Origin of the sequence: Streptomyces caatingaensis, from assembly GCF_001187435.1 — a bacterium.
In the GTDB taxonomy this organism is placed as follows: Bacteria; Actinomycetota; Actinomycetes; order Streptomycetales; family Streptomycetaceae; genus Streptomyces; species Streptomyces caatingaensis.
The window spans coordinates 56,031-111,502 of the sequence record NZ_LFXA01000009.1 but is presented as its reverse complement, the minus strand read 5'-3'; the positions used below and the strand labels follow the sequence as shown (position 1 = coordinate 111,502).

The 55,472-nt window shown below is 72.4% G+C and carries 52 protein-coding genes and 1 tRNA gene (2 of these 53 cut by a window edge); 21 read left to right on the top strand and 32 right to left on the bottom strand.

All coding sequences use genetic code 11. From position 1 onward, the window contains the following. Together AC230_RS13800 and AC230_RS13795 are read left to right on the top strand one after the other, a co-directional pair. Positions 1–103, top strand: the 3' end of a protein-coding gene (locus AC230_RS13800; RefSeq protein WP_049716480.1) for a 1-phosphofructokinase family hexose kinase. The gene continues 818 nt to the left of window position 1, outside the view; 103 of the gene's 921 nt are visible here — the last part of the coding sequence; the start codon falls outside the window, past its left edge; the stop codon is at positions 101–103. A gap of 29 nt (positions 104–132) precedes the next feature. Continuing rightward, a complete protein-coding gene (locus tag AC230_RS13795; protein ID WP_049716479.1) occupies positions 133–954 on the top strand; it encodes a class II fructose-bisphosphate aldolase in 822 nt (273 codons plus the stop codon). 23 nt (positions 955–977) lie between these two features. Here the strand turns inward: AC230_RS13795 and AC230_RS13790 are convergent, their stop codons facing one another. After that, the gene (locus AC230_RS13790) at positions 978–1,223 is read right to left on the bottom strand and encodes a DUF6255 family natural product biosynthesis protein (protein ID WP_049716478.1); all 246 of its coding nucleotides are present in this window, start codon (positions 1,221–1,223) and stop codon (positions 978–980) included. Positions 1,224–1,243: 20 nt separating this feature from the next. Then, complete coding sequence (locus AC230_RS13785; RefSeq protein ID WP_198535517.1) at positions 1,244–1,549, bottom strand: hypothetical protein; 306 nt, start codon at positions 1,547–1,549, stop codon at positions 1,244–1,246. Positions 1,550–1,740: 191 nt separating this feature from the next. Between AC230_RS13785 and AC230_RS13780 the strand changes: the two genes are divergently transcribed. Then, positions 1,741–2,616, top strand: a complete 876-nt coding sequence (locus AC230_RS13780; RefSeq protein ID WP_157868571.1) for a helix-turn-helix domain-containing protein — start codon at positions 1,741–1,743, stop codon at positions 2,614–2,616. Here the strand turns inward: AC230_RS13780 and AC230_RS13775 are convergent. The 5 genes from AC230_RS13775 to cdgB all read right to left on the bottom strand — a co-directional run bounded on the left by AC230_RS13775 (position 2,600) and on the right by cdgB (position 9,614). Next, positions 2,600–3,733: a hypothetical protein gene (locus tag AC230_RS13775; protein WP_049716475.1), complete on the bottom strand. Its 1,134-nt coding sequence runs from the start codon at positions 3,731–3,733 to the stop codon at positions 2,600–2,602. The two genes, AC230_RS13780 and AC230_RS13775, sit on opposite strands and share 17 nt — an antisense overlap. 32 nt (positions 3,734–3,765) lie before the next feature. Further along, positions 3,766–5,919: a hypothetical protein gene (locus tag AC230_RS13770; protein WP_049716474.1), complete on the bottom strand. Its 2,154-nt coding sequence runs from the start codon at positions 5,917–5,919 to the stop codon at positions 3,766–3,768. A 15-nt stretch (positions 5,920–5,934) separates the two neighbouring features. Then, the gene (locus AC230_RS13765; RefSeq protein ID WP_053161161.1) at positions 5,935–6,288 is read right to left on the bottom strand and encodes a hypothetical protein; all 354 of its coding nucleotides are present in this window, start codon (positions 6,286–6,288) and stop codon (positions 5,935–5,937) included. A 505-nt stretch (positions 6,289–6,793) separates the two neighbouring features. Next, positions 6,794–7,720 carry a carbohydrate-binding protein gene (locus AC230_RS13760; RefSeq protein WP_049716473.1) on the bottom strand — a complete coding sequence of 309 codons (927 nt, stop codon included), beginning with the start codon at positions 7,718–7,720 and terminating at the stop codon, positions 6,794–6,796. Between the two features lie 151 nt (positions 7,721–7,871). After that, on the bottom strand, positions 7,872–9,614 hold the full coding sequence (cdgB, locus tag AC230_RS13755; protein WP_049716472.1) for a diguanylate cyclase CdgB: 1,743 nt from the start codon (positions 9,612–9,614) through the stop codon (positions 7,872–7,874). A 318-nt stretch (positions 9,615–9,932) separates the two neighbouring features. Here cdgB and AC230_RS13750 point away from each other — a divergent pair, with 318 nt between their 5' ends. Continuing rightward, positions 9,933–10,484 (top strand): flavin reductase family protein, encoded by a 552-nt coding sequence (locus tag AC230_RS13750; protein ID WP_078871225.1) that lies wholly within the window; start codon positions 9,933–9,935, stop codon positions 10,482–10,484. A gap of 19 nt (positions 10,485–10,503) precedes the next feature. Here the strand turns inward: AC230_RS13750 and arfB are convergent, their stop codons facing one another. Next, entirely contained in the window at positions 10,504–10,932 is a 429-nt protein-coding gene (gene arfB / locus AC230_RS13745; RefSeq protein WP_049716470.1) for an alternative ribosome rescue aminoacyl-tRNA hydrolase ArfB, read from the bottom strand. A 189-nt stretch (positions 10,933–11,121) separates the two neighbouring features. On the opposite strand from arfB, the gene AC230_RS13740 reads away from it, so the two are divergent. The 3 genes from AC230_RS13740 (at position 11,122) to AC230_RS13730 (ending at position 12,495) form a co-directional block, all read left to right on the top strand. After that, entirely contained in the window at positions 11,122–11,697 is a 576-nt protein-coding gene (locus AC230_RS13740; RefSeq protein WP_049716469.1) for a TerD family protein, read from the top strand. Positions 11,698–12,039: 342 nt separating this feature from the next. Further along, positions 12,040–12,201 (top strand): hypothetical protein, encoded by a 162-nt coding sequence (locus AC230_RS13735; RefSeq protein WP_198535516.1) that lies wholly within the window; start codon positions 12,040–12,042, stop codon positions 12,199–12,201. Between the two features lie 108 nt (positions 12,202–12,309). Beyond that, positions 12,310–12,495: an antitoxin gene (locus AC230_RS13730; protein ID WP_049716468.1), complete on the top strand. Its 186-nt coding sequence runs from the start codon at positions 12,310–12,312 to the stop codon at positions 12,493–12,495. 15 nt (positions 12,496–12,510) lie between these two features. On the opposite strand, the gene AC230_RS13725 is transcribed toward AC230_RS13730, so the two are convergent. Next, complete coding sequence (locus tag AC230_RS13725; protein ID WP_049716467.1) at positions 12,511–13,068, bottom strand: GNAT family N-acetyltransferase; 558 nt, start codon at positions 13,066–13,068, stop codon at positions 12,511–12,513. A 367-nt stretch (positions 13,069–13,435) separates the two neighbouring features. On the opposite strand from AC230_RS13725, the gene AC230_RS13720 reads away from it, so the two are divergent. The 3 genes from AC230_RS13720 to AC230_RS13710 all read left to right on the top strand — a co-directional run bounded on the left by AC230_RS13720 (position 13,436) and on the right by AC230_RS13710 (position 17,174). Beyond that, entirely contained in the window at positions 13,436–14,983 is a 1,548-nt protein-coding gene (locus AC230_RS13720) for a M4 family metallopeptidase (RefSeq protein ID WP_422125595.1), read from the top strand. A 65-nt stretch (positions 14,984–15,048) separates the two neighbouring features. Continuing rightward, positions 15,049–15,546, top strand: coding sequence for a hypothetical protein (locus tag AC230_RS13715; protein WP_049716465.1), 498 nt, complete (start codon positions 15,049–15,051; stop codon positions 15,544–15,546). 110 nt (positions 15,547–15,656) lie between these two features. Then, a complete protein-coding gene (locus AC230_RS13710) occupies positions 15,657–17,174 on the top strand; it encodes an MFS transporter (protein WP_049716464.1) in 1,518 nt (505 codons plus the stop codon). Positions 17,175–18,248: 1,074 nt separating this feature from the next. On the opposite strand, the gene AC230_RS13705 is transcribed toward AC230_RS13710, so the two are convergent. After that, positions 18,249–19,382: an aminopeptidase P family protein gene (locus AC230_RS13705; protein ID WP_049716463.1), complete on the bottom strand. Its 1,134-nt coding sequence runs from the start codon at positions 19,380–19,382 to the stop codon at positions 18,249–18,251. A gap of 248 nt (positions 19,383–19,630) precedes the next feature. Between AC230_RS13705 and AC230_RS13700 the strand changes: the two genes are divergently transcribed. Further along, the gene (locus AC230_RS13700; protein ID WP_049716462.1) at positions 19,631–21,793 is read left to right on the top strand and encodes an MMPL family transporter; all 2,163 of its coding nucleotides are present in this window, start codon (positions 19,631–19,633) and stop codon (positions 21,791–21,793) included. A gap of 50 nt (positions 21,794–21,843) precedes the next feature. Here the strand turns inward: AC230_RS13700 and AC230_RS13695 are convergent. Then, positions 21,844–21,917, bottom strand: a tRNA-Thr gene (locus AC230_RS13695). Between the two features lie 200 nt (positions 21,918–22,117). On the opposite strand from AC230_RS13695, the gene AC230_RS13690 reads away from it, so the two are divergent. The 3 genes from AC230_RS13690 to AC230_RS13680 all read left to right on the top strand — a co-directional run bounded on the left by AC230_RS13690 (position 22,118) and on the right by AC230_RS13680 (position 24,712). Continuing rightward, positions 22,118–23,245 carry an ABC transporter ATP-binding protein gene (locus AC230_RS13690; RefSeq protein ID WP_049716461.1) on the top strand — a complete coding sequence of 376 codons (1,128 nt, stop codon included), beginning with the start codon at positions 22,118–22,120 and terminating at the stop codon, positions 23,243–23,245. Between the two features lie 213 nt (positions 23,246–23,458). Next, positions 23,459–23,875 (top strand): hypothetical protein, encoded by a 417-nt coding sequence (locus tag AC230_RS13685; protein WP_049716460.1) that lies wholly within the window; start codon positions 23,459–23,461, stop codon positions 23,873–23,875. A 114-nt stretch (positions 23,876–23,989) separates the two neighbouring features. After that, positions 23,990–24,712 carry a nucleotidyltransferase family protein gene (locus tag AC230_RS13680; protein WP_049716459.1) on the top strand — a complete coding sequence of 241 codons (723 nt, stop codon included), beginning with the start codon at positions 23,990–23,992 and terminating at the stop codon, positions 24,710–24,712. A gap of 131 nt (positions 24,713–24,843) precedes the next feature. Here the strand turns inward: AC230_RS13680 and AC230_RS13675 are convergent, their stop codons facing one another. The 3 genes from AC230_RS13675 to cysS all read right to left on the bottom strand — a co-directional run bounded on the left by AC230_RS13675 (position 24,844) and on the right by cysS (position 28,964). Then, positions 24,844–26,433, bottom strand: coding sequence for a DoxX family protein (locus AC230_RS13675; RefSeq protein ID WP_078871223.1), 1,590 nt, complete (start codon positions 26,431–26,433; stop codon positions 24,844–24,846). A 105-nt stretch (positions 26,434–26,538) separates the two neighbouring features. Next, complete coding sequence (gene rlmB, locus AC230_RS13670) at positions 26,539–27,489, bottom strand: 23S rRNA (guanosine(2251)-2'-O)-methyltransferase RlmB (protein ID WP_049716457.1); 951 nt, start codon at positions 27,487–27,489, stop codon at positions 26,539–26,541. Positions 27,490–27,563: 74 nt separating this feature from the next. Then, entirely contained in the window at positions 27,564–28,964 is a 1,401-nt protein-coding gene (cysS, locus tag AC230_RS13665; RefSeq protein WP_049716976.1) for a cysteine--tRNA ligase, read from the bottom strand. A gap of 157 nt (positions 28,965–29,121) precedes the next feature. On the opposite strand from cysS, the gene AC230_RS13660 reads away from it, so the two are divergent. Further along, the gene (locus AC230_RS13660; protein WP_049716456.1) at positions 29,122–30,261 is read left to right on the top strand and encodes an acyltransferase family protein; all 1,140 of its coding nucleotides are present in this window, start codon (positions 29,122–29,124) and stop codon (positions 30,259–30,261) included. Positions 30,262–30,460: 199 nt separating this feature from the next. Next, positions 30,461–31,693 carry an acyltransferase family protein gene (locus AC230_RS13655; protein WP_049716455.1) on the top strand — a complete coding sequence of 411 codons (1,233 nt, stop codon included), beginning with the start codon at positions 30,461–30,463 and terminating at the stop codon, positions 31,691–31,693. A gap of 34 nt (positions 31,694–31,727) precedes the next feature. Here AC230_RS13655 and AC230_RS13650 read toward each other — a convergent pair whose 3' ends face one another. The 4 genes from AC230_RS13650 to AC230_RS13635 form a co-directional block, all read right to left on the bottom strand. After that, a complete protein-coding gene (locus tag AC230_RS13650; protein WP_049716454.1) occupies positions 31,728–32,135 on the bottom strand; it encodes a PPOX class F420-dependent oxidoreductase in 408 nt (135 codons plus the stop codon). 66 nt (positions 32,136–32,201) lie between these two features. Continuing rightward, positions 32,202–32,699: a 2-C-methyl-D-erythritol 2,4-cyclodiphosphate synthase gene (gene ispF, locus AC230_RS13645; protein ID WP_049716453.1), complete on the bottom strand. Its 498-nt coding sequence runs from the start codon at positions 32,697–32,699 to the stop codon at positions 32,202–32,204. Continuing rightward, complete coding sequence (gene ispD, locus AC230_RS13640) at positions 32,689–33,462, bottom strand: 2-C-methyl-D-erythritol 4-phosphate cytidylyltransferase (RefSeq protein WP_049716452.1); 774 nt, start codon at positions 33,460–33,462, stop codon at positions 32,689–32,691. Before ispD ends, ispF begins: the two co-directional genes overlap by 11 nt. Before the next feature lie 343 nt (positions 33,463–33,805). Beyond that, positions 33,806–34,288 (bottom strand): CarD family transcriptional regulator, encoded by a 483-nt coding sequence (locus AC230_RS13635; RefSeq protein WP_003953493.1) that lies wholly within the window; start codon positions 34,286–34,288, stop codon positions 33,806–33,808. 577 nt (positions 34,289–34,865) lie between these two features. Between AC230_RS13635 and AC230_RS13630 the strand changes: the two genes are divergently transcribed. Beyond that, positions 34,866–35,555: a copper chaperone PCu(A)C domain-containing protein gene (locus AC230_RS13630; RefSeq protein ID WP_049716451.1), complete on the top strand. Its 690-nt coding sequence runs from the start codon at positions 34,866–34,868 to the stop codon at positions 35,553–35,555. 69 nt (positions 35,556–35,624) lie between these two features. Here the strand turns inward: AC230_RS13630 and phoP are convergent, their stop codons facing one another. Beyond that, entirely contained in the window at positions 35,625–36,296 is a 672-nt protein-coding gene (gene phoP, locus AC230_RS13625; RefSeq protein WP_479683269.1) for a two-component system response regulator PhoP, read from the bottom strand. 49 nt (positions 36,297–36,345) lie between these two features. Next, positions 36,346–37,605, bottom strand: a complete 1,260-nt coding sequence (gene phoR / locus AC230_RS13620) for a two-component system sensor histidine kinase PhoR (RefSeq protein WP_049716449.1) — start codon at positions 37,603–37,605, stop codon at positions 36,346–36,348. A 207-nt stretch (positions 37,606–37,812) separates the two neighbouring features. Here phoR and phoU point away from each other — a divergent pair, with 207 nt between their 5' ends. Beyond that, entirely contained in the window at positions 37,813–38,502 is a 690-nt protein-coding gene (gene phoU, locus AC230_RS13615; protein WP_049716448.1) for a phosphate signaling complex protein PhoU, read from the top strand. Between the two features lie 377 nt (positions 38,503–38,879). Here phoU and AC230_RS13610 read toward each other — a convergent pair whose 3' ends face one another. Then, positions 38,880–39,641 (bottom strand): phosphoglyceromutase, encoded by a 762-nt coding sequence (locus tag AC230_RS13610; protein ID WP_049716447.1) that lies wholly within the window; start codon positions 39,639–39,641, stop codon positions 38,880–38,882. A gap of 189 nt (positions 39,642–39,830) precedes the next feature. Between AC230_RS13610 and AC230_RS13605 the strand changes: the two genes are divergently transcribed. Beyond that, positions 39,831–41,063, top strand: a complete 1,233-nt coding sequence (locus AC230_RS13605; protein WP_078871295.1) for an MDR family MFS transporter — start codon at positions 39,831–39,833, stop codon at positions 41,061–41,063. Positions 41,064–41,257: 194 nt separating this feature from the next. Here AC230_RS13605 and AC230_RS13600 read toward each other — a convergent pair whose 3' ends face one another. Both AC230_RS13600 and mshA read right to left on the bottom strand, forming a co-directional pair. Then, the gene (locus tag AC230_RS13600; RefSeq protein ID WP_049716445.1) at positions 41,258–41,761 is read right to left on the bottom strand and encodes a type III secretion system chaperone family protein; all 504 of its coding nucleotides are present in this window, start codon (positions 41,759–41,761) and stop codon (positions 41,258–41,260) included. Further along, positions 41,754–43,082: a D-inositol-3-phosphate glycosyltransferase gene (gene mshA, locus AC230_RS13595; RefSeq protein WP_049716444.1), complete on the bottom strand. Its 1,329-nt coding sequence runs from the start codon at positions 43,080–43,082 to the stop codon at positions 41,754–41,756. The genes AC230_RS13600 and mshA overlap by 8 nt, the downstream gene beginning before the upstream one ends. A gap of 172 nt (positions 43,083–43,254) precedes the next feature. Between mshA and AC230_RS13590 the strand changes: the two genes are divergently transcribed. Then, complete coding sequence (locus AC230_RS13590) at positions 43,255–44,091, top strand: class I SAM-dependent methyltransferase (protein ID WP_049716443.1); 837 nt, start codon at positions 43,255–43,257, stop codon at positions 44,089–44,091. Positions 44,092–44,143: 52 nt separating this feature from the next. On the opposite strand, the gene AC230_RS13585 is transcribed toward AC230_RS13590, so the two are convergent. The 7 genes from AC230_RS13585 to mshD all read right to left on the bottom strand — a co-directional run bounded on the left by AC230_RS13585 (position 44,144) and on the right by mshD (position 51,448). Next, a complete protein-coding gene (locus tag AC230_RS13585; protein ID WP_049716442.1) occupies positions 44,144–44,560 on the bottom strand; it encodes an NUDIX hydrolase in 417 nt (138 codons plus the stop codon). After that, positions 44,557–45,528, bottom strand: coding sequence for a CHAD domain-containing protein (locus AC230_RS13580; RefSeq protein ID WP_049716441.1), 972 nt, complete (start codon positions 45,526–45,528; stop codon positions 44,557–44,559). Before AC230_RS13580 ends, AC230_RS13585 begins: the two co-directional genes overlap by 4 nt. Then, complete coding sequence (locus AC230_RS13575) at positions 45,509–47,932, bottom strand: RNA degradosome polyphosphate kinase (RefSeq protein ID WP_049716440.1); 2,424 nt, start codon at positions 47,930–47,932, stop codon at positions 45,509–45,511. Before AC230_RS13575 ends, AC230_RS13580 begins: the two co-directional genes overlap by 20 nt. Before the next feature lie 209 nt (positions 47,933–48,141). Continuing rightward, positions 48,142–49,086, bottom strand: a complete 945-nt coding sequence (locus AC230_RS13570; RefSeq protein ID WP_049716439.1) for an ABC transporter permease — start codon at positions 49,084–49,086, stop codon at positions 48,142–48,144. Continuing rightward, positions 49,083–50,018 carry an ABC transporter ATP-binding protein gene (locus AC230_RS13565; RefSeq protein WP_049716438.1) on the bottom strand — a complete coding sequence of 312 codons (936 nt, stop codon included), beginning with the start codon at positions 50,016–50,018 and terminating at the stop codon, positions 49,083–49,085. The genes AC230_RS13570 and AC230_RS13565 overlap by 4 nt, the downstream gene beginning before the upstream one ends. Continuing rightward, complete coding sequence (locus AC230_RS13560) at positions 50,015–50,458, bottom strand: GntR family transcriptional regulator (RefSeq protein ID WP_198535515.1); 444 nt, start codon at positions 50,456–50,458, stop codon at positions 50,015–50,017. The genes AC230_RS13565 and AC230_RS13560 overlap by 4 nt, the downstream gene beginning before the upstream one ends. A gap of 72 nt (positions 50,459–50,530) precedes the next feature. Next, entirely contained in the window at positions 50,531–51,448 is a 918-nt protein-coding gene (gene mshD, locus AC230_RS13555) for a mycothiol synthase (RefSeq protein WP_049716437.1), read from the bottom strand. A gap of 261 nt (positions 51,449–51,709) precedes the next feature. Here mshD and AC230_RS13550 point away from each other — a divergent pair, with 261 nt between their 5' ends. Continuing rightward, positions 51,710–53,527: a bifunctional metallophosphatase/5'-nucleotidase gene (locus AC230_RS13550; RefSeq protein WP_049716436.1), complete on the top strand. Its 1,818-nt coding sequence runs from the start codon at positions 51,710–51,712 to the stop codon at positions 53,525–53,527. A 33-nt stretch (positions 53,528–53,560) separates the two neighbouring features. On the opposite strand, the gene AC230_RS13545 is transcribed toward AC230_RS13550, so the two are convergent. Then, complete coding sequence (locus tag AC230_RS13545) at positions 53,561–54,985, bottom strand: sensor histidine kinase (RefSeq protein ID WP_049716435.1); 1,425 nt, start codon at positions 54,983–54,985, stop codon at positions 53,561–53,563. After that, positions 54,982–55,472, bottom strand: the 3' portion of a protein-coding gene (locus AC230_RS13540) for a response regulator transcription factor (protein WP_049716434.1). The gene runs 226 nt beyond the window's last position; the window shows 491 of its 717 coding nt (coding positions 227–717); the start codon falls outside the window, past its right edge; it ends in the stop codon at positions 54,982–54,984. The genes AC230_RS13545 and AC230_RS13540 overlap by 4 nt, the downstream gene beginning before the upstream one ends.

Sequence of the window (55,472 nt, the reverse complement as noted above, 5' to 3'; positions counted from 1 at the left end):
GGTGGCCCTCTCCGCCGCGACCGTCCGCGCGGCGGCCGCCGGCGAGTACGACGAGACGGCGTACGAGGCGGCGCTGCCGCTGGTGAAGGCGGTCCCGGCATAAGCCGTTCCCGGACGAGGAGTTGAGCACCCGTGCCCCTGACCCGCACCGCCGACCTGCTGGCGGCCGGCGCGCCCGTCGCCGCCTTCAACGTCATCACCGTGGAGCACGCGGAGGCGATCGCCGCGGGCGCGGAAGCGGCGGGCTGCCCCGCGATCCTCCAACTCTCCGAGAACGCCGTGACGTTCCACGGCTCTCTGCCCCCCATCGCCTCGGCCGCCGCAGCCGTGGCCCGCGCCTCCTCCGTCCCCCTGGCCCTCCACCTGGACCACGTCGAGTCCACGGCCCTCCTCCACGCCGCGGCCGCCCACGACTTCTCGTCCGTGATGTACGACGCGTCGAAACTCCCCTACGCGGACAACGTCAAGGCCACGGCGCAGGCCGCCCGTTGGGCCCACACCCGCGGCCTCTGGCTGGAGGCCGAACTCGGCCGCGTCGGCGGCAAACCGGGCGACGCCCACACGCCGGGCGTCCGCACCGACCCAGCAGAGGCCGCCGCCTTCGTAGCCGACACGGGCGTCGACGCCCTCGCCGTGGCCGTCGGCACCACCCACGCCATGACCACCCGCACAGCCACCCTCGACCACCCCCTGATCGCCACCCTCCGCGCCACCGTCCCCGTCCCCCTCGTCCTCCACGGCTCCTCAGGCGTCCCGGACGACGAACTCCGCCGCGCGATCACCTCAGGCATCACCAAGGTGAACGTGGGCACGGCCCTCAACAAGGCCTACACGGGCGCGATCCGCGCCTTCCTGGAGGCCCACCCGTCGACGGTGGACCCGCGCCGCTACCTGGGCCCGGCGCGGGAGGCGATGGCGGGGGCGGTGGAGCGGTTCCTGCGGGTGATCGGCTGACGACGCAGCCGCCGCAACACCGTTCAGACGGCCAGGCGCCATGTACGCGTACTGGTACCCCAGCGGCTGAGGTTGTGCGGCCCGAGCGCGATGATGGCGGCGGCCGTGCGGTCGGCCCGGCCGGGGTCGCGGGGCGGCGGGCCGGCCGCGACCGGGAGTTCCGGCGTACGCAGCGCGGCGTAGCCCGTGAAGCGGCGCGCGCCGCAGTCGCGACAGCGGATCTCGCCGTCGCCCTGCTCCCAGCCGGAGCGGTGCGTGCAGTGCTGCATCAAGCGTCCTACAGCTCGCATCAGTTGCCCCTCCTCGGCGCGGACGCGGAGTGCGCCACGATCCAGTGCGTGTACGCGGCGGCGGTTGCGTTCCGCGACCGCTGGACGTCGCCGCCCTCGGCGGCGGTCCTCCTGGCCGCTTCGAACGCGGCGCACTCGTCGCAGCCGGTCTGGTACGGGCGCAGCCCGGCGGCTTGACGCTCCTCCCGCGTCGCCAGACGCAGGACGCCGGGCGGTACGCCCCAAGTGTCACCGCGGCTCAACGCACGCACCCGTACGAGGTCATCGACGGCGTCCACGACCTGTACGAGGTCTCCGTCGCGCACGTCCACTACATAGCTACCTGCTCGGTATGTCACTGCCACACCCCCTTGCGCCTGTCCTCTACGGACACCTTGGAGCCAGGAGAAATCCCAGTGCAAATTTTCAACTCACAGTTCCTACTAAAGGGTTAATCGGCATACCCAGGCTGACGGTTGCCGTAGAGTCGAGCCCCGAAAGTGAGGGAGGTGATCACTTGACGGACCCCGCACCCACCCTGATGCGCCGACGCTTTGGAGCCGAGCTACGGACGATGCGGATTCGGGCGGGCCTGAGTCTCGTGAAAGCCGCCAAGCTGCTCGGCGTGACGGGCGCACCAACCCTGAGCAAGATCGAAAATGGCAAGCTGCGCGCCGACCTCGACAGGTTCCTCCGCGTGTACGGCATCGAGGACGAGGTACGCATCGCCGAGGTCCGGAGACTCGCCAAGCTCGCGGAAGCGGGCCGCCGGAGAGGCTTGTTCGCCCAGTACGGTGATGTCATCTCCGACTCGTTCGCCGATGTCATCGAGCTCGAAGAGCTGGCGAGCCAGGCCGACACCTACGCGCCACTGGTCGTTCCCGACCTGCTCCAGACGATGGACTATGCCTGCGCGGTCATCGAAGGCAGCCGCGCCTGGAGCACCGCCCGCCAGGCGAGGACCTTCGCCGAACTACGCATGAGGCGCCAACGCGCGTTACTTGAGCGGACATTCGAGGCCAGGACCATGCCACCCCTCATGATGCGCTGCGTACTCGACGAGGCATGCCTGAGGCGTTGGACAGGGGAGCCGAGAGTTCTGCAAGAGCAGCTCAAGCGCCTGCTGGACGCATCCGAGATGCCGAACGTCGAGGTGCGGGTCATGCCGTTCGCCGTCGGGATGCACACCGGAACCGACGGGGCGTACACGTTCTTCCATTTCGACGAAGGAGAGCCGGTCGTCGTGATCGAGACGATGACCACGCCCTTCTACCTGGAGGAGGACACCCACGTCGTACGTTACGAGTCGGCGTTCAACCACCTGCGCGAGCAGGCCCTCGGCGCGACCGACTCCCGCGACTTCATCAACAGGCTGCTCAAGGAGCAGGATTGACGCGCGGAAGCGCGAGGTCCGTGCACCCGTGCCGCTTGACGGCATCGCGCGCGAACGCCGTCAACATCTCGCGCTGCGCACGGCGTTCATCCTGATCCGATGCGTTCTCACCCCGCGCGGACGTCAAGGTGAAGCGGGCCTTCCCGAAGAAGGCCCGGCACCCGGCGGTGGCCCATGAGTCGCCGGTCTTCCCGTCGGTCCCCGAGGGCGACGTGAGCTTCTGTTCCCCGGGCGGATCGGCGCCGAGGTCGCGCGCATACGGCCCGTAGTAGGCGCCGAGGTGATAGAGGCGCTTGCCGTGCCCGTCGGTGATGAAGCAGTCCTCGATGGGTCCGTCATCGGCAGCCGTCTCCAGCACCGCGCGTCCGCTACCGGAACCGGTCCCACGGAGGGCGCGGCAGGTCCCTTGGGCCCGGTCCAGAGGTACAGCGTCATCACCGCCCAAGGGCGGTGGGGCGAGCGTCTGTAGCGACGTTCCCGGCACGGCCTCGCATTCCAGCTTTCCGGCCGCGCGTTCGGCGGTGCCGGTGACCAGGCGGGCCAGGGTCCCCACCGTCTTCGGGTCACGGAATGGCGCATCCTTGCCGAGGGACGCCGCACTGGCGCTGACGAGCAGACTCTTGGCGATACCGCGGCAGGGCAGCAGGACCGCGGCATCCGCGGTGGGTCCGCCGGCGACCACCGTGCCCGACCAACCGTGCCCGATGGGAACGGCATTGACGGCGTCCTGCGACGAGCCTGACCGGCCCAGCCGGGACAAGGCACCCTGCGCCTCGTCCGCCCACCCGATGTTCAACTCGACGACGCCGGAGGCACCACCGCGCGCCTGCACCACGCACCGGTCCACCCAGCCCGCACCACGCGCCGCGTCCGTGCGCTGTCCGGCGTGCAGCCGGTCCGAGCCCAGGAGCGCGGCGAGGTCGCTCTTCGACAGGGCTCCCTGGCAGGCGTCCGCCAGGGATCGACCGTCCTCCCGGCTCTCGGACCCACCGAAGGCGAAGAAGGAACCGGCGGCCACGGCCAGGGTGATCACGGGAATACCGATGGCCAGGAGAAGCCGCTGGCGCGGACGCGGGCGCCGGCCCGTGGCAGGGGTGTCGGTCGGTGGCGTACTCATGGTGGAACGATTCTGTCCTTCCGGTGGGGGCATCAGCTGTTTCCGAGGAGGTGCCTGCCCCAGTTGTTGCCGCGGTCGTAGCCGTTCACGATGTCTCCGGTAAGGCCCTCCACCAGGTTCTTGTCCTTGATGCCGCGGCCCTCGGCCCACCCGTCGACCATGCGGGCCATCTGGTTGTTGGCCTTCAGGTACTCGTCCGTGATCTTGGCGGCCGCCTCGGTGTCGGCCGCGGCCTTGTTCTCGTTCGCCCAGGCGAAGGTCCAGGTGTCGACGCCACGCTGCAGCCAGTCACCGCCGGGCAGGTAGTTCACCCCGCCACCGATGATGTGGTAGGCGACCTTCGCCTTCCAGTCGGCGTCGGTGTACGCGGACGCCTTGTCGTCGTTGATGACATCCTCGCGGATCGCGCTGTAGGCGCCGAGGACCGCACCGGACTTGTCGAGCGGGTTGCTTCGTTCGTAGCCCTCGGCGCCCTTGGGCAGTCTGCCGAGCTCCTCGCTGATGTACTGCGACTCGGCCTTGTGCAGGGTGGCGTAGGCCTCCGGACTGTCCGAGAGCCCCCGCATGACCTGCATGAGCTTGTCCGCGGGGACCGACATGCGGGTCTTGCCGTCCTCCGTCCAGGCGCCGTCGCCGCCGGCGTGCTTGATGTAGTCACCGCTGATGCCGCCCAGGATCTGGTGGGTGTCGCTGGAGTACTCGGCCAGCGCGTTGGCGACGGGACGCTGGAGGTTCGTGTGGATGGAGCCGGCGTCGAGACTGCCGACAATCCCGTGCATGACGCGGGCCTGCGCCTCGTTGTGGGCGGCCGTGGGGTTCGGGTGCTGGTCCGGCCTCAGCGGCTGGTGGCCGGTGGCGGCGGCTTCCAGGGCGGCGCCCAGCCCCTCACGGCCAGTGAAGCCGGCGAGGACCTTGTCGTCGTGCACCCCGGCGGGCCCGACATAGGTCGTCTTGGGCCAGTCGCGGTCCGTGAGCAGATAGGCGAGGCGCTCGTTCTTGCCGTCCGAACCGGGGTCGAAGAACGCGGTGGAGGCGTCGGGCTGCTTGCTCATGATGCCGAGCAGACTGTCCAGGGCATCGTTGTCGATGCCGCTGTGGCCGCCTCCCCACTTGGTGAGGAAACCGGGGTTCTTCTTCTCCGCGGCAATGATGTCGTCCGCCGTGTCGTGGAGGAACTGCGTGCCGTAGTTGCCCCCGTGCTTCATCAGGTCGACGAACAGCTGGTAGCCACGCAGCGGGTTGGTCTTACTGCCGTAGTTGTCGTCACCGGCCTGGCGCAGGCTCTCACGCCAAGAGCTGTAGAACGAGGTCTTCGGGTTGCGCGTGGCGGTGGAAATGATGGCGGCAAGGCCGTTGCGGACGTCCTCGTACGCGGCCTTGTTCTTGTCGTCACCGATGAGTTCGCGGAGCTGCTGGTTGAACTCGATGCTGCCTTTCGGGCCGCCCACGCCGTCGAGGAAGGTCTGGGTGAACGCCTCGTCGCCCTGGTTGTCGCGGAAGAGCCTTCGCAACTCCGCCAGTTCGGAGGTGCTGAGTTCGTCATCGGATCCGAGCTTGGTCCTGAGCTCGGTGGCCCGCTCAGCCTCGTACTTCTCGATGTCGCCCTTGGCGTTCGCGTTGAAGTCGTGTCCGCCCCTGAGCCAGTCGTCCATGGGGCGAATATCCGCGGCCGCGCGCAGCGCGAGCTTGACCCCCTGGTCGGCGTCGTCGACATGCTGGACAGCCTTCTTGATCGCGTCCGTCCACTTGGTCTCCGCCGCCACGGTCTTGCGACGCCAATTCTCGTAGTCGGGGTCCTTCTTCGCGCCCTCGTCAACCGAATTCCAGTCGTAGGTGACCTTGCCCTGGGAGTCGACGAGAAAATGCTCCTTCGCGGCATCGGCCACCAGGTCCTTGACAGCCTTGACCAGCGTCGTGAACTGCGTATGCGCGTCGCGGAGCAGCGAGGCGACCGCCTTCGCCTGCTTCTGGGCGGCTGCCAGCTGCCCCTGCGTCCCCTTGAACCGCACCGACGCCCCGTCTGCGGCGACACCGAGCCAGCCGCCGTCGTCCGAGACCGTCTGTACCTTGTTCTTGTAGAGAGTTTCCACAGATTGGAATTTTCCGGCCATCTCCTCCCACTTGGCGGCGGCCGTGGTGAGCGAATCCAGCTTGATGGTAACGACATCCTGATACGTCAGCGTCATCTTCCCTCGCTACCCTCAGTTGCCGTTGTGACCGGTCGAAGGCGGCAAGAACCGATGGAGGATGCCGGCAGTCCGAATGTCGTAGTCGCGGAAGCCGGTGCGCGCACCCTGGAGTGCGGTCTTATCAGCGCCGAGCCGGCCTTGTAGGGCTTTCACCTGCTTGTCCCACTCGTCCGCCACTTCCTTGAGGCCGGAGCCGGTGGCCCATCCGGTGAACCCGGTCACGGCCGTGGCGGTCGCTTCGTCGGCGTGCGCCCCGGCCCGGTCGATTCCCGGCTGGATGTCCTCTTGAAGTGCTTTGGCCGCCGCCGACTTGCCCGGGTCATTCGTCTTCAGTACGCCCAGGCCCTCTGATCCCCCGCCGGACATGTGACTGTTCCCCCTCCCACGTTGTTGGCAACCCGAATCCTAAGCCAACTCGTGTACCTGACAGCGTTATTGATGCGATACGGTTTTGACTCCCTACTCGCTGAGTACACGTGGACGAGCCGGGCGACCGCGCGGCGCCTGTCGCTGGTCACACAGGAAGTGGTGCGGCTGCGGGCGATGGCCGCGCTCGGTCGGGGCAATCACGGAACCATTGGCAAGCAACCGAGGCATCCGGGGTACCGGAGCGGTCCGTGAACATGCGGTGACGCAAACCTGAGACGGCAAGTACTCGCCGTCCCAGTCAAGGCCCGCCTCGTTCGGGGACGTTGATCAGCAGCGAGGACCGTGCGGTGCCGACCCAGGCGATGGCCGCACTGCACGAGGCGCGGTTGCCGACGCCACCCCATCCCCGAGCGTGGGGTGGGCAAGTGGCCGCGCGACACGACTTCGGCGCCGGACAGCCCACGACGCCGTCCGGTCGCTACCCAGCCCCCGCGGGAGATCCCTACGACTTGATCCATCCCGGGAGCAGCTTCACGCGGGCCACGTTGGCGTTGCAACTGCCCGATTCACACGACAGCTTGATGTCGTGCTTGCCTGCATCGAGCTGAACGTAGTTGAAGGTGTGCGACCAGTTGGTGTCGGGACCCCAGCTCTTCAGGTTCACGGTGCGCTCCTGCTTGCCCCCGTCGATCCAGAGCGAGGCACCCACGTCACCGTTCGGAACGCTGTAATCGACCCACACCGTGTACTTGCCGCCGGACTGGACGGCCACCTTGTTCCACTCGATCGAAGCACCCGGCTTCATCACCACGTACGCCCCGCTGTCCGACGGCGCCCCCTTCACGTCCTTGGACGTGGTCGCGCCGCCGCCCAGGCGGAGCGTCGCGGCGTCGCGGTTCAGGTCGGTGACCGGCTTGCCGGTCGGCTTGTTGTCGTCGCCGTCCTTCTTCTTCTCTTCCTTCTTCTTCTCCTCGGCGCTCGGGGACTTCGAGCCGTCCGCCGTGACGGACGTGCTCTTGTCGTCACCGCTGTCCTGGTTCATGACCATCGCCGTGCCGATGCCGCCCGCGACCACCAGCACCACGGCTATCGCGGCTATGAGCAGGCCGCGCCGCTTCGGGCGCTGGGGGGCCGGCGGGGGGCCCTGGCGGGGGGCGGGGGCGCCGCCGGGGAGGGTCTCCGGCGCCGCGTAGTGGGGCGCCGGCTGGTGCTGTGCGGGGACGCCCGCGCCGTACGTGCCGCCGGGCGGCTGCTGGTTGTACTGGCGGGAGCCGACCGGGCGGACCTGGTTGTACGACGTGCGCGGGACGCCGGGCTGCGGCGTCTGCCCGCCCTGGGTCGCGCCCTCCGAGCGGTAGAGGTAGGCGAACGGGTCGTCCTCCTCCGGCTTGCCCGTGCCGTCGGCGCCGCCGTTGTTACCGGCCGTCATCCCTTGTCACTCCCCACGTGATGTGCCCGTCGGCACCCACGTCGCTGTGCACCGGATCACGCGGCTGTCGAGGCCGGTTCGGCCACCACGGTCCGGGCGGTGCCGTTCGGCGCAGCCTACCTTGGCGCGCCCGGACCCATGCATCCCCGCTTCAGCCCGCACGGCGTCCGGCCCGCGCGCGGGAGCGCTTCTCGACGTACATGCGCTGGTCGGCGGAGCGCAGGACCTCGTCCGCGGACATGCCGCAGCCCGCCCAGCCGATGCCGAAGCTGGCCCCGACGCGGACGGCGCGGCCGTCCACCCGTATCGGGGGGATGATCGCGTTGCGCAGGCGCGCCGCGAGGTCCTCCGCGTCGGCGAGGCCGAGGCCGTCCGCGAGGACGACGAACTCGTCGCCGCCGAGCCGGGCGACCGTGTCGCCGTCGCGGACGCCGCTGGTGAGCCGGCGGGCGACCTCGATCAGGACGGCGTCGCCGGTGTGGTGGCCGAAGCGGTCGTTGATGGACTTGAAGCCGTCGAGGTCGCAGAAGAGGACCGCGAGGCCCTTGCTGCCGTCGTCGCTGTCCTCGTCGAGGGCGACGGTGTGGACGTGGTGGTCGGTGTGGTGGCCGAAGCCGCCGTCCGTGCCGGCGGGGTGGTCGTCGACGAGGGTGTGGGCGCGGTCGGCCGCGTACGCCCCTTCGGCGCCCAGCAGGACCGGCTCGCCGAACGGCCCCCCGAAGGGGCTGCCGACGCCGACGACCTCGGCGAAGCCGTCGAGGCGGCCGAAGGGGCCGGGCACGGCCTCCGCCCGGCCGTCGCCGTCGGGCGGGCGGGAGCACAGCCGGCTGCTGAGCCGGGCGCGCAGCTCGGCGCTGTTGGGCAGGCCGGTGAGGGCGTCGTGGCTGGCGCGGTGGGCGAGCTGGAGCTCGTGCCGCTTGCGGTCCTCGATGTCCTCGACGTGGGTGAGGAGGAAGCGCGGCCCGTCGGCGGCGTCGGCGACGACGGAGTTGCGCAGCGAGACCCAGATGTAGCTGTCGTCGCGCCGGCGCAGCCGCAGCTCGGCCCGGCCGCCCTCGGCGGAGGTGCGCAGCAGGAGGCCGACGTCGTCGGGGTGGACGAGGTCGGCGAAGGAGTAGCGGCGCATCTGGGCGGCGGGACGGCCCAGCAGGCGGCACAGCGCGTCGTTGGCCTTGTGGAGCCGGCCGTGCTGCTCGCCGCCGAGCTCGGCGATGGCCATGCCGCTGGGCGCGTACTCGAAGGCCTGGCGGAAGCTCTCCTCGCTGGCGCGCAGCGCCTGCTGCTCGCGCTCCAGGCGGACGAGGGCGCGCTGCATGTTGGCCCGCAGCCGGGCGTTGCTGATGGCGATGGCGGCCTGGAAGGCGTACATCTGGAGGGCCTCGCGGCCCCAGGCGCCCGGGCGGCGGCCGTTGCGGGGCCGGTCGACGGAGATGACGCCGAGGAGTTCGCCGGTGGCGGAGCCGGCGGTGTACATGGGCGCGAGGAGCCGGTCCATGGGGTGCCACTCGTCGGCGAACGCGGGCGCCGGGCCGGCGGTGCGCCACTGCGGGACGTCGTCCTCGTCGAGCACCCAGCCCTCGGTGTACGGGATGAAGCGCAGCTCCCCCCAGCGCTCCCCCATCGACAGGCGGCGTTCCCAGGACACGCGTGATCCGACGCGGCCGGACAGGAACGCCTCGGCGCTCGCGTCGCCCGCGACGGCGGCCACGACGAGGTCGCCGTCGGGCCGGACCAGATTGACGGCCGCGAGCTCGTACCCGAGCCCGTTCACGACACCCTCGGCGACCGTCTGCAGGGTGTCCGCGAGACTCCGCGCGCTATTCAGCTCCGCCACGGCCTGATGAACCTGCCGCAAGGTCGCCAGACGGACATAGGGCTCCGACTCGGTTTCCATGGTTCGCTCTCCCCCGAGACCTCGACAGCGACTCTCCAGATTTTCTTGTCGTCCGTTTACACGGCCACTGAATCACAGCGAGCTGACAACTCGGTACACAGGGTCAACAAATAGGGCCTTATGTGACTCATGTCACAGGTCACAGCTGCACGGAACGCTTCGGTAAATGCCGCCCATTGACCGTTCACGAAACGCAAATACGGCAGACCCTGTCGCGTTCTGTGAACGCGGCGGGCCGGGCCTAGTCCCCATTACCAGGACCGGCCTGGGACCGCAGCCCGATGCCACGGCCCGCCGGGGACGGCTAGCGTGCGAGGCGTGTTGCAGACGACTTCGCCCGCAGAGGCCCGCATACCGCATCCTGACGGTGTGACCGCCGACGAATTCCGCGCAGCCCTCGCCCGCCTCGCCGCCGGCGTGGTGCTGGTGACGGCGCACGACCCCGAGGAGGGCCCGCGCGGCGAGGACGTGGGGATGACGGCGACGGCGTTCCTGTCGGTCTCCCTGGATCCGCCCCTGGTGATGGTGAGCGTTCGCAACGACTCGCGCATGGAGGACCTGCTCGACCGGCAGCCGATGTGGGCGGTGTCCCTGCTCTCCGAGAGCCAGCGGCACATCGCCGGCCGCTTCGCGATGAAGGGGCGTGTGAGCGACCGCCTGCTCTTCGAGGACATCGCGTGGGAGCGCGGCGCGATCGCGGGGGCGCCGCTGGTGCGGGGGTCGCTGGCGGTGCTGGAGTGCCGTACGGAGCAGCGGGTCTCCGCCGGGGACCACACCCTCTACATCGGCCGCGTCCTGGCCGCGTCCACGCCCAGCCCGGAGGGCTCCCCCCTGATGTACTTCCGGGGCCGCTACCGGCAGTTGTCCTGACGGGGGCCGGCGCGCGCCCTCAGTCCCAGCGGCCCGAGCGGCCCTTCTTCGTGTCGGCACGCCGCTTCTTCTCCCGGAGCCGCCGCTCGTTGATGCCGCGCGGGATCCGCGTCGCCCGCCGCGGCTTCGGCGGCGGGGCCGTCGCCTCCGCCAGCAGGGCCGCCAGCCGCACCGCCGCCGCCTCCCGGTTGCGCCACTGGGAGCGGTGCTCGGAGGCCCGTACGGTCAGGACTCCGCCGGCCAGCCGCCCGGCCAGCCGCTCCAGCGCGCGCTCCTTCCACACGGCGGGCAGCGCCTCCGTCGCGGCCAGGTCGAAGCGCAGCTCCACCTGGCTGTCGCTGGTGTTGACGTGCTGGCCGCCCGGGCCGGAGGAGCGCGAGAAGCGCCACACCAGCTCCGCCTCGGGCAGGGCGACGGCACCGCGGATGACGTGGGGACGACCGGACATGAGTCCATCGTCGCCCGCCGGTGATGCCCCTGTCACCTGGGTTTGTCCCCCTCCGTCGCCGACCGGCCATCAGAAACCGGTAAAGAAAGTAAAGGAGGACGGAACCCCACCGCCCCCCGTCCGCGTTTACCGGGGTGAGCGCACGCGCCCGCGAGCCCGGCGCGAGCCCGACCAGAAAGGGACCACCCCATGCCTGTAAGCCTGTCCAAGGGCGGCAACGTCTCCCTCACCAAGGAGGCCCCGGGCCTGTCGGCCGTCACCGTCGGCCTCGGCTGGGACGTCCGCACCACCACGGGCACGGACTTCGACCTCGACGCGAGCGCCATAGCGGTGAACCCCGCCGGCAAGGTCTACTCGGACGCGCACTTCGTCTTCTTCAACAACAAGCAGACGCCGGACGGCTCCATCGTGCACACCGGCGACAACACCACCGGCCAGGGCGACGGCGACGACGAGCAGATCAACGTCAACCTCGCCGCCCTGCCGGCCGACGTGGACAAGATCGTCTTCCCGGTCTCCATCTACGACGCCACCGCGCGCTCGCAGAACTTCGGCCAGGTGCGCAACGCCTACATCCGCATCGTCAACCAGTCCGGCGGCGCGGAGATCGCCCGTTACGACCTGAGCGAGGACGCGGCCACCGAGACCGCCATGGTCTTCGGCGAGCTCTACCGGCACGGCGCCGAGTGGAAGTTCCGCGCGGTGGGCCAGGGTTACGCCTCCGGCCTGGTCGGCATCGCGCAGGACTTCGGCGTCAACGTCTGACAAACGGACGCCGCGCCACGAGGGCCGCTTTCCCGTCCGGCGGGGAAGCGGCCCTCCGCACCCCCGCCATCGAAATACACCCGAAAATGCAAGCGGACGACCGGAGTTGGCCGCCTGATATGTCAGGTGCCGGACCCGTACCGTCCCGTTCGGATGAAGCGCCGCCGTTTCCGGGACCCGGCCCCCCGGTGCGGACCATCATCGGCCCCGATGACGGACAGCGATAACCCCCAGGAACCGGGGCCGGATTCCGATTCCGGATCCGCCGGGGATTCCGGCCCGGACCCCTTTCCGGAGCGCCCGGTCTGCCATTGGTGCCAGGGCTCCGGATTCGTTCCCCGGGTGCTGGCCCGCCACCCCGGCCCCGACCCGTTCCGCGGCCCGGCCGAGACCGTCCACCGCACCGGCCAGTGCAAGCACTGCCGGGGCACCGGTGCGTACGACTCGGCCCTCGACCCCACCATCCCGCCCGAGGAGCGCACACCCCCGGGCGGACGGCCATGAGGACCGGACGGCCGCCGCGCCCCGCCGGACGGCCGCCGCCCCCTCGCACTGGCCAAACAGGACAAATGCGGTGATCCTGGAATGGTCAGCACTCGCAAGGAGGACTCCATGTCCATGCTCGACAAGCTCAAGAGCCTGCTCAAGGGCCACGAGGACACGGCCAGGCAGGGCGTCGAGAAGGCCGGTGACGCGTTCGACGAGCGGACCGGCAACAAGTACCAGAGCCAGGTCGACGAGGCCCAGCGGAGGATCAACGAGCAGCTCGGCAACCGCCCGCCGGAGGACCGGCCGTAACGGGAACCGCCCCGCTCACCACAGCCTGTCGGTCCCGCCCGGGTACAGCCCGACCCGGCACCCGCGGAACGCGTCCGCGTCCCGCCGCGCCCGCGCCGTGAAGAATCCGGCCATGGTGGCCTTGTCGAACCCCGGCCCGTCGCTGGGGAAGGGATCCTCCGGTGTCCCGCCGACGAGGACGGTGCCCTCCAGCTCCTCCCACCCGGCGCCCGCGTAGAAGCCCACTAGAGGCCGGTCACAGGTAAAGAGCCCCAGGTCAACGCCTTGCCCGGCGATCCGTTCACGGGCGGCGGCCACCAGCCGCCGCCCGTTTCCGCTGCCCCGGCGCGCCGGGTCGGTGACCACCGCGCTCAGCCCCGCCGCCCGGTAGAGCCGGCCCGCGTGGGCGACATCCTTGAAGAGGATGTCCAGCGCCGCGACCACCTCGTCGTCCGGCGATAGCAGCAGCATCACCTCCGGCCGCAGCGCCGGGTCGTGCGGCCCGCCGCCGGGCCACTCGCGCTCGCGCAACACCCCGGCCGCGTCCGCCAGTTGCTCCGGTACGTCGGCCTCCGCGTACGCCCTGACCCGCATGGATCCCCCGTTCCCCGGCCCGTTCCACCGGCCGGCGGGGCGGGGGATCCGGCCTGCCCACCGGGTTGTCCCATCAGCCTCACCGGCCACTTCAGCCTCAACTCTTCCGGGTCTAAACCCGATCCGCCAATCCCGACCGGAATTGGTCGTTCTGAGATAACGACAGATCACATCCTTGTTGCGCCCCTGTCAAAAGCGCTCAAGGGGTGGCACGCTCTCCTCACATTCGCTCCTGCACCTCTCATGCACCAGCGGGCGGCGCCCACCAGTGCCGCCCGAACCCCCCTCAGAGGAGACAGAGTTGAGACTCGCCGCCACCCCCCGCACCACCGCCCTGCGTGCCGCCGCCCTCGTCGCCTCCGCCGCGATGGTCGTGGTCGGCGTCCAGTCCGGCAGCGCGAGCGCCTCGGGTGACCGTGACAGCGGAGGACTTCCGCTGAGCCTGTCCGCGGACCAGCGCGCCGCCGCCGTCCAGGACGCGCAGAGCGCCGCCGCGACCACGGCCGCGAAGATCGGGCTGGGCAGCAAGGAGAGGCTCGTCGCCCGTGACGTCGTCAAGGACGCCGACGGCACGGTGCACACCCGCTACGAGCGCACCTACGACGGACTCCCCGTCCTGGGCGGCGATTTGATCGTCCACGAGGCCGCGTCGGGGGCCCGCTCGGTCACCAAGGCGACCGAGGCGTCCATAGCCGTGCCGACCACGACGGCCGCCCAGGCCCCGGACGCGGCCAGGAAGTCCGCCCTGACGGCGGCCGCGGCCGAGAAGACCGCCAAGCCGGCCGGCCAGTCCCCGCGCAAGGTCGTCTGGGCCGCCCAGGGCAAGCCGGTCCTCGCGTACGAGACCGTGGTGACCGGCGTCCAGAAGGACGGCACCCCGAGCGAACTCCACGTCATCACCGACGCGTCGAACGGCAAGAAGCTCTTCCAGTACGAGGGCGTCGAGACCGGCAGCGGCACCAGCAGCTACAGCGGCACGGTGCCCCTGGACACCACCAAGTCCGGCTCGCAGTACCAGCTCGCCGACGGCAAGCGCGGCGGGCACAAGACGTACGACCTCAACCAGGGCTCGTCCGGCACCGGTTCGCTGTTCACCAACAAGACCGACACCTGGGGCGGCGGCCGCCAGACCGCCGGCGTCGACGCCCACTACGGGGCGGCCCTCACCTGGGACTTCTACAAGAACACCTTCGGCCGCAACGGCATCCGCAACGACGGCAAGGCCGCCTACTCGCGCGTCCACTACGGCAACGGCTACGTCAACGCCTTCTGGCAGGACTCCTGCTTCTGCATGACCTACGGCGACGGCCAGGGCAACAAGAAGCCGCTCACCGCCATCGACGTCGCCGCGCACGAGATGAGCCACGGCGTCACCGCCGCCACCGCCAAGCTCGTCTACAGCGGCGAGTCCGGCGGCCTCAACGAGGCCACCAGCGACATCTTCGGCACCGCCGTCGAGTTCTACGCCGACAACAAGACCGACGTGGGCGACTACCTCATCGGCGAGAAGATCGACATCTTCGGCAACGGCAAGCCGCTGCGCTACATGGACAAGCCCAGCAAGGACGGGCAGTCCAAGGACAGCTGGTACTCCGGCCTCGGCGGGATCGACGTCCACTACTCGTCCGGCCCGGCCAACCACTTCTTCTACCTGCTCTCCGAGGGCAGCGGGAAGAAGACCATCAACGGCGTCACCTACGACAGCCCGACCGCGAACGGCGTCAAGGTCACCGGCATCGGCCGCGACAAGGCCGTCAAGATCTGGTACAAGGCCCTGACCACGCAGTTCACCTCCAACACCAACTACGCCAAGGCCCGCACCGGCACCCTCGCCGCCGCGGCCTCGCTCTACGGCAACAACAGCGCCGAGTACAAGGCGGTCGCGGACGCCTGGACGGCGATCAACGTCAAGTAGGTCCCGCTCCCTGACCGGGCCGCCCCCGTCCGCGGGGGCGGCCCGGCCGTGACACCATCGACGACGTGATCGACCTCGGCTACTCCCTCTCCCGCCGCTTCCCGGACCCGCCGCAGACGGACTACCGCACCGCCGACGTGCGCGCCCTGCGGCACGACCTGTTCTGCGGGGACGTCTACCTCGCGGACACCGAGGCGGACCGGGAGCTGTCCACAGCCTGGGGATGGGTACCCGTCCTGGACTTCGCCTGGGCCCTGTGCGACATCGTCGAGGAGCTCGACCGCGACCCGCGCGGCTCCCGCTCGGCCACTCCGCAGTACGCGGAGCTGGACTTCACCGAGTCCAGCGACCGCGTCCTCTTCGAGCGCCGCTTCGGCTGGGTGGAGGTCACCGCCGACTGGCAGCCCGCCGACGAGGCCCCGCTCGTCCTCGACCACCGGGCGCTGCGCCGCGAGGCCCGCGACTTCCTGCACGACCTCGTCGCGGACCTCACCGACATGCACGAGGGGCTCGGGGACAACCCGGCCGTGTGGACGGTGCTCAGCCGCTTCCCCCGCGTGTGACGCGGGTGATCCCGAGTGAGGTCCTCGGGAGGCGCGGGTGACCGAGGAGGCGGGGGAGCCTCGGGAGGCGGGTGTGACCCGGCGCACTTAGCCTGGTGCGAGAGGTCGCCATGAGCACGAGCACCGTCTACCCCGCCCCCGACGCCACCTGCCGCTCCCGCCGCTGGTGGGGGCTGGCCTTCATCAGCCTCGCCCAGCTGATGGTCGTGCTCGACGCGACCATCGTGAACATCGCCCTGCCGTCCGCCCAGCGCGAGCTGCACATGTCGGACACCAACCGGCAGTGGGTCATCACCGCCTACACGCTCGCCTTCGGCGGCCTGCTGCTGCTCGGCGGCCGGGTGGCCGACCTGGTGGGCCGCAAACGGACGTTCCTGGTGGGCCTGATCGGCTTCGCCGTCGCCTCGGCGGTGGGCGGCGCGGCCACCTCCAGCTGGCATCTGTTCGGCGCCCGCGCCCTCCAGGGCGTCTTCGCCGCGACGCTGGCGCCGTCCGCGCTCTCGCTGGTCACCACGACGTTCACCGAACCGCGGGAGCGCGGCAAGGCGTTCGGGGTGTTCAGCGGCATCGCCGCCGCCGGCAACGCGATCGGGCTCATCTGCGGCGGCGTGCTCACCGAGTACCTGGACTGGCGCTGGTGCATGTACGTCAACGCGCCGATCGCCGTGACCGCCTTCCTCGGCGGCCTGTGGTCCCTGCACGACCACCGGCCCGAGGAGCGGGTGCGTCTGGACGTTCCCGGCGTCGCGCTCGCCTGCACGGGCCTGGTCGGTGTCGTCTACGGGTGCAGCGAGGCGTCGTCCAAGGGCTGGGACAGCCCGCGCGTCCTCGGCGCGCTGTGCGCCGGGGCGGTGCTGCTGGCGCTGTTCGCCCTGCGGCAGACGCGGGCGGCGAGCCCGCTGCTGCCGCCGCGGATCGTGCGCAATCGCAACCGCGGCGGGGCGTTCCTGACGCTCGGGCTCGCCGTGATCGCCATGTTCGGGATGTTCCTCTACATGACGTACTACTTCCAGGGCGTCCTGGACTACCGGCCGGTGGAGGCCGGGCTGGCCTTCCTGCCGATGTCGGCGACGATCATGCTGACCAGCACCCAGCTCTCGCCGCGGCTGCTGCGCCGGCTGCCGCCGCGCGTCCTGCTGTCCTCCGGCACCGTCCTGGCCGCCGCCGGGCTCTTCCTGCTGACCTTCCTCCCGGTCAGGGCGGAGTACGCCGTCCACGTCCTGCCGTCCACGATCCTCTTCGGGCTCGGCATGGGCCTCCTCTTCGTCCCCGTCATGGACACCGCGACGAAGGGCGTCGATCCGGCGGACGCGGGGGTCGCCTCCGCGACGGTCAACACCTGCCAGCAGGTCGGGGGGTCGATCGGCACGGCCCTCCTCAACACGATCGCGACGAGCACGACCGCGGCGTACCTCGCGGCGCGGCGGCCTCCCGCTCCGACGCCAGCACTCGTCAAGGCCGCCGTGGTGCACGGCTTCCACGTCGGCCTGGGCTGGGCCTCGGCCGTCATGCTCCTGGCCGCGGTCACGGCCTGGACCCTGATCCGGGCGGGGGTGCCGCCGCGCCACGGTGCGGCGGCGGTGGAGGCGGCCTCTTACGACCCGCACCGCATGCGCGCGGGTCAGTGAGGGGACTTTGCCCCACCCCGCCCTTTCACCGTTTCTTGCCGCGCTGCCGCGCGGCGCGGTGCGGGGCCGCGCGGCGCGGTGCGGGGCCCGCCCCGCACCCCGTTCCGGGGGCTGCGCCCCCTGGGCCCCGCAACCGCGCTCCGCGCGGTTGTCCTCGGACGGACGGCCTGGATGTCGCGCCGCGGGGCGCACAAATCAGCCCGTCCGGCGATGGAGGACGAGCGGCGGAGCCGCGGTCAGGGGGATGAGGGGGCGCAGCCCCCGCCCGCCGAGCGGAGCGCGGTTCGGGGGCCGGGGCCGGGGGCGCAGCCCTGCCCGCCACGCGGAGCATGGTCCGGGGGCCGGGGCACAGCCCCGAAGCGAGACCCAAAGGGCGAACCCCCGGAACGCGGCGCAGGAGCCAGGCCCCGGGCACAACCCCGCCCAACGCGCGAAGCGCGGTCCAGGGGCCGGGGCCCAGCCCGGAAGCCAGGCCCAGGGGCGCAGCCCCTGGGACGCCGGCGCAGGGGCCGGACCCGGGGCGTGACCCCCGCCCGCCACGCGAAGCGCGGCCCGAAGCCCGGAGGCGCAGCCCCGAAGCGAGACCCAAAGGGGCACAGCCGCAGAACGCGGCGCAGAAGCCAGGCCCCGGGCACAACCTCGCCCGCCGCGCGAAGCGCGGTCCAGGGGCCGGGGCCCAGCCCGGAAGCCAGGCCCAGGGGCGCAGCCCCTGGAATGCCGGCGCAAGGGCCGGACCCGGGGCGTGACCCCCGCCCGCCACGCGAAGCGCGGCCCGAAGCCCGGAGGCGCAGCCCCGAAGCGAGACCCAAGGGACACAGCCGCAGAACGCGGCGCAGAAGCCAGGCCCAAGAGGCGCAGCCCCGGAACGCGGCGCAAGGGCCAGGGCCCAGGGGCCCAGCCCCGGAACACGGCGCAGGGGCCGAGGCCCGGGGGCGCAGCCCCCGGAGCGGGGCCCAGGGGGCGCAGCCCCCGGCACGGGGCCGGGCCCGCGGAGCGCGGTCGCGGGCGCGGGCGCGGGCGGGGGACAGGGGGCGCAGCCCCGGGGAAACGGGGAAAGGGCGGGGTGGGGGAAGGTCACCGCACGACGCGCAACTCGCGCGACGTGGTGTTCAGACGCCTCCCACCCTCCTCCCCGCACACCACGATGTCCTCGATCCGCACCCCGAACCGCCCCGGCAGATAGATCCCCGGCTCGATCGAGAAGCACATCCCCGGCACCAGGGGCTGGTGCTCCCCCTCCACCATGTACGGCGGTTCGTGCGTCGTGACACCGATCCCGTGCCCCGTCCGGTGCACGAAGTACTCGCCGAAGCCGTGCCGGACGATCACCGACCGGGCGGCCCGGTCGATGTCCTGGCACGCGGCCCCGGGCCGCACCGCCTCGAACGCGGCCTGCTGCGCCTCGCGCACGATGTCGTGCACCTTGCGCTCCTCCGCCGTCGGCTCCCCGACGTGCACGGTGCGCGTCGTGTCGGAGCCGTAACCGGCGAGCAGCCCGCCGAAGTCCATGACGACCATGTCGCCGTCCTCGATGACCCGGTCGCCGGAGTCGTGGTGCGGATCGGCCCCGTTGGGCCCGGAGCCGACGATGGTGAAGTCGACCTGGGAGTGCCCGTGTTCGCGCAGGAGCCGGTCGAGGTCGGCCGCGACGTCCAGTTCGCACCGCCCGGCGAACGGCCGCTCCACGACGGCCTCGTAGACCGCGTCGGCCGCCGCCCCCGCCGCCGCGAGCCGCTCGACCTCGGAGGCGTCCTTGACGGCGCGCAGCATCGGCAGGGCCTCGGTGAGCGCGGCGTATCCGGCGCCGGGGCGCAGCCGTTGGAGGGCGAGCAGGTGCAGGGCCCAGGTGTTGTCGGAGACGCCGTAGCGGCCGCGGACGTCGAGGTGGCCGGCGGCCAGGTCGTAGGGGTTCTCGGCGTCCCGCCAGCCGGTGACGGTCAACGCCCCGGCGCCCGGGGCGCGTTCGGCCCCGCCGCGCTCCAGCTCGGGGACGATCAGCAGGGGCCGCCGGCCGGGGACGAGGATCAGGGCGGTGAGCCGCTCGGCGCCGGGCGAGGCCCGGTAGCCGCAGAGCCAGACGAGGTCGGGGCCGGGCGAGACGATCAGCCCGGAGAGCCCCTCCTGGGCGGCGGCCCGGGCGGCGCGCTCCATGCGGGCCGCGTAGTCGTCGGGGGTCGCGGTGCCGGCGGAGGCGGGGTCCGCGGTCATGGGAGCCATGGGGGCAGCGTAATGCGGGTGGAGACGTTCGGCAGGTGATCTCTACCCCACGGGTGAGAGGCGTCTCCTCCCCGGGGAGGAGGCTTCCCCCACCCCAGGACCGATTTCACCCTGATTTCCAAGGAATTCGTTGGCCCCGCATAAAGAGCGTCCCTAGCGTAGGTCTGCCCGCACAGACATTCCCATCCCGTCTCCGGGCCATGCAGCACAGTCACCAGCTTGAGGGGGAACTCCACACCATGTTCCGACGAGTCGGGCGGTTCGCCGTCCACCGGCCATGGCTCACGATCGCCGCGTGGATCGTCGCGGCGATCGCGCTGGGCATGCTGGCGCCGGGTCTGAAGTCCACCAGGGACCAGGCGGAGTTCCTGCCGTCGCACTACGAGTCGGTGAGGGCGGGCAAGCTCCAGGAGCGGGCCTTCCCCCAGACCGAGCAGTCCGCGTCGATCATCGTGTTCAAGCGCGCGGACGGGGCGAAGCTCTCGGCCGCGGACAAGCAGGACATCGTCAAGGTCACCAAGGGCCTGGACGACAAGCACTTCGCGAAGATAGCCAAGGTGGCGACGAGCCCCCAGGCGGTCTCCCCCAACGGCGAGATCGCCCTGGCGAACATCGTCTCCACCGACAAGGACCTCAACGACCAGAAGCTGCTGGACTCCGTCAAGCAGCTCCGCAAGGACGCCAAGCCCCTGCTGAAGAGCACCCAGTTGAAGATGGGTGTCACCGGCCAGGCGGCGTCCACCGTGGACGCGATGGAGTCCTCCGGTGACACGGACGGTCTGATCATGAGCGCCACGCTGGTGCTCATCGTCGTGCTGCTGCTGGTCATCTTCCGCAGCCCGCTGATCGCCATCCTCCCGGTGATCATCATCGGCCTGGTGGCCTCGGTCGCCAACGGCCTCATCGGCACGGCCGCGGAGGTCGGCGGACTCAAGGCCGACGCCAGCATCTCCCAGATCCTGATCGTCGTCCTCTTCGGCATCGGCACCGACTACATCCTCTTCCTGCTCTTCCGCTACCGGGAGCTGCTGCGCGCCGGCAAGGAGCCGAAGGAGGCCCTGGCCGAGGCCGTGGCCCGGGTCGGCGAGACCATCGCCTCCGCCGCCGGCGCGGTGATCGCCTCCTTCCTCGCCCTGCTGCTGTCCACCATGGGCATGCTGGCGGCGATGGGCCCCTCGCTGGCGATCGCCGTCGCGGTGACGCTGGTCGCGGCGCTGACGCTGGTCCCCGCCGTCTTCTCGCTGCTGGGCCGCGCGGCGTTCTGGCCCTCGAAGGCCTGGAAGAAGACCCCGAAGAACCGCATGGCCAACGGGGTCGGCGGCATGGTCGCCCGGCGCCCGGCCGCGGTGGGGCTGCTGTCCGCCGTGGTGCTCGCCGTGCTGGCCGTCGGCGCGTTCAGCTTCAAGAACAAGTTCGACATGGACAGCCAGCTCCCCGAGAAGCTGGAGTCCGTCCAGGCCATGAAGGACCTCCAGAAGGGCTTCTCCGCCGGCCAGTCCGACCCGGCCCTGGTCTACCTGGAGTCGAAGGACAAGGCGAAGCTCGACAAGGGCGAACTGGAGGCGTTCCGCGGGAAGATCGCGGCGGTCCGGGGCGTGGCCCAGGTCGCCCCGGCCGTCCCGAGCAAGGACGGCACGGTCGCCCAGTACACCGTCGTCACGAAGGACAAGCCCACCGCCGACAAGGCCATCAGGGTCGTCGGCGACGACCTGCGGGACGCGGCGCACGAGGCCGCGCCCAAGGGCACCGAGGCGATCGTCGGCGGCACGTCCGCGGTCCTCGCGGACGTCGAGAGGGCCGTCGCCCACGACTACAAGGTGGTCTTCCCGGTCGCCGGCCTCGCGATCATGCTGATCCTCGGCCTGCTGCTGCGCAGCCTGGTCGCCCCGGTCTACCTGATGCTCGCCGTGGCCCTCGGCTTCGGCGCCACGCTCGGCTCGACGGTCTGGCTCTTCCAGGACCTCAAGGGTGAGGACGGCATGCTCTTCATGCTGCCGATCATCATCTATCTCTTCGTGGTCGCCATCGGTACGGACTACAACATCCTGATGGTCGCCCGCCTCCGCGAGGAGGTCCGCAAGGGCGTCCCGCCGCGGCAGGCGATCCGCACGGCCGTGGCCCAGTCGGCGCCGACGGTCTCCTCGGCGGCGATCATCCTCGCCGGCACGTTCGGCGTGCTGCTCCTCGCGGACAACTCGATGCTCCAGCAGATGGGCTTCGCGGTGGCCTTCGGCATCCTGCTGACGGCGTTCGTGATGGCGATGCTGCTCGTTCCGACGATCACGTCGCTGCTCGGCCACAAGGCGTGGTGGCCCGGCCACCAGGACGCCCCCCGCACCGAGGGCCCCACGGCCCACGGCCCGGTCGCCGACGACGCCCCGACGTACTCGACGCACCGCTAGCGGCTCCAGCAGAAAGCCCGGGCGCACGGCCCGGGCTTTCGCGTGTTCAGAGCCGCCTGTCGGGTTCGAACCGACGACCCCCTGTTTACAAGACAGGTGCTCTGGCCAACTGAGCTAAGGCGGCACGCGGAAGCAGTCTAACCGGACTCCCCCGCACCCCCGCCCGTGATTTTCACGACGTGGCCCCGGCCTGCTGACAAGCGGCCCCGGCGGCGGTACCGTCACCGGCAGCCCGGTCCGATTGGACTGGACCACTTGTCACCACCCACCACCCTCCCTCTACTCGGATCGTCCGGCACGTTCCTGCCGGTGAAGGGACCCACCATGGCCACGGTCACGTACGACAAGGCGACCCGCATCTACCCGGGGGCCGAGAAGCCCGCCGTCGACCAGCTCGACATCACCATCGAGGACGGCGAGTTCCTCGTCCTCGTCGGCCCGTCCGGCTGCGGCAAGTCGACCTCGCTGCGCATGCTCGCGGGGCTGGAGGACGTCGACGCGGGCGCGATCCGCATCGGCGACCGCGACGTCACCAACCTGCCGCCGAAGGACCGGGACATCGCCATGGTGTTCCAGAACTACGCGCTCTACCCGCACATGACCGTCGCCGACAACATGGGCTTCGCCCTGAAGATCGCCGGTGTGCCGAAGGCCGAGATCCGGCAGAAGGTCGAGGACGCGGCGCGCATCCTCGACCTCACCGAGTACCTGGGCCGCAAGCCCAAGGCGCTCTCCGGCGGCCAGCGGCAGCGCGTGGCGATGGGCCGGGCGATCGTCCGGGAGCCGCAGGTGTTCCTGATGGACGAGCCGCTGTCGAACCTGGACGCCAAGCTGCGCGTGCAGACCCGCACCCAGATCGCCGGCCTCCAGCGCCGCCTCGGCATCACCACGGTGTACGTCACGCACGACCAGGTCGAGGCGATGACCATGGGCGACCGCGTGGCGGTGCTCAAGGACGGCCTGCTCCAGCAGGTGGACTCGCCGCGCAACATGTACGACCGTCCGGCCAACCTCTTCGTCGCCGGCTTCATCGGCTCGCCCGCCATGAACCTGGTCGAGGTGCCGATCGCCGACGGCGGCGTGAAGTTCGGCAACAGCGTCGTCCCGGTCTCGCGCGAGGCGCTGTCGGCGGCCGCCGACCGGGGCGACCGGACGGTGACGGTGGGCGTGCGGCCGGAGCACTTCGACGTGGTCGGGCAGAGCGGGGACGCCTCGCCGGCGCTCACCAAGGACGAGGCGGCCGGTCTGGCCGTCACGGTCAACGTGGTGGAGGAGCTGGGCGCCGACGGCTACGTCTATGGCACGGCCGAGGTCGGCGGCGAGCGGAAGGACCTCGTCGTCCGCGTCAACGGGCGCAACGTCCCCGAGAAGGGCTCGACCCTGCGCGTCGTCCCCCGCCCGGGTGAGCTGCACGTGTTCTCGACGTCGTCGGGCGAGCGGCTGAGCGACTGACGGGCGAGTGAATCGCGCCACCGCGGCCGGCCGTGGGACCGCCGGGCACGGCGGCCCGCGGCCGGTCAACCGGGCGCCCCCGCGGCCCGGGAAGGGCCTCCCCTGGTCCGGCCGCGCGGACGTCAACCGATTTCCCGCGGCCGCCGAAACAAACGTCACTCGACCGGGTGACTAAATGTCGCGGTCTCATTACGCCTCGCTACCATCTGCGGCATGAACCAGGCCGCCCGCCGCATCGGCAGAACCCTCGCCCTCGTCCTCCCCGTCGTCCTCGTGCTCTCCGGCACCCTCGCGGTGACACGCGTCCCGTGGGCGGCGCCCAACGCCGAGTCCCAGGTGCTCACCGCGTCCTCGGACGCCGCCTCCAGCCAGGCCAGGGCCCGCGCCCCGCACGAGGTGCTGCGCGACAAGCTGCTCACCGAGCTCCAGGAGAAGAACCCCGGGGTGGCCCTGACCCACCTCCAGGAGGCCACCAACGGCCGCCCCTCGCTGGCCCGTTACTGCGTGGACATCGCCCGGGTGCTCGGCCAGGCGGCCGTCGCCAAGTACCACTCGGCGAAGAAGGCCCAGGCGTACTCCCGCCCCGTCTGCGACACCTCGTACGCCTCGGGGGTCTCCCAGGGCCACTGACGGCCCTCCCGGCGGGCCCTTCCCGGCTCCCCGGCGCACCGGCTCCCGACGGAGCCGGCCTCGCGGCGCACGCCGGTCGCACCGCACCCCGCGGCACGGCATATCGTGCGGGGCATGACCGGCACGCACCCCGCCCCCGCACCCGCGCAAGCCGTGATCCTGGCCGGCGGCCAGGGGTCACGGCTTCGCCCTTACACCGACGACCGCCCCAAGCCGATGGTGGAGATCCCCGGCACGGGCGTCCCGATCATCGGGCACCAGCTGGCCTGGCTGGCCTCGGAGGGCGTCACCGACGCGGTCGTCTCGTGCGGCCATCTGGCCGAGGTCCTCCAGGCGTGGCTCGCGTCGGCCGACCTCCCCCTGCGGGTGACCACCGTCGTCGAACGCGAGCCGCTCGGCCGCGGCGGCGGCCTCAAGCACGCGGCCGCCTCGCTGCCGCACCCCGACCGGCCCTGGTACGCCACCAACGGCGACATCTGGACCCGGTTCTCGCTGCGCGAGATGGCCGCCTTCCACCACGAGCGGGACGCCACCGCCACCCTGGCGCTGGCCCGGCCGCGCATCCCCTGGGGCGCGGTGGAGACCGACGAGTTCGGCCACGTCCTGGACTTCATCGAGGCGCCGCCCTCGCCGTACCTCATCAACGCCGGCGTCTACGTCTTCTCGGCCGGCTTCGCGGACCTGCTGCCGGAGCGCGGCGACCACGAGCGCACCACCTTCCCCCGGCTCGCCCGCGAGCGCCGGCTGGCCGGATTCCCGCTGCCGCAGGGCGCGTACTGGCGGGCCATCGACACGGCCAAGGACCTCACCGAGGCCGCCCGCGAACTGGCCCGCTGACACGCGGCGTTGCCACGGACGGCCCCGTACTCCCGGAGAGTGCGGGGCCGTTCGCCGCCGCAGCGCGCGCGGCCATGCGAGAGGGGCCCGGCGCACCGCCGGGCCCCTCCGCGTACCGCCGTGCCGGGGCCTCAGCCGAGGAGCCCCCCGAGGGCGCCCCCGCCGCTGAGACCGCCGGACGAACCCGAGCCGCCCGACGACCCGTTGCCGCCCGTGCCGCCGCTCGTCGCGGCCCCCGTGGGGCTGTGCGGCGCCGCCGGCGCGGCGGGACGCTGGTGCGGCGTCTGCGGCGCGGGACGCGGCCCGCCCGAGGTGGCCCCGGGACGGCTGGAACCGGCCGGTCCCGTCGGGGACTTGACGGCGCCCTGCGCGGGCGGCGTCGCGGACGGCGAGGTGGGCGCCTTGTGCCCGGTGGCGCTGGGCCGCGGGCTGCCGGGGCCGGCGTGGCCGTGGGTGCCGCGCCGCGTGGTGCCGGACTCGGGACGCTGCGGGAGCGGCGAGCCGGGCAGGTTGTTGACCGGCGGCGCCGACGGGCTCCCCGGCCGGACGGCCGGCTGGGCGGAGCGGACGGCGCCGCCGAGCACCGAACCCGTCAGCAGCGTCAGCCCGATGAGCACCGTCGCCATCACGGTGCCCCGCCGCAGCACCCGCCGCCGCAGCTCCCCGAGCGTGGCCCGCGGGCCGAGCCTGCGCCACGCCTCGCCGGCGAGCCGCCCGTCCACCGAGTAGAAGGGGGCGCCCGCGATGACCAGCGGGCTCCAGGCGGCCAGGTAGATGATGTCGGGCGTGTCGTAGACGGGGTGGGTGCGCCAGCTGACCGTGACCAGCAGGGCGATGGACAGCAGGGCGCCGACGGCGGCCGCGAGCCGCTGCCAGAGCCCGAAGATGGTCAGGACGCCGACGATGATCTGGAGGAAGGCCACCGTCAGGCCGGAGCCGACGGGGTGGGCGAGGGCGAACTCCCGCAGCGGCGCCGCGGCGGCCCACGGGTGCAGCGAGGTCAGCCAGGTGACCATGGAGCCGCGCTTGCCGCCGTCGAAGTAGACGGGGTCGCACAGCTTGCCCATGCCGGCGTAGACGGAGATCAGCCCGAGGAAGATCCGCAGCGGCAGCAGGACGACCCCGAGGTCCATCCGGCGGCCGGGGTAGTAGGCGTGCCGGACGGAATCACCGCCCGCGCGCCCGCGGTCCGCCGGACCGTCGTCCTCGTCCGGCCAGTCGGCCTCGTCGTCGAACTCGCCGTTCGGATACGGCTGTTCGTCGAACGCGCCGGCCGCCGGGCGCATCCCGCGCAGGAGTTGGGTCTGCTCGGCGGGGCCGCGCGGGCCGACCACCGTGGCGGGCGCGTCGGCGTCGACGCCGACCCGCGGCAGGACCTGGGTGGCGCCCGCGTCACCGCCGCCCCCGACGGCGGCGGACATGGCCTCCAAAAGCTGGGTCGGGGCCGCCTCCCCGGGCGCGGCCCGCCCGCTCCACACCACAGGGGCCCGGCGTTTGGCCGGGCCCTTGACGGTGGGCAGCTGCGCCGTGTCGGCGGCGATCCCGGCGAACTGCCGGGCGCGGTGCGGGGGACGCGCGAGCTGCACGCGGAAGCTCAGGTGGTTGCCGGAGACCTGCGCGGGATCGGACGGGACCTTCACCGTACTCAGCGCGGGCTGGTCGTCGTACCCGGAAGAGCTTCCCCCCGTAGGTGTGCGGGGTGTTCTGGTGTCCACACTCATCTAACCGAGTGACCGGAGGTTAGGACACTGCCTTGACCGACACGGGTGTCCGAGACCCGTCAACGTGGCTGCGCCGCCCGTACGAGGACGGCGCAGCCGTTCGTGCTAGGCGCGGCGGCGGGCCGCCTCGTAGAGGACGACACCGGCGGCGACACCGGCGTTGAGCGACTCGGCGCCGCCGGGCATCGGGATGCGCACCCGGAAGTCGCAGGTCTCGCCGACGAGCCGGGACAGGCCCTTGCCCTCGCTGCCGACGACGATCACCACCGGACCGTCCAGGGCGTCGAGTTCGTGCAGCTCGACGTCGCCGTCGGCGGCCAGGCCGACGACCATCAGGCCCTCCTTCTGGTACGCCTCCAGCGTCCGCGTCATGTTGGTGGCGCGGGCCACGGGGGTGCGGGCGGCGGTGCCGGCGGAGGTCTTCCAGGCGCTGGCGGTCATGCCGGCCGCGCGGCGCTCGGGGACGACCACGCCGTGCCCGCCGAAGGCGGAGACGGAGCGGACGACGGCGCCGAGGTTGCGCGGGTCGGTGATGCCGTCGAGGGCGACGATCAGCGGGTCCTCGCCGTTGTCGGCGGCGAGGGCCGTCAGGTCCTCGGGGTGGGCGTAGTCGTACGGCGGCACCGACAGGACGAGGCCCTGGTGGTTGAGCCCGTTGGTCATGCGGTCGAGCTCGGGGCGGGGGGCCTCCATGAGGTTGAGGCCCTTCTCGGTGGCGAGCTGGAGCGCCTCGCGCACCCGCTCGTCGCTGTCCACGAACTGCTGGACGTAGAGCGTGTTCGCGGGCACGCCCTCGCGCAGCGCCTCGACCACCGAGTTGCGGCCGACGACCAGCTCGTTGGTGCCCTTGGGGCCGCCGCGGCGGGGGGCCGGGCGGCGGGACGCCTGCTTGGCCTGGGCGTTGGCGAGGCGGTTCTTCTTGTGCCCCTTGCGCATGTGCGCGGGCGGGGTGGGGCCCTTGCCCTCCAGGGCCCGGCGCCGCTTGCCGCCGCTGCCGACCGTCGCGCCCTTCTTGTTGGACGTGCGGCGGTTCCTGCGCTGGCTGTTGCCGGCCATGGGGGTCACCTGTTTCTTTACTGCTCAGAGCCGCCGGGCAGCGGATCGGTAAACGTACGTACGAAAAGTGTCGCTCAGGACAGCGACCAGCGCGGACCGGACGGGGTGTCCTCGATCGCCAGGCCGGACTGCTGGAGCTGGTCACGGATGGCGTCGGCGGCGGCCCAGTCCTTGCGGGAGCGGGCCGCCTGGCGCTGCTCCAGCACCAGCCGGACCAGGGAGTCCACCACGCCGTGCAGGTCGTCGCCGCGGCCCGCGCCGCCGGCCCACTGCTCGTCCAGCGGGTCCAGGCCCAGGACGCCGAGCATGGCCCGCACCTCGGCCAGACGGGCGACGGCGGACTCCTTGTCGTCCGCGCTCAGCGCCGCGTTGCCCTGGCGCACCGTGGTGTGGACGACGGCCAGGGCCTGCGGGACGCCGAAGTCGTCGTCCATGGCCTCGGCGAAGGCCGGCGGGACCTCGGCGGCGGGCTCGACCGCGCCGGCCTTCCCGTACAGCTCCGAGACGCGCTGGACGAAGCCCTCGATCCGCGCGAACGCCGCCTCGGCCTCGCGCAGCGCCTCCGGGCTGTACTCGATCATCGAGCGGTAGTGCGGGGTGCCCAGGTAGTAGCGGAGCACGATCGGGCGCCAGTCCTTGAGCATCTCCGAGACCAGCACGGAGTTGCCCAGCGACTTGGCCATCTTCTCGCCACTGATCGTGACCCAGGCGTTGTGCAGCCAGTACCGGGCGAAGTCGTCGCCGAAGGCCTTGGCCTGGGCGATCTCGTTCTCGTGGTGCGGGAAGATCAGGTCGAGGCCGCCGCCGTGGATGTCGAAGGCGGTGCCGAGGTACTTGTGCGCCATGGCCGAGCACTCCAGGTGCCAGCCCGGGCGGCCGCGGCCCCAGGGGGTCTCCCAGCTGGGCTCGCCCTCCTTGGCCGCCTTCCACATGGCGAAGTCGCGCGGGTCGCGCTTGCCGGTCTCGCCCTCGCCGGAGGGCTGGAGGAGGTTCTCCAGCTCCTGGTTGGAGAGCTGGAGGTAGCCGGGGAAGGAGCGGACGTCGAAGTAGACGTTGCCGTCGGCCGCGTAGGCGTGACCGCGCTCGATCAGCCCGCGCATCATCTCGATCATCTCCGGGACGTGCCCGGTCGCCCGCGGCTCGACGGTCGGGCGCAGGCAGCCCAGCGCGTCGTAGCCGTCGTTGAAGGCGCGCTCGTTCGCGTAGCCGATGGACCACCACGGGCGGCCCTGCTCGGCGGCCTTGTTGATGATCTTGTCGTCGATGTCGGTGACGTTGCGGACCAGGGTCACGTCGTAGCCGCGGTAGGTGAACCAGCGGCGCATGATGTCGAAGTTGAGCCCGGAGCGGATGTGGCCGATGTGCGGCGCGGCCTGCACGGTCGCGCCACAGAGGTAGATCGAGACACAGCCCGGGACGATCGGGGTGAAGTCACGGATCTGCCGGGCGCTGGTGTCGTACAGGCGAATAGTCACGGAACCAGGGTAGTGGGCGCGGGACAGTGCCTCGGGCCGCACGAGCCCCCACCGCTTTGCCCGCTATTTAATGTTTTGCCGCATAAATGCAATTCCGCGTGATAGCTTCCCGGGCACACCTCGGGACAGGCGGGCACCGCGGACACCAGGAGGGGCGTTGCACTCCACTCTGCCGCCACAGCAGGAGCGCTGGGAACCACCGCCGCGTGCCGCGCCGCCCGCACCGCCCTCCCACGGCGGCCCGCTGCCCGGCCGGGTGGCCGCCCTGGACGGGCTGCGGCTGTGCGCGGCCCTGATGGTCGTCGCGTACCACTGGATCGCCTTCGGCAGCGGCGCCTGGGGCGCCGAGGCCCGCACCGTCTTCCCCACGGCCCACCTGCCGGCCTCCTACGGCTGGCTCGGCGTCCAGCTGTTCTTCCTCATCAGCGGGTTCGTCATCTGCATGAGCGGCTGGGGCAAGGGCGTCGGCGAGTTCGCCGCCTCGCGCGCCGCCCGGCTGCTGCCGGCCTACTGGTTCGCGGTGCTGCTGGCCGCCCTCGTCGTACGGCGCTGGCCGACGGTCAACTCCGCCCCCGCCCTGCGGGACGTGGCCGTCAACCTCACGATGCTCCAGGACCCCCTGGGCGTGGAACCCGTCGACGGCGTCTACTGGACCCTCTGGATCGAGGTCCGCTTCTATCTGCTCTTCGCCCTGGTCGTCGCCGCGGGCCTCACCTACCGGCGGGTCCTGGCCTTCTGCGGCCTGTGGGCCCTGGCCGCCCTCGCCGCCCGCGCGACCGACGACGACCTGCTGCGCGAGCTGCTGCTCCCCTACGACTGCTGGTACTTCATCGCGGGCATCGCCTTCTACCTCACGCACCGCTTCGGGCCCAACGCCCTGCTCTGGCTGATCACCGGCGGAAGCCTGCTGATCGCCCAGCACGACCTGCTGTCCGCGCAGGCCAGGGCCGAGTCGCACATGGGCCACCGGGTGCCGCACTGGCCCACCCTGCTGCTGGTGCTCCTCTTCTTCCTCGCGATGTCGGCGGTGGCCCTGGGCTGGACACGGCGGCTCGACTGGCGTTGGCTGTCCACCGCCGGGGCGCTCACGTATCCGCTCTACCTGCTCCACGAGCGCGTCGGCTGGGTGCTCATCAAGCGCGCGGACGGCCGGGTGCCGGCGCACGTGCTGCTGCCCGTCCTGGCGGCGGGGATGCTGGTGGCCGCCTGGCTGGTGCACGTGGGCATCGAGCGCCCGCTGGCCCGCAGGGTCCGCGACAGACTGCGGCGGGCGGTGACCGCCCTGCGGGCCGCCTGACCCGGCCGCACGGGATGGACATGCCATGGACACCGGATGGTCACGAAAGGGCACGGATGAGTACCACCATCCAGGGGAGACGGTGGAGAAAAACAGGGACAGGAGACCACTGTCACGGCCATCCGGCCGCCCCCTGTGTCAGCATTCCCGCACACCCACGCTACGTACGACGATCCGACAAGCCACGGAAGAGGACGACATGCGCTTCGCCAGGCGAGGTGGCCCCGACGGCAGCCCGGCGACCGCCCGGCGGCAGGCACCCAGGCTCGTTGTCCTGGACGGCCTCCGCATCGTGGCGGCCCTCATGGTCGTGGTCTTCCACTACACGGCCCTCCGCGGCGGCTGGGGCCGGAACCCCGACGACGTCTTCCCCGTCCTGCGCACCGCCACCCGCTACGGCTGGGTCGGCGTCGAGGTCTTCTTCCTGATCAGCGGGTTCGTCATCTGCATGAGCGCCTGGGGGCGCCCGCTGGGCGACTACGTCGTCTCCCGGGTCTCCCGGATCTATCCCGCCTACTGGTTCGCGATCTTCCTGACCGCGGGCGTCATCACGCTCTGGCCACAGGTCCGCAGCGTGGAGAACATGGACGTGGTCCTCACCAACCTGACCATGGTCCAGGAGGCCTTCGGGGTCTGGGACGTGGACGGCGTCTACTGGACGCTCTTCATCGAGCTCAAGTTCTACGTGCTCTTCGCGATCGTGGTCGCCACCGGCGTCACGTACCGCAAGTGCGTGCTCTTCTGCGGCCTGTGGACGCTGGCCGCGGTCATGGTCCCCAAGGCGGACAGCAAGCTGCTCGAGATGTGGGCCATGCCGCTCTACACGCCCTACTTCGTCGCGGGCATCTGCTTCTACCTGATGCACCGCTTCAAGCCGACCGCGCTGCTGTGGGGCATCGTCGGGATGTCGCTGCTGATCGCCCTGCACGGGGTGCCCAAGCGGGTCGCCGACAACACCCACGCCGGCATCCCGACGCTGCCCGCGAAGGTGATAGTGGTCGCGGCGTTCGTGATCATGGCGTTGATCGCGCTGGGGTACTTCGACCGGATCCAGTGGCGCTGGCTGACGACGGCGGGCGCGCTGACCTTCCCCCTCTACCTGATCCACCAGTACATCGGCATGACCGTCATCCACGGCCTGCGCGAGCACATCCCGCCGTATCCGCTCGTCGGCGGGCTGATCGTGGTGATGCTGCTGGCGGCGTGGCTGATCCAGCGGTATGTGGAACGGCCGCTGGGCAAGCGGATGCGGCGCGCTCTGACGCGCGGGATGGAGGAGGTGCGGCGGAACTCGGCGCCGGCCGCGACGGCGGTCCTCCGCAAGGACGCCGCCGTCTCCGCCGCCGTCCCGGTCCTCCAGGAGCCGCGCGGCCGCAAGCAGCCGGCGGCGGAGCCGGACCGCGTCCCGGCGGGCTCCGCGGACGCCCCGTAGGGCGGCGGAGCCCGGCCCGGGGAGCGGGGCGGGGCTACAGCGACCCCACGACCTTCCGGGGCGTGACGCGGACGACGACGCGCTGCGCGTCCTCCGCCGCCGCGGGGTTGAAGTCGGCGTAGTCCTTGCCCGTGTACTTGCGCGAGAGCTCGTCGATCAGCTCCGCCCCGCCCTCCGTCGTGATCGTCGCGTGGCCCCGCACCTCCGCGTACGTGTAAGGCGCGTTCGGCGGGTTGACGAGCACCGTCACCCGCGGATCACGCCGGAGGTTCCGCTCCTTGCGGCGCCCGACCGTCGTCGAGATGAGCAGGTCGTCGCCGTCGCGCTTGACCCAGGTGACCGACAGCTGCGGGCTGCCGTCCGGCTGGAGGGTCGCGACGGTGACGAAGGCGGGGTTGTCGTCGAGGTACTGCTTCAGGTCGTCGGAGAGCACGGCGGACACGGCGGGTCCTCCCTCGGGACGGTTCGTGATCGGAACGTCGATCAGAACCGTATCCGCGGAGCGGGCTCAGCGCCGGGCGACGACCAGCGCCGTGGCGATCGCGGCGAGCCCCTCCGCGCGGCCCGTGAGCCCCAGCCCGTCCGTCGTCGTGCCGGAGACGTGCACGGGGGCGCCGACCGCCGCGGAGAGCACCTCCTGTGCCTCGGCCCGCCGCTTGCCGATCTTCGGGCGGACGCCGATGACCTGGATGGCCACGTTGCCGATCTCGAAGCCCTCGGCCCGGACGATCCGGGCGGCCTCGGCCAGCAGGGTGACGCCGGAGGCACCGGCCCACTCGGGGCGCCCGGTGCCGAAGTGCGCGCCGAGGTCGCCGACGCCCGCCGCCGAGAACAGCGCGTCGCACGCGGCGTGCGCGGCCACGTCGCCGTCCGAGTGACCGGCCAGGCCGTGGTCCGCGTCCTCCCAGAGCAGGCCGGCGCACCACAGCTCACGGCCCTTCTCGAAGGCGTGCACATCGGTGCCGATGCCGACCAGGGGCAGCGCGGACGGGGCGTCAAAAACCATCGTTGGCCCTCCTGCGGGCGATCACGGCCTCGGCCAGCACCAGGTCCAGCGGCCTGGTCACCTTGAAGGCCTCCTCGTGGCCGGGGACGACGACCACCGGGAACCCGAGCCGTTCGACCATTCCGGCGTCGTCCGTGGCGCCCTCGCCCGGCGCGTCGTCGAAGGCCAGGTGGGCCTCGTCGAGCACGCGGCGGTCGAAGCCCTGCGGGGTCTGCACGGCGCGCAGCAGGGCGCGTTCGGGCGTGGCGACGACGGGCTCGGGCCCGTCCCGGCGCGGCTCGACACGCTTGACGGTGTCGGCGAGCGGCAGCGCGGGCACCACGGCGGGGGAGCCCGCGCGCACGGCCGCGACCACGGCGTCGACCGTGTCGACCGGGACGAGGGGACGCGCGGCGTCGTGGACGAGGACCACGCCGACGTCGCCGGGCAGCGCGCGCAGGCCCTGGGAGACGGACTCCTGGCGGGTGGCGCCGCCGGGCACGACGAGGACCTCGGTCCGGTCGCCGGCGAGCGGGAACTCGTCGAGCAGGGCGCGCACTTCGGCCGCGCCGTCGGGCGGGGCCACGACGACGACGAGGGAGACCGCGCGGGAGGCCGCCATGGCCCGCACCGCGTGCACGAGCATCGGGATGCCGCCGAGCGTGCGCAGCGCCTTGGGGGCGCCGGGCCCGAGCCGTACGCCGCGGCCGGCCGCGGGGATGACCGCCGCGGTCCGCGCCTCCGCCGGAACGGAGGACCCGTCGGATGTGGCTCGATCAGACATTGCGTTGGCGTTCAGGTTTGCTTCCTCGGCCGGGTTGGGTATGGCCTGGGGGTGCCCCCCGCTCCTGGAGCAGGGGCATGTGCCCGGCGTCCCGCCGCGACCAGCCCCTTCCGTGACGACTGGTCCCGTCGGCCGCCCGGGCGCACGGCACCGGCGCGGCCGGTGCGGAGACGCCGCAGCGCCCGTCGGATGACGTCGGTCATCGCACGGGCACCGCGGCACTTCTGCGTACGGCTGCTGCCGCATCCACCGTCCGGCGTGCTGCGTCTCCCCGCAACGACGGGCCGGCGAGGAAGCGGGCCCGGGTCGGCGGGAGCCGGAAGGGGTGCGTCAGGAGGCTGCGTCAGGAGGCGAGGACCTCGTCGAGCAGGGCCTCTGCCTTGTCCTCGTTGGTGTTCTCGGCGAGGGCCAGCTCGCTCACCAGGATCTGGCGGGCCTTGGCCAGCATGCGCTTCTCGCCCGCGGACAGGCCGCGCTCGCGCTCACGGCGCCACAGGTCGCGGACCACCTCGGCGACCTTGATGACGTCGCCGGACGCCAGCTTCTCCAGGTTCGCCTTGTAGCGGCGGGACCAGTTCGTCGGCTCCTCGGCGTACGGCGCGCGGAGCACCTCGAAGACCCGGTCGAGCCCGTCCTGGCCGACCACGTCGCGCACACCGACGAACTCGGCATTGTCCGCCGGCACCCGAACCGTCAGGTCACCCTGGGCGACCTTCAGCACCAAGTAGGTCTTGTCCACGCCTTTGATCTGGCGAGTTTCGATGGCCTCGATCAGCGCGGCCCCGTGATGGGGATAGACCACGGTGTCGCCAACCTTGAACGTCATGTGACAGGTACCCCTTCCGTGGCTATCCAGTCTAACACGGGAAGTGCGCGTTCTGAATGGCGTTTCCGCAGGTCAGGGCATATCTCGGGGCTTGACAACAGCGGTCGTGACGTGCTGCGGCAGGGTTCCGGAAGCGGGTATTCGCAGGTCGGAGCGGTTGTCCGGGGGAAGTGAAACGAGCACGTTACACGTACCGGAGCGGCCTCGCGAGCGGTCGAACGTCCCGTTTTGCCGGGGTCCGGTCGGCGCACTTCCCGTACTCCGTTCGGGGCGGACGATCCATCCACGCGCCTTCTGTGCGCCTTCTGCGCGCGGATTAGGGAATTGATCAAGCCGAACTTGATCAATTCCGTAACTCGCTCCCCTTCGGTCCCGCATTCCTTACCGATAATCCCCCCGAAGGGACCTCCGGGGAGTGGTCCGGGAGCCCTTCGGGAGTCCTGCGATAAGCCGGTGGTAGGACCCGTGGCGGGCGAGTGGACCTTGAGGGGCGGGTCGGGTGCGGGGCCCGTCGGACGGCTCGGTAACCTAAGCGCGCTGACACACCTCTTACTTCGTCCAAGGAGATGCCGCCGCCGTGAGCAGCAGCCTTCGACGCGGCGCTCTCGCCGCCACCGTCCTCGCGCTCTCGATCGCCACGCTCTCCGCCTGCGGGGCGGGGAACGACGCACAGACGCTCGAGGTCAAGCCGGACAACGCCGCAGTCGCGGTGGGTGACATCAAGCTCCAGAACATCAACGTGATCACCCAGCCGGAGCTCGACTCCAAGGGCCCCGCCGTGATCACGGGCCAGCTGTTCAACAACGGGGACAAGGACCAGACCCTGTCCGCCGTGAAGCTGCCCGGCAAGAAGGTCACCGTCCAGCTCACCGGTGCCAAGGGCGCCGGTCCTGTGGTCGTCCCGGCCGGTGGTTCCCTGACGCTCGGCGGCAAGGGCAACGCCTCGGCGGTCCTGCCGAACGGCCGCGAGAGCATCAAGGACGGCGAGCAGCAGCAGCTGTCCTTCGTCTTCAGCAGGACCGGCGACGTCCGGATCGGCGCCTTCGTGGTGCCCGCCACCCACTACTTCAAGGAGTGGGGCCCGAGCGAGGCCCCCTCCGCGCCGGCGAAGAGCGGCCAGCCGGGCAAGCAGGGCGCCCCGGCGTCGGCCACCCCGTCCGGCAAGGCGGAGGAGAAGAAGGGCGACGCCGCCAGGAACGCCGACGCCAACGCCAAGAAGAACGACAAGAACCGGCAGGGCACCGCCTCGCCGGACGCCGGTCACTGACCGGACGCGCGGGAGGGCCGGAAGCCCAGGGGCTTCCGGCCCTCCCGCATCACTGCCCTCCGGGCCGGCCTACGGCTCGAACTTGTAGCCGAGGCCGCGCACCGTCACCAGGTAGCGCGGGGCCCCCGGGTCCGGCTCGATCTTGGCGCGCAGCCGCTTGACGTGGACGTCGAGCGTCTTGGTGTCGCCGACGTAGTCCGCGCCCCAGACGCGGTCGATCAGCTGCATGCGGGTCAGCACCCGGCCCGCGTTGCGCAGCAGCATCTCCAGCAGGTCGAACTCCTTGAGCGGCAGGTCCACCTTGCCGCCGGCGACCGTGACCACGTGGCGGTCGACGTCCATACGGACGGGGCCGGCCTCCAGGGCGGCCGGCTCGACCTCCTCCGGCTCGCCGCGGCGGCGCAGCACCGCGCGGATGCGGGCGACCAGTTCGCGGGAGGAGAAGGGCTTGGTGACGTAGTCGTCGGCCCCTATCTCCAGGCCGACCACCTTGTCGATCTCGCTGTCCTTGGCGGTGACCATGATGACGGGCACGTTGGAGCGGCCGCGCAACTGCCGGCAGACCTCGGTGCCGGGCAGGCCCGGCAGCATCAGGTCGAGCAGGACGAGGTCGGCGCCGTTGCGCTCGAACTCGTCCAGGCCGTCGGGGCCGGTGGCCGCGACGGCGACCTCGAACCCTTCCTTGCGGAGCATGTAGGACAACGCGTCGCTGAAGGACTCCTCGTCCTCGACGACGAGCACTCGGGTCACGGGACGACCTCCGGTGGGGTCTCGGGCTGGCTCAGGGGGGTCACGGGAGGACCTCCCGGGTGGGGAGGCCGGGGTCGGGGCAGTCGTCGGTGACCGGCCGGAGGCGGTGGCGGTCGCGGACCACGCCGGCCTCGGGCAGGCGGAGGGTGAAGGTGGAGCCCTGGCCCTCGGCGCTCCAGACCGTGACCTCCCCGCCGTGCGAGGCGACGACGTGCTTGACGATCGAGAGGCCGAGGCCGGTGCCGCCGGTGGCGCGGGAGCGGGCGGGGTCCACCCGGTAGAAGCGCTCGAAGACGCGCTCGCGGTCCTTCTCGGATATGCCGATGCCCTGGTCGGTCACGGCGATCTCGATGAGTCCCCCCGTGCTGGACGCCTGGGAGGTACCCCCGGCGCCCGGGGCCGCGACCCGGCGGGCGGCGATGCCGACGCGGGTGCGGGCGGGGCTGTAGTTCACGGCGTTCTCGACGAGGTTGCCGAGGGCGGCGGCGAGCTGGCCGCGGTTGCCCCAGACGTGCAGGCCGCCGGCGCCTCCGGAGGCGATGGTGATCTGCTTGGTGCCGGCCTGGTGGCGGCAGCGGTCGACGGCCTCGGCGACGAGCTCCTCGACGGACACCGGCTCGGCGTCCTCCAGCGGGTCGTCGTTCTGCACCCGGGAGAGGTCGATGAGCTCCTGGACGAGGTTGGTCAGCCGGGTGGCCTCGACCTGCATCCGGCCGGCGAAGCGGGTGACGGCCTCGGGGTCGTCGCTGGCGTCCATCACCGCCTCGGAGAGCAGGGACAGGGCGCCGACGGGGGTCTTGAGCTCGTGGCTGACGTTGGCGACGAAGTCGCGGCGGACGGCCTCGATGCGGCGGGCCTCGGTGAGGTCCTCCACCAGCAGCAGGACCAGGCGGGAGCCCAGCGGCGCGACCCGGGCGGAGACCGCGAGCGCCTCGCCGCGGCCGGTGCCGCGGCGCGGCAGGTCGAGCTCGACCTGGCGTATCTCGCCGTCGCGGCGGGTGTCGCGGGCCATCTGGAGCATCGGCTCGACGGCGAGCTCGCCGCCGCGCACCAGGCCCAGGGCGTACGCCGCCGAGCTGGCCTTGACCACGGCGTCGCCCTCGTCGAGGACGACGGCCGAGGAGCGCAGGACGGAGAGCACGGTGTCCACGCCGGGCGGGAGGACCGCGTCGGTGTGCAGGGAGCTCCGGGTGGGGCGGGCCTGGTCGCGCTCGCTCCAGCGGAACGCCAGCATGGCGATCACGCCGGTGCACAGTCCGGCGAGCGCTGCCGCAGCGGCGACGGCCGCGTCCACGTTCATGGCTCCAGGTTATGCGGGGTCGCGGACGCCCCCACAGCCGAAAGGGGACCGTCTCGAACACCCGTTGCCGAGAGTTCACCTTCAGGTCGGTGCCGGTTCACCCGTGGGGTCGGCATCCGTCGCGTTCCGGCCGGAAGGTGGAGCCCTGACCACGGCCTGACCACGGCCCTGACGACGGCCCTGGCCACGGAGAGAGAAGGACGGGCGATGCGGGACGCGTACCACGAGGAGCTGGACTCGATAGGCGACGGGCTGGTCGAGATGGCCCGGCTCGTGGGCTCCGCGATCGGGCGCGCCACCACGGCGATCCTGGACGCGGACCTCAAGCTGGCCGAGGCGGTGATCGCCGGCGACGCGAAGGTGGACGACCTCCAGCGCGATCTGGAGGCGCGCGCCATCGCCCTGCTGGCCCGGCAGCAGCCGGTCGCCACGGACCTGCGGATCGTGGTGACCTCGCTGCGGATGAGCGCCGACCTGGAGCGCTCCGGCGACCTCGCCCAGCACGTGGCGAAGCTGGCCCGGCTGCGCTTCCCCGAGACGGCGGTCCCGCGCGACCTGCACTCCACGGTGCTGGAGATGGGCCAGCTCGCCCAGCGGCTGATGGCCAAGGCCGGCGAGGTGCTGATCACCAAGGACGTGGACCTCGCGCTCCAGCTCGAGCAGGACGACGACGCCATGGACCTGCTGCACCGCGCGCTCTTCCAGCACCTCATGGACGACCGCTGGCAGCACGGCATCGAGACGGCGGTGGACGTGACCCTGCTGGGCCGCTACTACGAGCGCTTCGCCGACCACGCCGTCTCCGTCGCCAAGCGCGTCGTCTACCTCGTCACCGGCGAGCACGCCGACGAGCTGGGCCACTCCGCCGCGCAGGGCGACGCCGCGGAGGCGCAGTGAGCCCCGTGCTCACCTCCCCGTGCGCCAATGCGCCCTGCGCACCCCCGTACATATGTCCAAAGTGCGCATTGACTGCCGACCCGCACAGGCGTTGAGTGGGAGCGAGGCAAACCCATTCCTGCGATCCCGACCCCTAGAGGAGGTACCGGATGAGCGGATGCCAGTGCGGCCCCGGCTGCAGTTGCGGTTGCCAGAGCGGCGGATCCTGCCAGTGCGGCGGGAGCTGCGGCTGACCGGCTGCCCACGTCACTCACGGGAAAGGCCCCCGGCCGGGTGCGATCACCGGCCGGGGGCCTTCTCGTGCGAGCCGGGGGCCTTCTCGTCCGAGGGGCGCGCGGAGGGCGCGCCGCCCCTGCCGGCCCTGGCTTCTTCTCGTCCTACTTCTTCTTGCCCTGGTTCTTCACGGCCTCGATGGCGGCCTTGGCGGCCTCCGGGTCGAGGTAGGTGCCGCCGGGGGTGACCGGGCGGAAGTCGGCGTCGAGCTCGTAGGAGAGCGGGATGCCGGTGGGGATGTTCAGGCCGGCGATGGCGGCGTCGGAGATGCCGTCCAGGTGCTTGACCAGGGCGCGCAGCGAGTTGCCGTGGGCGGCGACCAGGACGGTGCGGCCGGCGAGCAGGTCGGGGACGATGCCGTCGTACCAGTACGGCAGCATGCGGACGACGACGTCCTTGAGGCACTCGGTGCGCGGGCGCAGCTCCGGCGGGATGGAGGCGTAGCGCGGGTCGGCGCTCTGCGACCACTCGGCGCCGTCCTCGAGGGCCGGCGGCGGGGTGTCGTAGGAGCGGCGCCACAGCATGAACTGCTCCTCGCCGAACTCGGCCAGGGTCTGCGCCTTGTCCTTGCCCTGGAGGGCGCCGTAGTGGCGCTCGTTCAGGCGCCACGAGCGGTGGACGGGGATCCAGTGGCGGTCGGCGGCCTCCAGGGCCAGCTGCGCGGTGCGGATGGCGCGCTTCTGGAGGGAGGTGTGGACCACGTCCGGGAGCAGGCCGGCTTCCTTGAGCAGCTCGCCGCCGCGGACGGCCTCCTTCTCGCCCTTCTCGTTCAGGTTGACGTCCACCCAGCCGGTGAACAGGTTCTTCGCGTTCCACTCGCTCTCGCCGTGGCGGAGGAGGATGAGCTTGTACGGTGCGTCGGCCATGCCCTTGAGCGTAATCGACCGCGCGGGCGGCCCGCGCGCCCCGGCCCGGCGCCCGTCGGTTGACGCCGATCGTCAATCCAATGGCGTGCTCATGCCCGGCGCCGTAAGGTACCCGGATCGGAAGGACCACTTACATCTCGGGGGGCGTACGCGGTGCTGGTGCGGGCGGGCAGGGCGGCGAGGGAGAGCGTGGCGGGGCTGCCGCGGGAGTTCTGGTGGCTGTGGGCGTCCACGCTGGTCAACCGGCTGGGGTCGTTCGTCGCGACGTTCCTGGCGCTCTACCTGACCGTCGAGCAGGGCCACTCCCCCTCGTACGCCGGGCTGGTCGCCGCGCTGCACGGGCTCGGCGGGGTGGCCGGCTCGCTCGGCTCCGGGGTGCTGGCCGACCGGCTCGGCCGGCGGCCGACGCTGCTGATCGCCCAGCTGTCGACCTCGGCGTCGGTCGCGCTGCTCGGCTTCGTCCACGACCCGCTGTCCATCGCGGGCGTGGCCTTCCTCGTCGGCGTCGCGAGCAACGCGCCGCGGCCGGCCGTGACGGCGATGCTCGCCGACATCGTCCGGCCCGAGGACCGACTGCGGGCCTTCGCCATCAACTACTGGGCGATCAACCTGGGTTACGCGCTCTCGGCGGTGGTGGCCGGGTTCGTCGCGCAGTACAGCTACCTGGCCGGGTTCCTCGGCGAGGCCGTCATGGCGCTGGCCTGCGCGCTGCTGTGCTTCTTCAGGATCCCCGAGTCGCGGCCGGGGCCGGCGGCCGGGACGGGCGGGGACGAGGGGCCCGCCGTGGGGCTCGGTGCGGTGCTGCGCGACGGGCGTTTCATGGGTCTGACGGCCCTGTCCTTCCTGCTCGCACTGCTCTTCCAGCAGTCCTCGGTGGCCCTGCCGGTGGCGATGGGGCGCAGCGGGCTCTCCAGCGGTGACTACGGCATGGCGATGGCCGTCAACGGCCTCCTCATCGTGGCCCTCCAGATCCCCGTCACCCGGGCCGTCGAACACCGCGACCCGCGGGGACTGTTGACCCTCTCCGCGGTGCTCGCCGGGGCGGGCATCGGGCTCACGGGGGTGGCCGGGTCGATGTCCGCCTACATGCTGACGATCGCGGTGTGGACCGTCGCGGAAATCATCAACACCCCTATTCAGACCGGGCTCGTGGCCCGTCTCGCGCCGCTCCGTGCGCGTGGCCGCTACCAGGGGGTCTTCGCCATGGCGTGGAGCATGGGGGCTCTTGTCGCCCCGCTCTCCGGGGGCACGGTCATCGACCGCTTCGGGGAAGGGGTGTTGTGGGTGGCGTGCGGGGTGGTGGGCGCGGTTGCGGCTGTGGGGTACTGGGTGCTGATGCGGCGGCTTCCGGGGGAGAGTGCGCCCGTGGAGGGTGCCCCGGCGAAGGGGGGCTCGGTGGAGGGGACGGCGTCGGTGGCGTAGTGGTACCGGTGCGGTTCTTCGCCCCGGACCCTCCCCCAGAGGGGGCACCCCCGTTTCACCGTTTCTTCCGGGGCTCCGCCCCTCGCCCCGGGACCGCGCTCCGCGGGCGGGTGGAGGGGCGGCGGGAGCTGGGGTGGGGTGGCGGGGCTCCGCCCCTGCGCCCCACCGGGGCTCCGCGCGGGGGGGGGCGGGGGTCAGCCGTCCGACGGCTGCTCGGCGGCGCCCGTCAGCTTCGTGAACGCGTCGAGGTTGCGGGTGGATTCGCCGCGGGAGGTGCGCCAGGCGTACTCCTTGCGGATCGCGGTGGCGAAGCCCATTTCCAGCAGGGTGTTGAAGCTGCCGTCGGCGTTCTCCAGGACGGTGCCGAGGATGCGGTCGATCTCGTCGGGGGTGACGGCGGACAGGGGCAGGCGGCCCACGAGGTAGATGTCGCCGAGGCGGTCGACCGCGTACGCCACGCCGTACAGGCGGGTGTTGCGCTCCAGCAGCCAGCGGTGGACCGCCTCGTGGTTCTCGTCGGGGCGGCGGACGACGAAGGCGTTGACCGACAGGGAGTGCTTGCCGACGACGAGCGACACCGTCGTCGACAGCTTGCGGGTGCCGGGGAGCTTGACGACGTACGAACCGTCGGCCGGGCTCTCCCACTCCAGGGCGGCCTCGCCGAGCGTCCGTTCGATGATGGTCTTGGCGTCAGACATGGGCCGAGCGTAGGCGACGCCGCCGTTCGCCGATCGCCTCGGTGTACACCTCGGCCGTGGCGCGGGCCGCCGCGTCCCAGCCGAAGGAGCGGGCGTGGGCGGAGGCCGCCGCGCCCATCGTCCCGGCCAGCCCGGGCGCGTCGGCGAAGCGTTCCAGCACGCGCGCGTAGTCCGCCGGGTCGTGCCCGTCGACGAGGAAGCCGCTCACGCCGTCGCGGACGGCCACCGGCAGGCCGCCCACGGCCGCCGCGAGCACCGGCGTCCCGCACGCCTGCGCCTCCACCGCGACCAGGCCGAACGACTCGCTGTGCGAGGGCATGACGAGGACGGACGCGGCCCGGTACCAGTCCGCGAGGCGGGCCTGGTCGACCGGCGGGCGGAACCGGACGACGTCCGTGATGCCCAGCCGGGCGGCGAGCTTGTGCAGCCCCTCCGGCCGGGCCAGGCCGCTGCCGCTGGGCCCGCCGACCACCGGGACGACGAGCCGCCGGCGCAGCTCCGGCCGGCGCTCCAGCAGCACGGCCACCGCGCGCAGCAGCACGTCCGGCGCCTTCAGCGGCTGGATCCGGCCGGCGAACAGCGGGATCAGCGCGTCGGCCGGGAGGTCCAGCCGGGCCCGGGCGGCCGCCCGGCCGTCGGCGGGTCTGAAGCGCTCCAGGTTGACGCCCGGGTGGACGACCGCGACCTTCCCCGGCGCCGCGTCGTAGTGGTGGATCAGCTCGCCGGCCTCGCCCTCGGTGTTGGCGATCAGCCGGTCCGCGGCGCGGACGATCTGGGTCTCGCCGATCACCCGGGCCGACGGCTCGGGGGTGTCGCCCTCCGCCAGCGCCGCGTTCTTCACCTTCGCCATCGTGTGCATCGCGTGCACCAGGGGCACGCCCCAGCGGTCCGCGGCCAGCCAGCCGACGTGGCCGGACAGCCAGTAGTGGGAGTGGACGAGGTCGTAGTGGCCGGGCCGGTGGTTGGCCCACGCCTGCATCACGCCGTGCGTGAAGGCGCAGAGCTGGGCCGGGAGCTCCTCCTTCGCCAGGCCCTCGTACGGGCCCGCGTCCACGTGCCGCACGAGCACGCCCGGGGACAGCTCGACCGAGGGCGGCAGATGGCCGGTGGTGGCCCGGGTGAAGACCTCCACCTCGATGCCGAGGGCGGCGAGCCGCTGGGCCAGCTCGACGATGTAGACGTTCATGCCGCCGGCGTCGCCCGTGCCGGGCTGGTGCAGCGGCGAGGTGTGGACGCTCAGCATCGCGACGCGGCGCGGCCGGCGCCGCCTGGCGAAGGGGCCGTTCGTACGGGGGCGGAGCCTGGCTGCGTACTGGCTCACCGTTCGGGTCCTCCGTCCGCCCTGTGGGGGGCGTGGGCGTGCGTTCACATGTTCGGGATGGTGCGGGGTCAACCCTGGAACACGAAGGGAGCGGGTCCCATTTCCCTCTTTACCAAAGAGTGATGAAACCCTCACGGAAGGGGGCCGGGGCGGGAGCGCTTACGCTCGGTACATGGCCGCCGTCCTGTCCCCCGTCCCCGCGCCCCGCGCGTCCTCCGCGCGGCGCCCCGTCGGGTCGGCGACCCGCGGCACCACCCATCCCAACCGGCTGCGCCGCATGGACCGCTGGATCGCCGACGCGCACGGCGCCGCGCTGCGGCGGTCCGCCGACCCCGTCGCCGTCGACCTCGGCTACGGCGCCTCGCCCTGGACGGCCGTCGAACTGCTGGCGCGGCTGCGCCGCGTGCGCGCCGACGCGGCCGTCGTCGGCGTCGAGATAGACCCCGGGCGGGTCGCGGCCGCAGCGCCCTACGCCCGGGAGGGGCTGACGTTCGCCCACGGCGGCTTCGAGGTGCCGCTGGGCACCGCCGGGCGGCGGCCGGTGCTGATACGCGCCGCGAACGTGCTGCGCCAGTACGACGAGGACGGCGTCGCCGCCGTCTGGGAGCGGCTCCGCGCGCGCCTCGCGCCGGACGGGCTCCTGGTCGAGGGCACCTGCGACGAGATAGGGCGGCGCCACGTGTGGGTGGCCCTCGGCCCGGAAGGGCCGCGGACGGTCACCTTCGCGGCGCGGCTGGGGTCGCTGGGGATGCCGTCGGATCTGGCGGAGCGGCTGCCGAAGGCACTCATACACCGGAACGTGCCGGGGGAGGCGGTGCACCTGTTCCTGCGGGACTTCGGGCGGGCGTGGGCGGGGGCGGCGCCGTACGCGGCGTACGGGGTGCGGCAGCGGTGGATTTCGGCCGTGTCCGCTCTGGCGGCGGACTGGCCGGTGGTGGACGGGCCGCGGAGGTGGCGGCAGGGGGAGGTCACGGTGCGGTGGGAGGCGGTGGCGCCCCGGGGGTGGTGAGTCCGCCGGGCGGGTCCGCCCCCACGGACTGGCTTCGGCCCCGCGGGAGCCTCTACCCCTCCCCCAGCACCCCCACCAGCGCCGCCACCAGCTGCACGTCCCGCTCCTGCGTCAGCAGGCCGCGCGCCGCCCGCGGGGGCAGCCAGCGGACCGCGTCGACCTCGCGGTTCGGGACGAAGGTCCCGCCCGTCGCCTCGGCGGCCCAGTAGCGGACCTCCTTGGTGCGCCCGTCGGCGAGGACGTAGCGGACCGTCGCCAGGAAGGGGCCGAGACGGCAGGTCATGCCCGTCTCCTCCAGGACCTCCCGCACCGCCCCCGCCTCCGCCGGCTCCCCCCGCTTGAGCTTGCCCTTCGGGAGGGACCAGTCGTCGTACTTCGGGCGGTGGACGACCGCGACCTCGACCGCGGCCTCGCCCGGGCCCGGGCAGCGGCGCCACAGGACGCACCCCGCCGCCAGGACGGCCGTCATGACGCCCGCTGCCAGATCCGCCCGAAGGCGAACCGCGCCGCCTCCACCTCGTGGCGCTGGTCCGCGTGGAGGACGCCGAGCGCGTACGCCGTCGCGGGCGCGATGCGCGGTGTGCGGGCCGCCGCGGCCGCGGCGGCGGCCGCGCCGGCCGCGTCGCGGTGCCGGTCGAGCGCCTGACCGGCCGTCAGCAGGCGGACGGAGAGGGCGGGTTCGACCTCCGCGCGGTGCTGCTCGTCGAGCACCTCCTGCGCGTACCGGCGCAGCCGCAGCAGCGAGCGCACCCGGTGCCAGGGCACGTCCTGCCGGCCGTCCGCGTCCGGGCCGTGCGCCAGCGCCTCCGCGTTGTAGGGCAGTCCGGCCACCGACAGCGGCAGGGCGCCGACCGCGTCGAGCAGCAGCCGGTGGGTGCGGGCGGCGAGCGCGGTCAGGTCGTCCGGGCGCGTGGAAGGGGCCAGCGGCGGGTCGGCGGAGAGTAACGCGACCGCGTCGGCCAGCGCGTGGAAGCGCGCGGAGCCGAGCGCCTGGAGGGCGGTGGAGTGCGCGCGGTTCCGGGCGAGCGTCAACTGCCGTTCCAGCAGCGCCCCGGCGCGGGCCGCGCCCACGCCCGGCGTCCCCGGCACCCCCGCCGCCGGGGCGCCGAAGAGCCGGTGCAGGGCGCCGCGCAGCCGGGCGAGCCGCGCCTCGCAGACGTATTCGCGGCCCAACGCCTCGGCGGCCCAGGCGAGTTCGTCGCGGAGGGCGTCGGCCCAGCCGGTGTCGGTGAGCGGCCGGTAGACCTCCAGGGCGCCGGCGATCCGCCGGGCGGCGGAGCGCAGCAGTCCGGCGGCCCCGGCGGCCTCGCCGCCGTCGGCGTGCAGCCGCAGGCCGCGCAGGAACTCGGTCGCCTGCTGGTGCAGATAGCGGGCGAGGGCCTCACCGGCGGACGCGTCCGCCACGGTGAGCAGCGGTTCACGGTGTTGCTGGGCCACGCCGGCGCCTCCGGGCGTCTATGAGCATCTCCTGTACGTTGCGCAGCGGTTGTCCGTCCGCGTCGGTCGCGTGCCGGGTCCACTCGCCGTCCGGCCCCAGGTGCCAGGAGGCCGTGCGGTCGGACATGCCGAGCTCCAGGAGCCGGGTGAGCGAGGCCCGGTGGGCGGGGTCGGTGACGCGGACGAGCGTCTCGATGCGCCGGTCGAGGTTGCGGTGCATCATGTCCGCGCTGCCGAGCCACACTTCGGGCTCGCCGCCGTTGGCGAAGGCGAAGACCCGGGAGTGCTCCAGGAAGCGGCCGAGGACGCTGCGCACGCGGATGTTCTCGGACAGTCCCACGACGCCGGGGCGCAGGGCGCAGATGCCGCGCACCCACACGTCCACCGGGACGCCGGCCCGCGAGGCGCGGTAGAGGGCGTCGATGACGGCCTCGTCGACCATCGCGTTGACCTTGACGCGGATGGCGGCGGGCCGGCCGTCGCGGTGGTGGGCGATCTCCTTGGAGATCCGGGTGACGAGGCCGTCGCGCAGCGACCGGGGGGCGACGAGCAGCCGGCGGTAGGTCTCGCGGCGGGAGTAGCCGGAGAGCCGGTTGAAGAGGTCGGAGAGGTCGGCGCCCACCTGCGGGTCGGCGGTGAGCAGGCCGAGGTCCTCGTAGAGCCGGGCGGTCTTGGGGTGGTAGTTGCCCGTTCCCACGTGGGAGTACCGGCGCAGGATGTCGCCCTCCTGCCGGACGACGAGCGACAGCTTGCAGTGGGTCTTGAGCCCGACCAGTCCGTAGACGACGTGGCAGCCGGCCTCCTCCAGCTTGCGCGCCCACTTGATGTTGGCCTGCTCGTCGAAGCGGGCCTTGATCTCGACGAGGACGAGGACCTGTTTGCCGGACTCGGCGGCGTCGATGAGGGCGTCGACGATCGGGGAGTCGCCGGACGTCCGGTAGAGCGTCTGCTTGATGGCGAGGACGTCCGGGTCGGCGGCGGCCTGTTCGAGGAAGGACTGGACGGAGGTGGAGAAGGAGTCGTACGGGTGGTGCAGCAGCACGTCCCGCTCGCGCAGGGCGGCGAAGACGTCGGGGGCGGTGGCGGACTCGACCTCGGCGAGGTCGCGGTGGGTGCCGGCGACGTACTTGGGGTACTTGAGCTCGGGCCGGTCCAGGGCGGCGATGCCCAGGAGGCCGGTGAGGTCGAGCGGGCCGGGCAGCGGGTAGACCTCGGCGTCGCCGATCTTCAGCTCGCGGACGAGCAGGTCCAGGACGTACGGGTCGATGGACTCCTCGACCTCCAGGCGCACCGGGGGGCCGAAGCGGCGGCGCATGAGCTCCTTCTCCAGGGCCTGGAGCAGGTTCTCCGCGTCGTCCTCCTCGACCTCCAGGTCCTCGTTGCGGGTCACCCGGAACATGTGGTGCCCGAGCACCTCCATGCCGGGGAACAGCTCCTCCAGGTGCGCCGCGATCACGTCCTCCAGCGGCACGTACCGCTGCGGGGACGCCTCCAGGAACCGCGACAGCAGCGGCGGGACCTTCACCCGGGCGAAGTGCTCGTGGCCGCTGACGGGGTTGCGGACGACCACGGCGAGGTTGAGCGAGAGCCCGGAGATGTACGGGAAGGGGTGGGCCGGGTCGACGGCGAGGGGGGTGAGGACGGGGAAGATCTGCTGGCGGAAGAGGGTGAAGAGGCGGGCCTGCTCCTTCTCCGTCAGCTCGGGCCAGCGGATCAGGTGGATGCCCTGGTCGGCCAGCTCGGGGGCGACGTCCTGCTGGAAGCAGGCGGCGTGCCGGGCCATGAGCTCGCGGGAACGGGTCCAGATCTGCTCCAGCACCTCGCGGGGCTGGAGGCCCGAGGCGGAGCGGGTGGCGACGCCGGTGGCGATGCGGCGCTTGAGCCCGGCCACCCGGACCATGAAGAACTCGTCGAGGTTGCTGGCGAAGATGGCCAGGAAGTTGGCGCGTTCCAGCAGGGGCGTGGCCGGGTCCTCGGCCAGCTCCAGCACCCTCTCGTTGAACGCGAGCCAGCTGCGCTCGCGGTCCAGGAAGCGGCCCTCGGGCAGCGGCTCGGCGTCGCGGGCGGCCTCGCCCGCGCGGTCGTCGTAGCCGTCCACGTAGTCGATGCCGCCGGCGTCCGTGTACGGGCGGGCGTCGGAGGCGTACGCCTCGTAGGCGTCCAGCTCGCCGTCCAGGTCGGGCTCCAGCTCGGGCACGAGCGGGGAGACGACCGGGCCCGGCCGGCGGGCGGCGAGGAAGCCGGCGGGGCGGGGCCTGGTGTGCTCGTCGCCGGGCGGCCGCTCCCCCGCGCCGGGAAGCCCGGGGCTCCCGTGGTTCCCGGGGTGCTCGGTGTGCTCGGGACGCTCGGGTTCTGCGGGACGCTCGGGTTCTGCGGGACGCTCGGACGCCGAGGGGTCTGCCATACCTTCATGGTGCCGCTCCTCGCGTGCGGCGGGCACGACGGAGACGGGGGCGGCTCGGCGCCTGCGCTGTCGTCCGTGGGGGGCGAAGGGCTGCATTCCGCCAGGCTCGCAACCGCGGTTGAATCACGGGTAACGCCCACATGGCGTACGGGAAACCCGGCGGCCTCCCCGCGGCGACACAGGCACGGGGAGGCCGGGCGGCGCGGCGGTCAGGGCAGCGGGCGCCGCACGAGCCGGAGGGCGGCCGCGCCCGCGAGGGCGGCGACGGCGAGCAGGATCCCGGCCTCGGCCCACTCCAGCGGCCACAGGTGGGAGGCGGGGTGGTAGTCGAGGTACCAGCGGTCCGCGTCGTGCTCGGCGAGGCAGCGGGCGGGCGCCACGCCGATGCCGCAGTCGGGCTCGGCCAGGCGTTCCCCCGCCCGGGTGATGATGCCGCGCTCGAAGCGCCACGCGTCGTCCCCGGCGAGCCCCGGCATCTCGGGCGTGGTCTCCGTCCACGGCGGGATCAGGCGGGGCCGCAGCCGTCCGAGGGCGAAGCCGAGGAGGCCGTAGCCGACGAGGACGGCGGCCATGGCGCCGGTGGTGCGCCGGACGAGCAGGCCGGCGACGGCGCCGAGCCCGATGCCCGCCAGGGCGCCCGCCACGGGGGCGGGGCCGAGCATGTCGAACGAGTGGTACCAGAGCTGGCCGGGCAGCAGCTCGTGGGGCACCGCCGACCAGGTCCAGGTGTAGACCGCGGAGAGCAGGGAGCCCCCGGCGAGCACCGCGACGGCGGGCACGGCGAGCTTGGCCAGCAGCCAGCGCGCCGGGGTCACGGACTGGGTCCAGGCGAGCTTGTACGTCCCGCTCTCCAGCTCGCGGGCGACCATCGGCCCGGCCACGATCATCGCGACGACCAGCGGCAGGTACTGCACGAGCAGGCCGTTGTAGTGCAGGACGTCGCCGTAGGAGGCGCGGAAGTCGGCCAGCGCCCCGGCGGACGGGTCGGGGCCGGTGAGGTCGTGCCGCTCGACGGCGTCCAGCAGCGCGAACCGCAGGATCACCAGCTGTACGACGACCACGAAGAGCCCCGCGAGGCCGGTCCACACGGCTCCGCGGCGCTGGCGCAGCACCAGCCAGGTCAGCCCGCGGGGGGCGAGGGTCAGGGAGCTCATGCGGCCGCCTTCCGGGAGCGCGGTTCGGCGCTGGGGGTGAGCAGGGACGGGGCACCGGGGTTGCGCAGGTGGGCCAGGAGCAGGTCCTCCAGGGAGGGCTCCTCGGTCTCCCACTGCCCGGCGATCGGGCCCTCGGGCCGGATCATGGCGGTGAGCTGGCGTCCGGTGGTCCGCGAGGAGATCACCGTGTGCGCGGCGAAGGAGCGGGGCGGGGCGCCGCCCTCGTGCCGGCCGACGACCACGCGGTGCGCGGAGAGCAGGTCCTCGACCTCGCCCGCGAGCCGCACCCGGCCGTCGCCGACCAGCAGCAGGTAGTCGCAGACGCCCTCCAGTTCGGCGAGGACGTGGGAGGCGAGCACGATGGTGGTCGCGTTCTCGGCGGCCTCGGTCATGAGGGCGGCCGTCATCTCGTGCCGCACGAGGGGGTCGAGGTCGCTCATCGGCTCGTCCAGCAGCAGCAGTTCGGGCCGCTTGCCGAAGGCGAGGGCGAGCGCGAGGCGGGTGCGCTGGCCGCCGGAGAGCTGCCCCACGCGGGCGTGCGGCGGCAGGTTGCCCTCCTTGACGAGCCGCTCGGCCGCCGCCGCGTCCCAGCGGCCCGGATTGAGCTCGCGGCCCATGCGCAGGGTGTCCTCGACCGTGAAGTACGGGTAGAGCGGCTTCTCCTGGGCCAGGTAGGAGACGCGCGGCCGCACTCCGGGGCCGCCGGGGGCGCCGTCCAGGACGGCCAGCGCGCCCTCGTCCGCCCGGCGCAGCCCGGCCGCGACCGACAACAGGGTGGACTTCCCCGCCCCGTTGGGGCCGACGAGCGCGCACACCCGGCCCGCCGGCACCCGGAACGAGCAGTCGCGCAGCGCCCATCCGCGCCGGTGTCTCGCCCCCAGGCCGACCGCCTCCAGGGCGGTCCGGCCGGGCAGGAACGTCAGGTCGGTCATCCGGTCCCCTCCAACGGCTGTGCTCCGGCCCGCCCTTCGAGACGCCCGCGGACCTCGTCGAAGACCTCGTCCAGGACGGAGGTGACCAGCGCGGCCGCGTCCTCCCGGTCCAGCCCGGCGGCGCGGGCGCGCTCCGCCCAGCCGGCCAGCTCGGCGCGGAGCGGCGAGTCGGCCGAGGCGCCGGGGCGGGCCAGGGAGCGGCGGACGAAGGTGCCCAGTCCGGGGCGCGCCTCGACCAGGCCCTCGCGGTCGAGCTCGCGGTAGGCCTTGAGGACGGTGTTGGGGTTGATGGCCGTGGCGGCGACGACCTCCTTGGCCGTCGGCAGCTTGTCGCCGGGTTCGAGCAGGCCCAGCCGGAGGGCCTGTTTGACCTGCTGGACGATCTGCAGGTACGTGGCGACTCCGCTGCGCCGGTCGATGCGGAACTCGACCAACGCCATCACCCTTTCACTACTTGATTAGTGAAAGGGTGATGGAGGCGCCGTCCTGCTGTCAACTCGGCCGTGCGGGGCTCAGCTCTCCGTCCGGTACATCAGGTCCGTCTCGTGGACGGTGAAGCCCAGCCGCTCGTAGACCGCGACCGCCGGGGCGTTGTCCGCGTCCACGTAGAGCATCGCGGTGGGCAGGCCGCGCGCGGCGAGGTGGCGCAGACCGACGGTGGTCAGCGCCCGGCCGAGGCCGCCGCCCTGGGCGCCCGGGCGGACACCGAGGACGTACACCTCCCCGAGCCCCTCCGCGGCGTGCACCTTCGTCCAGTGGAAGCCGACGATCTCCCCCGCGCGCTCGGCGAGGAAGAAGCCCTCCGGGTCGAACCAGTCCTCGCCCTTGCGGTCGTCGAGGTCCCGCTGGGTCAGCGAACCCTGCTCGGGGTGGTGGGCGAACGCCTCGGCGTTCACGGCCAGCCAGGCCGCGTCGTCCTCGCCGGGCCGGAAGGTCCGCACGGTCACCCCCTCGGGAAAGCGCGGCTCCCCCGACTCCAGGCCGGCCAACGGCCTGCGCATCTGCCGCAGTTCGCGGAACAGGCTCATCCCCAGCACCTGCGCCAGGTGGCGCGCGGCCGGGTGGCCGCCGTGCGCCCAGACCCGCAGCCGCTTGCCGGACTCCTGGAGCAGCGCGCCGCCCAGCGCGCGGCCGTGGCCGCGCCCCCGGTGCGCGGGGTGCACCACCAGCTCGCCGGCCGGCGCCTCCACCGGGTCGGTGTCCTCCAGCTGCCCGTACCCCACGAGCCCGCCGTCCTCGCGCAGCAGTACGTGCCGCACGCCCGGCCTGCGGCCCCGCAGTTGCAGCCGGCCCTGCTCCGAGACGGCCTGCTGGCCGTCCTCGGCCGCCGCGGCGGCGATCAGGTCCAGCACCTCCCGCACCAGCTCGGGCGCCAGCTCGTCGAGTACCTCGATCCGCCGTCCGCCCGCGTCCTTCAGCTCGTCAGTCATGAGCCGAGCCTATGCCGCGCCCCGCCGGCCCGGAGGAGTGGCCGCCCCCGGACGAACCCCTCGGCTTCCGGTCGACAACCGACGATTTTCGGCCATTTTTCCCGCCCGCTCTGGACAAGCCCGGGACAACACTCACGGGGCAAGATCACCCAAGGGCCACCATTTCGCCCCCCGGGGCCCGCTGCGGCGCTACGCGCGTTGACCATAGGCTTCCGCCGTCACCTCCACCCGACACCTCCGTAGACGTACTAAGGGGTACTCATGCACGCGACGCCGCCACGGAAGCGCCTCGCGAAACGACTGGCCACGACGGCCGTCCTCGCCGCCACCGCCGGTGTCCTCACCGCCGCCCCCGCCGGGGCGGCGATCTTCCACCACGGCCACCGGACGGTCGACGTCCAGCTGCTGTCCTTCAACGACCTGCACGGCAACCTGGAGGCCCCGCAGGGCTCCTCCGGCACCGTCACCGAGGACCAGCCGGACGGCTCGAAGAAGGTCATAGCCGCCGGCGGCATGGAGTACCTGGCCAGCGCGCTGCGCTCGGCCCGCAGGGGACACGAGTACTCGATCACCGCGGCGGCCGGCGACATGATCGGCGCCAGCCCGCTGGTGTCCGGCCTCTTCCACGACGAGCCGACCATCGAGGCCCTCAACAAGCTGAAGCTGGACGCCACTTCGGTCGGCAACCACGAGTTCGACGAGGGCAAGGACGAGCTGCGGCGCATGCAGCACGGCGGCTGCCACCCGAAGGACGGCTGCTTCGAGAAGGGCATCTTCGGCAAGGCCAAGAAGTTCCGCGGCGCCGACTTCCCCTACCTCGCCGCGAACGTCACCGAGGAGAAGACCGGCAAGCAGCTCCTCAAGCCCTACACGATCTGGCGCCACAAGGGCGTCAAGGTCGGCATCATCGGCCTGACGCTCAAGGACACCCCCGGCGTCGTCACCGCCGAGGGCGTCAAGGGCCTGAAGTTCGCCGGCGAGGTCGAGACGATCAACAAGTACGCGGACGAGCTGGACCGCAAGGGCGTCAAGGCCATCGTCACCCTCGTCCACGAGGGCGGCATGCCCGCCTCCGGCTCCTACAACTACGACTGCGACACCCCGGGCGCCGGCGCCGGCATCTCCGGCCCGATCGTGGACATCGCCAAGAAGGTCTCGCCCAAGGTGGACGCCCTCATCACGGGCCACACCCACCAGGCGTACAACTGCACCATCCCGGACCCGGCCGGCAACCCCCGCACGGTGACCTCCGCCGCCTCCTTCGGCCGCCTCTACACCGACACCACGCTCACGTACGACCGCCGCACGAAGGACTTCGTCCGCACGCCGGTCCAGCACGCCCGCGCCGCCAACCACGTCGTGGACCACGACCGGCCCAAGGCCGCGGACATGACCGCCCTCATCGACCGCTGGAAGAAGCTCGCCGCCCCGGTCGCCAACCGTCCCGTCGGCTACATCACCGCCGACATCAACGGCCGCGGCTCCGACGCCTACGAGAAGCCGCTCGGCGACGTCCTCGCCGACGCCCAGCTGGAGGCGCTCGCCCCCGCCGACAAGGGCGGCGCCCAGATCGCCTTCATGAACGCCGGCGGCGTCCGCTCCGACCTCGCGTACAAGGCGTCCGGCGACGAGGGCGACGGCGTCGTCACCTACGGCGAGGCCTTCACCGTCCAGCCGTTCACCAACCTGATGCAGACCGCCGACCTGACCGGCGCCCAGGTCATCTCCGTCCTCAAGCAGCAGGTCAGCGGCCCGGTCAACGGCTCCCAGCCCAAGATCCTCCAGATCAGCAAGGGCCTGACCTACACCCTGGACCTGACGAAGTCCGGCGCCGACCGCGTCGTCACCTCCTCGGTCAGGCTCGACGGCCGGCCGATCGACCCGGCGAAGACCTACCGCGTCGCCGCCAACGTCTTCCTGATGGGCGGCGGTGACGGCTTCCCCGCCTTCACCGAGGCCAAGAACAAGGCCAACGGCGCCTCCGACCTGGACGTCTTCCTCGCCTACCTCGGCGCGCACGCCAAGAAGGACGCCCCCCTGGCCCCGCCGAAGGCCGACCGCATCACCATCGTGAAGTAACCCTCCCGGTCTCCTCCCGAGGGCCCGCGCCCGTCACGAGCGCGGGCCCTCGGCCGTCCCCGGCCCGTCCGGCAGCGCCGGCGGCTCCACCGGCGCCCCCGGCAGCCGCAGCACCGCCACCGTGCCGCCGCCCTCCGCCGGGCGCAGCGCCACCTCGCCGCCCGCCCGGCGCGCGGTGCGGGCCACGATCGACAGGCCGAGGCCGCTGCCGGGGAGGCTGCGGGCGGACGGCGAACGCCAGAAACGGTCGAAGACGTGCGGGAGTTCGTCGGCCGGGATACCGGGGCCGTGGTCGCGGACGGTCAGCTCGCCGGCGGCGAGGCGGATCTCCACCGTGCCGCCGGGCGGGCTGAACTTGACCGCGTTGTCGAGGAGGTTGACCACCGCCCGCTCCAGGGCGGGCGCCTCGGCCCGGACGTACCAGGGCTCCAGCTCCACCACCTCCAGCGTGAGCCCGGCGGCGCGCAACCTCGCCCGCGCCAGGGCGCGTTCGACCGTCTCGTGCAGGCCGATCACCTGCGCCGGACCGGCGCCCGGCGCCCCGTCCGGGCGGGACAGCTCCTGCAGGTCGCCGATGAGACCGGCCAGTTCGGTCATCTGCGCCTTGACGCTGCCGAGCAGCTCCTTGCGGTCCTCCGGCGGGATCGCCCGCCCGGACTCCTCGCTGCGGACGAGCAGGTCGATGTTGGTGCGCAGCGAGGTGAGCGGGGTGCGCAGTTCGTGCCCGGCGTCGGCGATGAGCTGCTGCTGCCGGTCGCGGGAGGAGGCCAGCGCCGCCGTCATGGAGTTGAACGAGCGGGAGAGGCGGGCGATTTCGTCCTCGCCCTCCACGGGGATGCGCACGGCCAGGTCCTCGGTGCGGGCGATGTGCTCGGCGGCGTCGGTGAGCTGGTCCACCGGGCGCAGCGCGGCGCGGGCGACGACCAGGCCGATGGCGGCGGCGCCGAGGACGCCGATGCCGGCGGTGACGACGAGGACGAGCGCCAGCGCGTTCATCGGCTTGTCGATGTCGCCCGTGGGCTGGGCGATCATCACGGCGGTGCCGCCGGGCCCCTGGCTGGTGGCGACGCGCATCTCCGTGCCGTCCCTGGTGCGCGCGTCGTGCAGCGCGTCGGCCGCCTGCCGGTCGGCCACCGCGAGATCGGCCGGGCCGACGTCGATCGGCGACTTGCCCACCTGGGTGCAGACCACGCCGTCGGACGTGACGACCTGGACGGTGTACGGGGTGGGGTAGACCAGCTCCTTGGGCACCTGGGTGCCGCAGTTCCGCAGGAGCTGGGTGACGCCGTCGGTGCCGACGCTCTGGTTGGTGAGCGCGGTGTCCCGCTGCTCCTCCAGCTGCTGTCCGGTGAGGATCCAGCAGGCGCCCGCCGCCACGGCGACGGCGACCGCGACGGCGGCGGCCGTCAGCAGGGCGAGCCGGGAGCGCAGCGGCAGCCGGCGGAAGCGCTCGATCATTCGCCGTCCGCCCGCAGGACGTAGCCGACCCCGCGCACGGTGTGCACCAGCCGGGGCTCGCCACCCGCCTCGGTCTTGCGCCGCAGGTACATCACGTACACGTCCAGGGAGTTGGAGGACGGCTCGAAGTCGAAGCCCCAGACCTGCTTGAGGATCTGCTCGCGGGTGAGCACCTGGCGGGGGTGGTGGAGGAAGAGTTCGAGGAGGGTGAACTCGGTGCGGGTGAGCTCGACCTTGCGGTCGCCGCGGGTGACCTCCCGGGTCACGGGGTCCATCCGCAGGTCGGCGAAGGCGAGGGTGGGCGGCTCCTCGGCGGGCGCCGTGGCGGCGGCGTACGAGCTGCGGCGCAGCAGGGCGCGGATGCGGGCGAGGAGTTCGTCGAGCTCGAAGGGCTTGACGAGGTAGTCGTCCGCGCCGGCGTCGAGGCCGGTGACGCGGTCGCCGACGGTGTCGCGGGCGGTGAGCATGAGGATGGGGGTGGTGACGC

Bases quoted from the DNA above. Each gene is read 5' to 3' on its own strand.
- AC230_RS13685 (WP_049716460.1), top strand. From the start codon at position 23,459: ATGAACCAGGCCGCCCGCCGCATCGGCAGAACCCTCGCCCTCGTCCTC.
- AC230_RS13790 (WP_049716478.1), bottom strand. From the start codon at position 1,223: ATGCAGCACTGCACGCACCGCTCCGGCTGGGAGCAGGGCGACGGCGAG.
- cdgB (WP_049716472.1), bottom strand. From the start codon at position 9,614: ATGGAAACCGAGTCGGAGCCCTATGTCCGTCTGGCGACCTTGCGGCAG.
- phoU (WP_049716448.1), top strand. From the start codon at position 37,813: ATGCGGGACGCGTACCACGAGGAGCTGGACTCGATAGGCGACGGGCTG.
- AC230_RS13680 (WP_049716459.1), top strand. From the start codon at position 23,990: ATGACCGGCACGCACCCCGCCCCCGCACCCGCGCAAGCCGTGATCCTG.
- AC230_RS13720 (WP_422125595.1), top strand. From the start codon at position 13,436: ATGGTCGTGGTCGGCGTCCAGTCCGGCAGCGCGAGCGCCTCGGGTGAC.
- AC230_RS13570 (WP_049716439.1), bottom strand. From the start codon at position 49,086: ATGAGCTCCCTGACCCTCGCCCCCCGCGGGCTGACCTGGCTGGTGCTG.
- AC230_RS13740 (WP_049716469.1), top strand. From the start codon at position 11,122: ATGCCTGTAAGCCTGTCCAAGGGCGGCAACGTCTCCCTCACCAAGGAG.
- AC230_RS13725 (WP_049716467.1), bottom strand. From the start codon at position 13,068: ATGCGGGTCAGGGCGTACGCGGAGGCCGACGTACCGGAGCAACTGGCG.
- AC230_RS13770 (WP_049716474.1), bottom strand. From the start codon at position 5,919: ATGACGCTGACGTATCAGGATGTCGTTACCATCAAGCTGGATTCGCTC.
- AC230_RS13730 (WP_049716468.1), top strand. From the start codon at position 12,310: ATGTCCATGCTCGACAAGCTCAAGAGCCTGCTCAAGGGCCACGAGGAC.
- AC230_RS13775 (WP_049716475.1), bottom strand. From the start codon at position 3,733: ATGAGTACGCCACCGACCGACACCCCTGCCACGGGCCGGCGCCCGCGT.
- ispF (WP_049716453.1), bottom strand. From the start codon at position 32,699: ATGGTTTTTGACGCCCCGTCCGCGCTGCCCCTGGTCGGCATCGGCACC.
- AC230_RS13700 (WP_049716462.1), top strand. From the start codon at position 19,631: ATGTTCCGACGAGTCGGGCGGTTCGCCGTCCACCGGCCATGGCTCACG.
- ispD (WP_049716452.1), bottom strand. From the start codon at position 33,462: ATGTCTGATCGAGCCACATCCGACGGGTCCTCCGTTCCGGCGGAGGCG.
- AC230_RS13565 (WP_049716438.1), bottom strand. From the start codon at position 50,018: ATGACCGACCTGACGTTCCTGCCCGGCCGGACCGCCCTGGAGGCGGTC.
- AC230_RS13560 (WP_198535515.1), bottom strand. From the start codon at position 50,458: ATGGCGTTGGTCGAGTTCCGCATCGACCGGCGCAGCGGAGTCGCCACG.
- AC230_RS13635 (WP_003953493.1), bottom strand. From the start codon at position 34,288: ATGACGTTCAAGGTTGGCGACACCGTGGTCTATCCCCATCACGGGGCC.
- rlmB (WP_049716457.1), bottom strand. From the start codon at position 27,489: ATGGCCGGCAACAGCCAGCGCAGGAACCGCCGCACGTCCAACAAGAAG.
- AC230_RS13675 (WP_078871223.1), bottom strand. From the start codon at position 26,433: ATGAGTGTGGACACCAGAACACCCCGCACACCTACGGGGGGAAGCTCT.
- AC230_RS13545 (WP_049716435.1), bottom strand. From the start codon at position 54,985: ATGATCGAGCGCTTCCGCCGGCTGCCGCTGCGCTCCCGGCTCGCCCTG.
- mshD (WP_049716437.1), bottom strand. From the start codon at position 51,448: ATGACTGACGAGCTGAAGGACGCGGGCGGACGGCGGATCGAGGTACTC.
- AC230_RS13765 (WP_053161161.1), bottom strand. From the start codon at position 6,288: ATGTCCGGCGGGGGATCAGAGGGCCTGGGCGTACTGAAGACGAATGAC.
- AC230_RS13600 (WP_049716445.1), bottom strand. From the start codon at position 41,761: ATGTCTGACGCCAAGACCATCATCGAACGGACGCTCGGCGAGGCCGCC.
- AC230_RS13585 (WP_049716442.1), bottom strand. From the start codon at position 44,560: ATGACGGCCGTCCTGGCGGCGGGGTGCGTCCTGTGGCGCCGCTGCCCG.
- AC230_RS13760 (WP_049716473.1), bottom strand. From the start codon at position 7,720: ATGACGGCCGGTAACAACGGCGGCGCCGACGGCACGGGCAAGCCGGAG.
- AC230_RS13575 (WP_049716440.1), bottom strand. From the start codon at position 47,932: ATGGCAGACCCCTCGGCGTCCGAGCGTCCCGCAGAACCCGAGCGTCCC.
- AC230_RS13590 (WP_049716443.1), top strand. From the start codon at position 43,255: ATGGCCGCCGTCCTGTCCCCCGTCCCCGCGCCCCGCGCGTCCTCCGCG.
- AC230_RS13690 (WP_049716461.1), top strand. From the start codon at position 22,118: ATGGCCACGGTCACGTACGACAAGGCGACCCGCATCTACCCGGGGGCC.
- AC230_RS13655 (WP_049716455.1), top strand. From the start codon at position 30,461: ATGCGCTTCGCCAGGCGAGGTGGCCCCGACGGCAGCCCGGCGACCGCC.
- arfB (WP_049716470.1), bottom strand. From the start codon at position 10,932: ATGTCCGGTCGTCCCCACGTCATCCGCGGTGCCGTCGCCCTGCCCGAG.
- AC230_RS13610 (WP_049716447.1), bottom strand. From the start codon at position 39,641: ATGGCCGACGCACCGTACAAGCTCATCCTCCTCCGCCACGGCGAGAGC.
- phoR (WP_049716449.1), bottom strand. From the start codon at position 37,605: ATGAACGTGGACGCGGCCGTCGCCGCTGCGGCAGCGCTCGCCGGACTG.
- AC230_RS13710 (WP_049716464.1), top strand. From the start codon at position 15,657: ATGAGCACGAGCACCGTCTACCCCGCCCCCGACGCCACCTGCCGCTCC.
- AC230_RS13550 (WP_049716436.1), top strand. From the start codon at position 51,710: ATGCACGCGACGCCGCCACGGAAGCGCCTCGCGAAACGACTGGCCACG.
- AC230_RS13705 (WP_049716463.1), bottom strand. From the start codon at position 19,382: ATGACCGCGGACCCCGCCTCCGCCGGCACCGCGACCCCCGACGACTAC.